The organism is Corallococcus sp. AB011P (assembly GCF_003611605.1).
GTDB classification, from domain to species: Bacteria; Myxococcota; Myxococcia; order Myxococcales; family Myxococcaceae; genus Corallococcus; species Corallococcus coralloides.
In genome coordinates this window covers 1-49,664 of record NZ_RAVX01000035.1, presented here as the reverse complement: position 1 = coordinate 49,664, position 49,664 = coordinate 1, and the positions used below count along the sequence as shown (strand labels likewise).

General features: G+C 70.3%; 43 protein-coding genes and 2 pseudogenes. 34 read left to right on the top strand and 11 right to left on the bottom strand.

What is annotated here, in order from left to right:
* Positions 1–123 precede the first annotated feature (123 nt).
* Positions 124–993, bottom strand: coding sequence for an acyl-CoA thioesterase II (gene tesB / locus D7X30_RS40180; protein ID WP_120568271.1), 870 nt, complete (start codon positions 991–993; stop codon positions 124–126).
* 155 nt (positions 994–1,148) lie between these two features.
* Between tesB and D7X30_RS40175 the strand changes: the two genes are divergently transcribed.
* Both D7X30_RS40175 and D7X30_RS40170 read left to right on the top strand, forming a co-directional pair.
* Positions 1,149–2,594 carry a glycosyltransferase family 39 protein gene (locus D7X30_RS40175; RefSeq protein WP_120568275.1) on the top strand — a complete coding sequence of 482 codons (1,446 nt, stop codon included), beginning with the start codon at positions 1,149–1,151 and terminating at the stop codon, positions 2,592–2,594.
* 219 nt (positions 2,595–2,813) lie between these two features.
* On the top strand, positions 2,814–6,377 hold the full coding sequence (locus tag D7X30_RS40170; protein WP_120568270.1) for a fibronectin type III domain-containing protein: 3,564 nt from the start codon (positions 2,814–2,816) through the stop codon (positions 6,375–6,377).
* A gap of 79 nt (positions 6,378–6,456) precedes the next feature.
* On the opposite strand, the gene D7X30_RS40165 is transcribed toward D7X30_RS40170, so the two are convergent.
* Complete coding sequence (locus tag D7X30_RS40165) at positions 6,457–6,858, bottom strand: VOC family protein (RefSeq protein ID WP_014397970.1); 402 nt, start codon at positions 6,856–6,858, stop codon at positions 6,457–6,459.
* A 219-nt stretch (positions 6,859–7,077) separates the two neighbouring features.
* Between D7X30_RS40165 and D7X30_RS40160 the strand changes: the two genes are divergently transcribed.
* The 5 genes from D7X30_RS40160 (at position 7,078) to D7X30_RS40140 (ending at position 14,859) form a co-directional block, all read left to right on the top strand.
* Positions 7,078–7,401, top strand: a complete 324-nt coding sequence (locus D7X30_RS40160; protein ID WP_120568269.1) for a hypothetical protein — start codon at positions 7,078–7,080, stop codon at positions 7,399–7,401.
* A 299-nt stretch (positions 7,402–7,700) separates the two neighbouring features.
* Positions 7,701–9,746 (top strand): M20/M25/M40 family metallo-hydrolase, encoded by a 2,046-nt coding sequence (locus D7X30_RS40155; protein ID WP_120568268.1) that lies wholly within the window; start codon positions 7,701–7,703, stop codon positions 9,744–9,746.
* Between the two features lie 78 nt (positions 9,747–9,824).
* Positions 9,825–10,586: a hypothetical protein gene (locus D7X30_RS43335; RefSeq protein ID WP_233592093.1), complete on the top strand. Its 762-nt coding sequence runs from the start codon at positions 9,825–9,827 to the stop codon at positions 10,584–10,586.
* Positions 10,587–10,612: 26 nt separating this feature from the next.
* Positions 10,613–12,913: an FUSC family protein gene (locus tag D7X30_RS40145; RefSeq protein WP_233592092.1), complete on the top strand. Its 2,301-nt coding sequence runs from the start codon at positions 10,613–10,615 to the stop codon at positions 12,911–12,913.
* Between the two features lie 53 nt (positions 12,914–12,966).
* Positions 12,967–14,859 (top strand): RICIN domain-containing protein, encoded by a 1,893-nt coding sequence (locus D7X30_RS40140; protein WP_120568267.1) that lies wholly within the window; start codon positions 12,967–12,969, stop codon positions 14,857–14,859.
* Here the strand turns inward: D7X30_RS40140 and D7X30_RS40135 are convergent, their stop codons facing one another.
* Positions 14,860–15,621, bottom strand: a complete 762-nt coding sequence (locus D7X30_RS40135) for an alpha/beta fold hydrolase (protein WP_120568266.1) — start codon at positions 15,619–15,621, stop codon at positions 14,860–14,862.
* Positions 15,622–15,831: 210 nt separating this feature from the next.
* On the opposite strand from D7X30_RS40135, the gene D7X30_RS40130 reads away from it, so the two are divergent.
* The 8 genes from D7X30_RS40130 to D7X30_RS40095 all read left to right on the top strand — a co-directional run bounded on the left by D7X30_RS40130 (position 15,832) and on the right by D7X30_RS40095 (position 23,906).
* Positions 15,832–16,956, top strand: a complete 1,125-nt coding sequence (locus tag D7X30_RS40130) for a hybrid sensor histidine kinase/response regulator (RefSeq protein WP_120568272.1) — start codon at positions 15,832–15,834, stop codon at positions 16,954–16,956.
* Between the two features lie 22 nt (positions 16,957–16,978).
* A complete protein-coding gene (locus D7X30_RS40125; RefSeq protein ID WP_120568265.1) occupies positions 16,979–18,604 on the top strand; it encodes an ATPase domain-containing protein in 1,626 nt (541 codons plus the stop codon).
* Positions 18,601–18,957 carry a response regulator transcription factor gene (locus D7X30_RS40120; protein WP_120568264.1) on the top strand — a complete coding sequence of 119 codons (357 nt, stop codon included), beginning with the start codon at positions 18,601–18,603 and terminating at the stop codon, positions 18,955–18,957. The genes D7X30_RS40125 and D7X30_RS40120 overlap by 4 nt, the downstream gene beginning before the upstream one ends.
* 120 nt (positions 18,958–19,077) lie before the next feature.
* A complete protein-coding gene (locus D7X30_RS40115) occupies positions 19,078–20,460 on the top strand; it encodes an MATE family efflux transporter (RefSeq protein WP_120568263.1) in 1,383 nt (460 codons plus the stop codon).
* 163 nt (positions 20,461–20,623) lie between these two features.
* The gene (locus D7X30_RS40110; protein ID WP_120568262.1) at positions 20,624–21,847 is read left to right on the top strand and encodes a glutathione-independent formaldehyde dehydrogenase; all 1,224 of its coding nucleotides are present in this window, start codon (positions 20,624–20,626) and stop codon (positions 21,845–21,847) included.
* A gap of 69 nt (positions 21,848–21,916) precedes the next feature.
* Positions 21,917–22,300 carry a two-component system response regulator gene (locus tag D7X30_RS40105; protein WP_120568261.1) on the top strand — a complete coding sequence of 128 codons (384 nt, stop codon included), beginning with the start codon at positions 21,917–21,919 and terminating at the stop codon, positions 22,298–22,300.
* A gap of 111 nt (positions 22,301–22,411) precedes the next feature.
* Positions 22,412–23,437, top strand: a complete 1,026-nt coding sequence (locus D7X30_RS40100) for a hypothetical protein (RefSeq protein WP_120568260.1) — start codon at positions 22,412–22,414, stop codon at positions 23,435–23,437.
* 76 nt (positions 23,438–23,513) lie between these two features.
* Positions 23,514–23,906 carry a hypothetical protein gene (locus tag D7X30_RS40095; protein ID WP_120568259.1) on the top strand — a complete coding sequence of 131 codons (393 nt, stop codon included), beginning with the start codon at positions 23,514–23,516 and terminating at the stop codon, positions 23,904–23,906.
* A 77-nt stretch (positions 23,907–23,983) separates the two neighbouring features.
* On the opposite strand, the gene D7X30_RS40090 is transcribed toward D7X30_RS40095, so the two are convergent.
* The 3 genes from D7X30_RS40090 to mprF all read right to left on the bottom strand — a co-directional run bounded on the left by D7X30_RS40090 (position 23,984) and on the right by mprF (position 29,767).
* Positions 23,984–25,546 carry a carboxylesterase/lipase family protein gene (locus D7X30_RS40090; protein WP_120568258.1) on the bottom strand — a complete coding sequence of 521 codons (1,563 nt, stop codon included), beginning with the start codon at positions 25,544–25,546 and terminating at the stop codon, positions 23,984–23,986.
* 136 nt (positions 25,547–25,682) lie between these two features.
* Positions 25,683–27,227, bottom strand: coding sequence for a virulence factor family protein (locus D7X30_RS40085; RefSeq protein ID WP_120568257.1), 1,545 nt, complete (start codon positions 27,225–27,227; stop codon positions 25,683–25,685).
* Positions 27,224–29,767: a bifunctional lysylphosphatidylglycerol flippase/synthetase MprF gene (gene mprF, locus D7X30_RS40080; protein WP_120568256.1), complete on the bottom strand. Its 2,544-nt coding sequence runs from the start codon at positions 29,765–29,767 to the stop codon at positions 27,224–27,226. Before mprF ends, D7X30_RS40085 begins: the two co-directional genes overlap by 4 nt.
* 522 nt (positions 29,768–30,289) lie before the next feature.
* Between mprF and D7X30_RS40075 the strand changes: the two genes are divergently transcribed.
* The 6 genes and pseudogenes from D7X30_RS40075 to D7X30_RS40055 all read left to right on the top strand — a co-directional run bounded on the left by D7X30_RS40075 (position 30,290) and on the right by D7X30_RS40055 (position 35,333).
* Positions 30,290–32,464 (top strand): methyl-accepting chemotaxis protein, encoded by a 2,175-nt coding sequence (locus D7X30_RS40075; protein ID WP_120568255.1) that lies wholly within the window; start codon positions 30,290–30,292, stop codon positions 32,462–32,464.
* 32 nt (positions 32,465–32,496) lie between these two features.
* The gene (locus D7X30_RS40070; RefSeq protein ID WP_120568254.1) at positions 32,497–32,715 is read left to right on the top strand and encodes a hypothetical protein; all 219 of its coding nucleotides are present in this window, start codon (positions 32,497–32,499) and stop codon (positions 32,713–32,715) included.
* Between the two features lie 9 nt (positions 32,716–32,724).
* The gene (locus tag D7X30_RS42140; protein WP_158619468.1) at positions 32,725–32,883 is read left to right on the top strand and encodes a hypothetical protein; all 159 of its coding nucleotides are present in this window, start codon (positions 32,725–32,727) and stop codon (positions 32,881–32,883) included.
* 109 nt (positions 32,884–32,992) lie between these two features.
* Positions 32,993–33,631, top strand: coding sequence for a hemolysin III family protein (locus D7X30_RS40065; protein WP_120568253.1), 639 nt, complete (start codon positions 32,993–32,995; stop codon positions 33,629–33,631).
* A 32-nt stretch (positions 33,632–33,663) separates the two neighbouring features.
* Positions 33,664–34,581, top strand: a pseudogene (locus D7X30_RS40060) (DUF6310 domain-containing protein).
* Positions 34,578–35,333 (top strand): DUF5953 family protein, encoded by a 756-nt coding sequence (locus D7X30_RS40055; RefSeq protein ID WP_120568252.1) that lies wholly within the window; start codon positions 34,578–34,580, stop codon positions 35,331–35,333. Before D7X30_RS40060 ends, D7X30_RS40055 begins: the two are co-directional and overlap by 4 nt.
* A 10-nt stretch (positions 35,334–35,343) precedes the next feature.
* Here the strand turns inward: D7X30_RS40055 and D7X30_RS40050 are convergent, their stop codons facing one another.
* Positions 35,344–36,360, bottom strand: coding sequence for an SDR family oxidoreductase (locus D7X30_RS40050; RefSeq protein ID WP_120568251.1), 1,017 nt, complete (start codon positions 36,358–36,360; stop codon positions 35,344–35,346).
* Between the two features lie 206 nt (positions 36,361–36,566).
* Here D7X30_RS40050 and D7X30_RS40045 point away from each other — a divergent pair, with 206 nt between their 5' ends.
* The 3 genes and pseudogenes from D7X30_RS40045 to D7X30_RS43330 all read left to right on the top strand — a co-directional run.
* Entirely contained in the window at positions 36,567–37,805 is a 1,239-nt protein-coding gene (locus D7X30_RS40045; RefSeq protein WP_120568250.1) for an FAD-dependent oxidoreductase, read from the top strand.
* Positions 37,806–37,936: 131 nt separating this feature from the next.
* Positions 37,937–38,734, top strand: a complete 798-nt coding sequence (locus tag D7X30_RS40040; protein ID WP_120568249.1) for an SRPBCC family protein — start codon at positions 37,937–37,939, stop codon at positions 38,732–38,734.
* Positions 38,735–38,796: 62 nt separating this feature from the next.
* Positions 38,797–39,197 (top strand): annotated as a pseudogene (locus D7X30_RS43330) (sorbosone dehydrogenase family protein); the annotation flags it as partial.
* 16 nt (positions 39,198–39,213) lie between these two features.
* Here the strand turns inward: D7X30_RS43330 and D7X30_RS42130 are convergent.
* Positions 39,214–39,549: a hypothetical protein gene (locus D7X30_RS42130; RefSeq protein ID WP_158619466.1), complete on the bottom strand. Its 336-nt coding sequence runs from the start codon at positions 39,547–39,549 to the stop codon at positions 39,214–39,216.
* A gap of 191 nt (positions 39,550–39,740) precedes the next feature.
* Here D7X30_RS42130 and D7X30_RS40030 point away from each other — a divergent pair, with 191 nt between their 5' ends.
* Both D7X30_RS40030 and D7X30_RS40025 read left to right on the top strand, forming a co-directional pair.
* On the top strand, positions 39,741–40,361 hold the full coding sequence (locus D7X30_RS40030; RefSeq protein ID WP_233592091.1) for a class I SAM-dependent methyltransferase: 621 nt from the start codon (positions 39,741–39,743) through the stop codon (positions 40,359–40,361).
* Between the two features lie 176 nt (positions 40,362–40,537).
* Positions 40,538–40,963, top strand: a complete 426-nt coding sequence (locus tag D7X30_RS40025; RefSeq protein WP_120568247.1) for an OsmC family protein — start codon at positions 40,538–40,540, stop codon at positions 40,961–40,963.
* Between the two features lie 17 nt (positions 40,964–40,980).
* Here the strand turns inward: D7X30_RS40025 and D7X30_RS40020 are convergent, their stop codons facing one another.
* Positions 40,981–41,241 carry a hypothetical protein gene (locus D7X30_RS40020; RefSeq protein ID WP_120568246.1) on the bottom strand — a complete coding sequence of 87 codons (261 nt, stop codon included), beginning with the start codon at positions 41,239–41,241 and terminating at the stop codon, positions 40,981–40,983.
* A gap of 51 nt (positions 41,242–41,292) precedes the next feature.
* On the opposite strand from D7X30_RS40020, the gene D7X30_RS40015 reads away from it, so the two are divergent.
* The 6 genes from D7X30_RS40015 (at position 41,293) to D7X30_RS39990 (ending at position 46,734) form a co-directional block, all read left to right on the top strand.
* Positions 41,293–41,922, top strand: coding sequence for an RNA polymerase sigma factor (locus tag D7X30_RS40015; RefSeq protein WP_120568245.1), 630 nt, complete (start codon positions 41,293–41,295; stop codon positions 41,920–41,922).
* 4 nt (positions 41,923–41,926) lie between these two features.
* Positions 41,927–42,715, top strand: a complete 789-nt coding sequence (locus D7X30_RS40010; RefSeq protein WP_120568244.1) for a hypothetical protein — start codon at positions 41,927–41,929, stop codon at positions 42,713–42,715.
* Entirely contained in the window at positions 42,712–44,358 is a 1,647-nt protein-coding gene (locus D7X30_RS40005) for a caspase family protein (protein ID WP_120568243.1), read from the top strand. The genes D7X30_RS40010 and D7X30_RS40005 overlap by 4 nt, the downstream gene beginning before the upstream one ends.
* Positions 44,358–45,029 carry a carboxypeptidase-like regulatory domain-containing protein gene (locus D7X30_RS40000; protein WP_120568242.1) on the top strand — a complete coding sequence of 224 codons (672 nt, stop codon included), beginning with the start codon at positions 44,358–44,360 and terminating at the stop codon, positions 45,027–45,029. Before D7X30_RS40005 ends, D7X30_RS40000 begins: the two co-directional genes overlap by 1 nt.
* A gap of 199 nt (positions 45,030–45,228) precedes the next feature.
* The gene (locus tag D7X30_RS39995) at positions 45,229–45,726 is read left to right on the top strand and encodes a hypothetical protein (RefSeq protein WP_120568241.1); all 498 of its coding nucleotides are present in this window, start codon (positions 45,229–45,231) and stop codon (positions 45,724–45,726) included.
* Positions 45,727–45,801: 75 nt separating this feature from the next.
* Positions 45,802–46,734, top strand: coding sequence for a DUF4382 domain-containing protein (locus D7X30_RS39990; protein ID WP_120568240.1), 933 nt, complete (start codon positions 45,802–45,804; stop codon positions 46,732–46,734).
* Between the two features lie 12 nt (positions 46,735–46,746).
* On the opposite strand, the gene D7X30_RS39985 is transcribed toward D7X30_RS39990, so the two are convergent.
* Positions 46,747–47,295 (bottom strand): YceI family protein, encoded by a 549-nt coding sequence (locus D7X30_RS39985; RefSeq protein WP_120568239.1) that lies wholly within the window; start codon positions 47,293–47,295, stop codon positions 46,747–46,749.
* Positions 47,296–47,446: 151 nt separating this feature from the next.
* Here D7X30_RS39985 and D7X30_RS39980 point away from each other — a divergent pair, with 151 nt between their 5' ends.
* Both D7X30_RS39980 and D7X30_RS39975 read left to right on the top strand, forming a co-directional pair.
* A complete protein-coding gene (locus tag D7X30_RS39980) occupies positions 47,447–48,352 on the top strand; it encodes a LysR family transcriptional regulator (RefSeq protein WP_120568238.1) in 906 nt (301 codons plus the stop codon).
* Between the two features lie 108 nt (positions 48,353–48,460).
* Positions 48,461–49,156 carry a pirin family protein gene (locus tag D7X30_RS39975; RefSeq protein ID WP_120568237.1) on the top strand — a complete coding sequence of 232 codons (696 nt, stop codon included), beginning with the start codon at positions 48,461–48,463 and terminating at the stop codon, positions 49,154–49,156.
* Between the two features lie 146 nt (positions 49,157–49,302).
* Here D7X30_RS39975 and D7X30_RS39970 read toward each other — a convergent pair.
* Positions 49,303–49,664: transposase domain-containing protein (locus tag D7X30_RS39970; RefSeq protein ID WP_233592090.1), on the bottom strand; the 362-nt coding region annotated here is incomplete at its 5' end.

Below are 49,664 nucleotides of genomic sequence, written 5' to 3'. Positions count from 1 at the left end.
GCACAGCCAGTGTTGATCACGCCTGACGCTGGCCGGCAACCTCCAGATGCCCTCTGAAGCTGGGTCCAACCCTGAGGTTAGATCCGCCAGGTTGATTTTCGGGCCGGAGATCAGGGACAGCCCCTAGCGCGCGTCCGTGCGCTGGCGCAGGAGCCCTTCCTGGGCCACGGAGGCCACGAGCCGCCCGTCGCGGGTGAAGACGTGCCCGCGCGCCAGGCCCCGGGCGTTGCCGGCCCAGGGGCTTTCGATGGTGTAGAGCAGCCAGTCGTTGACCTTCAGGTCGCCGTGGAACCACAGCGCGTGGTCCAGGCTGGCCATCTGGAAGCCCGGCTGGAGGAACGTCTGCGCGTGCGGCTGGAGCGCGGTGCCCAGCAGGTTGAAGTCGCTGGCGTACGCGAGCACGTAGCGGTGCACATGGGGCTCGTCGGGCATGGCGCCGTCGGCGCGGAACCAGACGTGCTTCACGGGCGGCTCGGCGGTGGGCTCGAAGGGGTCCACGTACGTCACCGGGCGCATCTCAATGGGCTTGGCGGAGAGGAACTTCTCCCGGTGCCGCTCCGACATGCGGCCCGCGTGGCGCCCCAACAGCTCCAGGTCCGTGGGCAGCGACTCCGGCGGCGGCACGTCCGGCATGGTGGCCTGGTGCGTGAAACCCGGCTCCTCCCCCTGGAAGGACGCCATCAGCGTGAAGATGGGCTGGCCCTTCTGGATGGCCACCACGCGGCGGGTGGTGAAGCTGCCACCGTCGCGCACGCGGTCCACGGTGTAGACGACGGGCAGGCCCGCGTCCCCGGGGCGCAGGAAGTAGCCGTGCAGCGAGTGCACCGGGCGCTTCTCCTCCACCGTCTGGCTGGCGGCGGACACGGACTGCCCCAGCACCTGCCCTCCGAAGAGCTGCCGGAAGCCCAGGTCCTGGCTCGCGCCACGGAACAGGTTCTCCTCGATGGGCTCCAGCTTCAGGAGCCCCAACAGCTCGTCCAGCACCCGGCTCATGTACGTCCTCCCGTTTTGACGCACCCCGTCCATATCCCAGCCCCGGGCCCGTGCGCGCGGACCAATGTAGAGTGCGGCGCCTTTCTGCCTCGGAGGAGCCCGTGGCCTCGCTTTCCCTGCCAGACGCCGTCCGGCGGCACCCGGCGGCCTGGGGCATGGCGGCCACGTTCGCCGCCAGCCTGCTGCTGCGCGGGCTGTACCTGGCGGGTGCGCCGGACCGGGACTGGCCCTTCTCCGTCTTCTTCGCGGGCGACGCGCGCTTCTTCCACACCGCCGCGGTGGACCTGGCGCGGGGCCGCGAAGGCCCGGTCGCCCTGCCCTACCACCCGCCCCTGTTCCCCGCGCTGTTGGGATGGCTGTACCGGGTGCTGGGCGAGCCCGCGGGCAGCGCGCTGCCGTACAAGCTGGCGCTCGCCTGTCTGGGCGCGGCCACGGTGGCCTTCTGCCAGGGCTTCTGGCGGCGCCTGTTGGGGACGCCGTGGAGCCTGGTGGCGGCGGGGCTGTACGCCACGAGCTTCGGGTGGCTGGTGCTCTCCACCACGTACAGCAATGAAACGCTGTCCGCGCTGTGGCTGTGTTTAACCTGTGCGCTGGCGTTGCGCATGGGCGGCGGGGTGCCGTCCTGGCCCGCGGTGCTGGGATTGGGCGCGGTGATGGGCTGGGGCACCCTCACCCGCGCGGAGCACCTGGGACTGTGGCCCTTCCTCCTGGTGTATGCGTGGACGGCGCGCGAGCGGGGGCCCTGGAAGCCGTGGGCCCTGCGCTGGGGCGCGGCGATGGGCGTGTCCCTGCTGCTGCTCGTGCCTTCAGCGCTGCGCAACCTGGACACGATGCGCGAGCTGAACGCGCGGGCGCCGCACCTGGAGCCGCTGCCGGAGTGGGTGCCAGTCACCGTGTACGGGCCGCTCAACTTCGCCATGGCGAATCATGCCGGCGCCACCGGGGGCTTCACGCCAGCCCTCATCAATCAGGGCGGCAGCAACGGCCAGTTGGATCCATCCCATCCGGAGCACCGGCGCCTGCTCTTGCACGGCTACGCGGAAGGGCTGCGCTGGATGGTGGCCGCGCCCGGCGACGCGGCCCGGCTGCTCTGGACGAAGCTGGACCTGTGGCTGGACGGCCTGAGCCTGGGCGTGGGCGTGTCGGACGTGCCCGGAGGCCTCATTGGCGAGCGCGCCCCGGTGGACGTGTTCGTCCCCGACTCCGCGTGGCTCAAGTGGCCGCTGGCGGCGCTGCTCCTCGCCGGGATGCTGCTGTCGCTCAAGCCCGCGCACGCGCCCTTCCGGCTGCTGTCGCTGGTGGTGCTGCACCGGGTGCTCGTCACCCTCGCCTTCTTCGGCTACGCGCGCGGCCTGCTCGTCGTCTTCCCCGCGCTCCTGCCACTGCTGGTGCTGCCGCTGAAGGTCCTGGGGGAGCGCCACACGGCCGTGGCCCGGAGGCTGCCCGCGCTCGCCGGGGCGCTGCTGCTGCTCGTGTGGGTGGAGGCCGCGCTCATCGCCACGCGGGAAACACCCCGCCGCTTCATGGCCAGCGGCACCACCGACGCGGTGAATGGCAAGCTCATCCAGGACGACCGCGTCCGGCTCTGGCCCCAACCCTGAACAGGCGCCCGGCTGGAATACTGCGGGCAGGGCAAAACATTTCGTTGACCCCAAAGGGCGACTGAACACTTCAAGCCGTTGATTCTCTTTCACTTTCAGGAATACGGCTCTAATCAGGAATAACCGCAATACACACTTAAAAAGCACATGACCTAAGCAGGAGGCGCTCCGCCCCGGAGCCCGCCGGCCCCGTCCGGCGGCATCACCCGAGGAGACGTCATGCGCCCCCTGCGGTCCGCGTTGTGTTGTCTTGCCCTCCTGGTGTCATCCACGACGTACGCATTCCAACCCTCCCAGCCCGAACAGCAGAGCGCGGTGGCGAAGAAGGCCTTCTTCAAGCCGGACCTCTACCTGCCCATCCAGAACGTGCCGCTGGAGAAGGCGCGGTCGCTGATGCCGCGCGCGGGCGCGGACCGGTGGGCGGGGTTCGTCACCCGCTTCGGCGGCAACGTGCAGGTGTATCTGGATCCAATGTCCGGCATGCCCACGGGCATCCAGGGCAGCTTCCCGCTCATCCCGGGTGACGGCTTCCGCAACAACGTCACGCTCGAATCCGTCCGCCAGGGGCTGGGCCGCTCGGTGGGCAGCGTGGACGAGTCCGTGGTGGGAGAGCTCGTCTTCAAGTTCGTCGCGGACCACCAGGACGCGATTGGCGTGGACCTGCTGCAACTGGGCTCGCCGCGCGTGACGCAGGTGACGGAAACGCTGTGGCAGGTGCACATCCCGCAGGTGGTGAACGGCATCACGGTGCGGCACGGCCGGCTTTCGGCCACCATCAGCCACGGCAACCTCATCCTCCTGGGCACGGAGGCGTGGGCCAACGTGGGCATCGACACGAAGCCCCGCTTCAGCGCGAACCAGGCCCTCGCCGCGGGCAGCACGTTCCTGGGCCAGACGCTGTCGCCCACCAGCCTGTGGCAGCCGCCCACGCTGGAGGTGACCCCCTACGCGCGCACGGGCGCGGCCTTCGGCCAGGGCTACGGGCACGCGCTGGTGTGGAGCTACGGCTTCTCCAACCCCGGTGAGCACGAGCGCTGGAAGGTGACGGTGGACGCCAACTCCGGCGAGGTGCTCGCCGTGGAGGATGACAACCACTACTTCGACGCGCAGGTGAAGGGCGGCGTGTACCCGTCCACCAACATCGGCACCTGCACGTCCAACGAGACGTGCGGCACCATGCAGCCCAACACGCCCATGCCCTGGGCGAACACGGGCTTCGCGTCGCCCAACAACTTCACGGACGGCGCGGGCATCTACAACTACAGCACCGGCACCTTCAACACGACGCTCTCCGGCAAGTACGTGAAGATCGCCGACAGCTGCGGCGCCATCAACGTCAGCTCCGCCACGGGCAGCCTGGACCTGGGCGGCGTGAACAACGACCACGACTGCACGGTGCCCGCCGGCACGTCCGCGGGCAACACGCCGGCGGCGCGCTCCAGCTTCTACGAGCTGAACAAGATTAAAGAGGTGGCCCGCGGCTGGCTGCCCAGCAACACCTGGCTGCAGGGACAGCTCACGTCCAACGTGAACCTGAACAGCACCTGCAACGCCTTCTGGAACGGCAGCAGCGTGAACTTCTACAAGTCCGGAGGCGGCTGCCGGAACACCGGTGAGATTGGCGCGGTGTTCGACCACGAGTGGGGCCACGGCATGGACAACTACGACGCCAACGGCTCGCTCTCCAACTCCAGCGAGGGCTACGCGGACATCGCGGGCATCCTGCGCCTGCAGACGTCCTGCGTGGGCTACGGCTTCTTCCAGACGACGAACACGGGCTGCGGCCTGACGCCGGACGGCACGGGCTACAACCAGCAGGAGGCGCAGGTCGCGGGCCAGTCCTGGTGCAACACGCGCTGCTCGGGCGTGCGCGACGCGGACTGGGCGGCGAGCGTGCCGAACATCCCGGCCACTCCGCAGAACTTCACCTGCAAGATGTGCTCGTCCGGCTCCGGCCCGTGCAGCAAGCAGGTGCACTGCGCGGCGTCCCCCGTGCGCCAGGCGGCGTGGGACCTGGTGACGCGCGACTTGACGGCCGCGCCCTTCAACTACAACTCCAACGACGCGTTCCTCTTGGGCAACAAGCTCTTCTACCAGGGCTCCGGGAACATCGGCACGTGGCACGCCTGCAACTGCACCGCCGGCACGTCCGACGGCTGCGGCGCGACGAACGGCTACATGCAGTGGCTGGCCGCGGACGACGACAACGGCAACCTGGCGGACGGCACGCCGCACATGACGGCCATCTACGCCGCGTACAACCGCCACAACATCGCCTGCTCCACGCCCGCGCCCACCAACGGCGGCTGCTCGGCGGCCCCCACCGCGGCCCCCACCACCACGGCCACCCCGGGCGACAGCCAGGTGGGCCTGTCGTGGACGGCTTCCGCGGGCGCCAGCCAGTACTGGGTGATGAAGACGGAGGGCTTCGCGGGCTGTGACTTCGGCAAGGCGCGCGTGGCCACCGTCACTGGCACCAGCTACACGGACGCGGAGGTCGCCAACGGCCGCCAGTACTGCTACTCGGTCGTGCCCGCGAGCAGCAACGCGTGCTTCGGCCCGGCGTCCACCTGCACCTGCACCACGCCCACCTGCGCGGCGCCCGGCGCTCCCACGCTGTCCACCCCCGCCTCCGGCGCCACCGGCGTGGAGCTGCTCGCGGTGCTGGACTGGGCGGACGTGACGGGCGTGTCCGGCTACGAGGTCCAGGTGGCCACCGACAGCGCCTTCACCAACGTGGTGCGCAGCGCCAACTCGCTCGTGGCCAGCACCTGGACGGTGTCCCCGGGCCTGACGGCGACCACCGCCTACTACTGGCGCGTGCGGGCGCTCAACTCGTGCGGTGGCACCAGTTCCTGGAGCGCGACGCGCAGCTTCACCACGCGCGGCTGCGTCACCCTGGCGGCCCCCACCCTGACGGCCCCCGCCAACGCCGCCACGGGCGTCGCGCTGGCGCCGGCCCTGGACTGGTCCGACGTGGCGAGCGCGTCCGGGTACGACGTGCAGGTGGCCACCGACAGCGCGTTCACCAACGTGGTGCGCAGCGCCACCGGCCTGTCCTCCAGCGCGTGGAACGTGACGCCGGGCCTGTCCAACCTCACGGCGTACTACTGGCGCGCGCGGGCCACCGACAGCTGCGGCGCGAGCCCGTACAGCACCGCCTTCAGCTTCACCACCACCAACGTGTGCACGCCCACCGTGGCCACGTACAACTCCACCCTGCGCACCCCGGCCTGCGGCTCCGTGTGCGGCTGCGACACCGGCCCCACGCTGGTCAACGGCCGCGGCACGCTGTCCGGAGGCGCGGAGCCCAACCAGCCCAACACCCTGGGCGGCACCTGCGCGGACGGCTCCAGCGGCACCTACCACTCGGATGAGAGCATCGACCGCATCGTGCTCAAGACGGTGGACCAGGGCACCATCACCCCGGGCAAGCAGCTCACGGTGGACGTGACGGTGTGGTGCTACGGCACCAGCGACCAGTTGGACCTGTACTACACGACGAACACCACCACGCCGTCGTGGACCGCCATCAGCACGGGCCAGGCCTGCACCGCGGTGGGGGCGAGGACGTTCTCCTTCCCCGTCACCGTGGGCGGCACCACCGGCAACCACGCCGTGCGCGCGCAGTTCCGCTTCAGCAGCACCGCCACCAGCGCCTGCGTGTCCGGGACGTACAACGACCGCGACGATCTGGTCTTCAACGTCGCGTCCGCGGTGGCCACCAACCCCACCGCCCCGTCCGCGAAGCAGGTGCGCGGCCGGACCGTGACGGCGCGCTAGTCAAGACGCGCGCGGACATCCCGTAAGTGACATGGGGGCTCCCGGTCCAGTCCGGGGGCCCCCGTGCCTTTTCACGGCTTCACCACGTGTACACGACGGACGGCGCCGAGCGCTTCGCGGGCCCGTGGTGGACCATCTCGATGTTGTTGCCGTCCGGATCCAACACGAAGGCCGCGTAGTAGCCCGGATGGTAGGAGCGCTCGCCGGGGGCTCCGTTGTCACGGCCGCCCGCGGCCACCGCCGCCTGGTGGAAGCGGTGCACCATCTCCCGGTCCTTCGCCTGGAAGGCCAGGTGCACGCGCGCGGTGGGCTCGCGGTCGTTGCTGAGGAACAGCTCGTCCGCGGCCAGGTGCCGCTCGCTCTCGTTGAAGACCGGGATGCCCATCACCTCCAGCACGGCGCGGTAGAAGCGCTTGCTCGCCTCCAGGTCCCGGACCTGGAGGTGGACGTGGTCGAACATGCGGCCGTGGTGCAGTTCCATGGTCTGCCTCGCGTGATTGGCGTGTCGGGTGTCGTTCAACACCGCGCGCGCCCACGACCATCAGAGCTGCAATTCACGCATGTCAAGGCGGCCGCGCCCGGGAAGTCGTGAAAGCGGCAGCGACTTCCACAAAAGAGCGGGCACCCGGCGGCGGGACGACGCAGCTTCGTGCGATAGTCCGCGCCACTTCGCTGTTCTTGCCTTCAGGAGGGTGCCGCGATGTTCATCGAAATCATCGTCCTGCCCCGTGAAGAGCAGTCCCCGAAGCGGCGCGCGGCAAAAGCCTCCAAGGCTCCCCAGCCGCTGGAGAAGCGTGGCCGCGCGGAGCTGGCCCAGGTGTGGCGCGAGGAGGGCAAGGCCTTCCACGGCGCCGTCCTGGAGTTCATCAAGGCCCAGCACCTCTTGGGCGCGGTGAAGTGGATGAGCGAGCCGGGCCTCCTGCCCCAGGTGACGCTCGTCGCCTCGGACCGCGTCCTGGAGAAGCTCCAGGCGGAGCCCCGCTTCGAGGCCGGCCGCTCGCTGTCCATGAACCTGCAGACCTGAAAAGCCGCCCGTCCCCCGCGGCTTCCCCCCTCGCGTTTCCCATTTTCCAATCATTCATCCGTGACACCCGCGTGAGCCCTTCCGCGGCGCGTCCGGGCGTGGCCGGGGTGCGTCACCGTTGGCGGCGAAAGCTGTCTCATCGTGTTTCACGCTGCTGTCCGCCTTGACGGCGGTGTCTTGAATTCCACAGGATGCGCCTCCAACCCACGAGGTCTGGCCAACCGGCCCGGACTTGAGCGTGCGGTGTTTTTCGTCGTGCCTCCCGTCAGTGCGCCCCTCGCCTGGAATCGGAGCGGAACATGCGTTTGAAGAGAGTGGTCCCCGTCGTCGTGTCGCTGTGTTGCGCCACCGCTTCCGCCGAAGAGCCTCGTGACAAGGAGGTCTTCATCACCATCGGTTCGGACGCGGCGGGCACGGTGCGCTCGTCGTTGCGCGGCGGGAGCGCGCCCACGCTGGTGCGCGAGGCGAACGGGGTGAGCGTGCTCAAGCTCACCGAGGCCCAGCTGAGCGACGTCTCCTCCATCATGCACGAGAGGTATCACCGCTGCGCGGGCTACATGGCGCACGACACGCAGGAGGAGGCGCTCGCGGCGCTCACGCCCGCGCAGCCGACGCAGTCGCTGGTGAGCTACACGCTGGACAACGCGGCGGTGGTCAACTCGCTGTTCTCCGACCTCCAGGAGGCCAGCATCCGGGCCACCATCACCCAGCTGTCCAGTTACACGAACCGCTACTACAACAACTCCACGGGCGGCACGCAGGCGGCCAGCTGGCTGCGGGGCATCTGGGCGGGCTACGCCAACGGGCGCAGCGACGTGACGGTGGAGCTGTACACGCACTCCAGCTGGACCCAGCCATCCGTCATCGCCACCATCACCGGCGAGGTCTTCCCGAACGAGGTGGTGGTGATTGGCGGCCACCTGGACTCCATCCAGCAGTACGCGTCCAGCCCCTCCACCGCGCTCGCGCCGGGCGCGGATGACGACGCCTCCGGTGTCGCCACGCTGACGGAGGTGTTCCGGGTGGCGATGGCGAAGGGCTACAAGCCGGCGCGCACGGTGAAGTTCATGGCGTACGCGGCGGAGGAGGTGGGCCTCCTGGGTTCGAAGGCCATCGCGCAGGCGCACAAGGCCGCGAACGCCAACGTGGTGGGCGTGCTCCAGCTGGACATGACCAACTACCGCGGCTCCACGGTGGAGGTGTCGCTCGTCACGGACAACACCAACGCGGCGCAGAACGCGTTCCTGGGCAGCCTCATCGACACGTACACGGGCTACTCGCGCGCCAACATCGCCTGCGGCTACGGGTGCTCGGACCACGCGTCGTGGCACGCCCAGGGCTACCCGGCGTCCATGCCGTTCGAGGCGCGGTACGACCTGAACGAGCACAGCCCCTACATCCACAAGGCCACTGACACGCTGGCCAACAGCACGGACGGCACCAACTGGGGCACCGCCAACCACGCGCTGAAGTTCGCGCGCATCGGCGCCGCGTACATGGCGGAGCTGGGCAAGGGCGTCCTCCCGGGCATGCCCACGGACACCGTGGATCCGACGGTGTCGCTCACCGCGCCGGCGAGTGGCGCGACGGTGAATGGCACCACGAACATCACCGCGACGGCCAACGACAACGTGGGCGTCAGCAGGGTGGAGTTCCTGGTGAACGGCGCGGTGAAGGGCACGGCCTTCGCCTCTCCGTACAGCTACGCGTGGGACAGCCGCACGGTGGCCAACGGCACCCACACGGTGGCGGCGAAGGCGTATGACAGCGCGGGCAACACCGCCACCTCGGCGGCGCACGAGGTGCGGGTGGCCAACGTGTCCACGTCCGGCACCTACGACAGCACGTACAAGACGGTGCGTTGCAGCGCGGCGGCGGCCACCTGCGACAGCGGCACGCTCTTCAACGGCCGCGGCACCCGGGGCCCGGAGCTGAACACGCCCAACACGCTGCGCGGCACGTGCAAGGACGGCAGCACCGGCACCTACCGCAGCGACGAGTCCATGGAGGCCCTCAAGGTGTCCACCGTGGACGGCTCCAACTTCGCCGCGGGCAAGCAGGTGAAGGTGGAGGCCACCGTCTGGGCCTACCTCAACCCCGCGTCGGACCGGCTGGACCTGTACTACACGGCCAACGCCACCGCGACGACGCCCACCTGGACGCTGATCACGTCCGTCGTGCCGACGATCGCGAACCTGCACACCATCTCGGCCACGTACACGCTGCCCGCCGGCGCCAACCAGGCCGTGCGCGCGCAGTTCCGCTACGGCAACACCGCCCCGACCAGCGCGTGCGTCTCCGGCGAGTACAACGACCGCGACGACCTGATGTTCACCGTCCAGTGAGCAGTCCCTCACTGACTTGAGCTGACACGTGGAGGGGATCCGGAGCGCGAAGCCCGGGTCCCCTTCGTGTTTCAGGCCGTGAAGAGGGCCTCCTGCGTCCGCGGCGGAGCGTCCTGTCTCATCACGGGCGCGGAGCGAGGCCGGCTGTCACCCCGGCGCGAGGCGCTGCTCCAGGCGCGCATCAAGGACCTGTCCCTGCGGCTGGGGGGCACGCCCCTGGAGCGCTACATCGCGCAGCTCCACGCCGAGCTGGAGGCGAAGGGAATCTCCTTCAAGCCCCAGTGCTACCTGTCCGACGAGTGGGGTTGTCCGTCGGGGGTGCCCGTCATCGGCCTGCCCTTCTACCTGGCGGATCCGGACCTGCTGTCCATCGAAGCGGAGCTGGGTGGAAGCGCGGAGACGGAGGCCGAAATCCTGATGTACCTGCGCCACGAGGCGGGCCACGCGTTCAACTACGCCTACCGCCTCGAGGTGAAGTTCGGCCCGGAGACACCGGGCAGCCCGCACCTGGTGCTGCCCACGGACCTGTCGGATGAACTGAGGGGCCGCTTGGAGCGCGCGGCCATCACGGCGTTCCGAGCGCTCAAGCTGCGCGACTACGCACGCATCGACTTCCGCGTGTCCAGCCGCACCAACGAGCCCTACCTCCTGGAGGTGAACCCCAACCCCTACCTGGAGACCCAGTGCGAGGTGGCCATGGGGGCGAAGCAGCGCGGTCTGGGCTACGAGGCGCTCGTGCAGCGCATCGTGGACACCGCTGCCCGGCGCCACGGCCTGGGCGTGGGGCGCGGAGCCACGGCCGGTGCGCCCTTGAGGGAAGCGGCCCCCGCCCCGCACTAAAGCCCGGTCCGGAGTCCGGCGCGCGAGTGACGCCCCCACGGCACCGGGCCCGGATTCCGGTGGCCCGGCCGGAGGCGTTGCTCTATGGGGGAGGCGTGCTCCACCGTCAGTTCCTGGACCATGCGAAGGCCGTGGCCCGCTTCGCGCCCGTGCGGCCCGCGGTGAAGGCGGGCCTCCGGGCCGCGCTCGCGTTCTTCGTCCCCACCGTCGTGGGCACCGCGCTGCACCTGCCCGCCACCCTGTGGCTGGCGATCGGCGGCTTCAACACGTCCTTCGTGGACAAGGGCGGCTCCTACCACGCCCGCTTCCGCGCCATGGGCGGCACCGCGCTGGCGGCGGCGGTCTCCGCGGTGCTGGGGGGCCTGGCGGGAATGCACCCAGCCCTGGCCATTCCCGCCACCCTGCTGTGGGTGACGGCGTGCAGCTTCGCGGGCGTGTACGGCGCGGCGGCGAACCTCACCGGCAACATCGCCGCCACCACCTTCGTCATCGCGCTGGGGCTGCCCGTGGCCAGTGTCACGTACGCGCTGGAGTCCGGCGCCGCGGTGCTGGGCGGCTCCGCGTGGGCCATGGTGCTGTCGCTGGTGCTCTGGCCCATCCGCCCCTACCGGCCCGCGCGCAAGGCGGTGGCGGCGTGTTTCGACGCGGTGGCGGACTACGCGGAAGGGCTGTCGCGCACGGTCCAGGGCTCGCGCGAGGACGCCTGGCAGGCGCTCATCCAGGAGCAGCACGGGCGCATCCGCGAGCTGCTGGAGGTGGCGCGCACCACGCTCGCGGCCACGCGTCAGGGCCGGGGTGAGCGCGGCCGGGGCGAGCGGCTGCTGGTGCTGCTGGAGTGCGCGGACGCGATGTTCATGGGGCTCATCGCCCTGGGCGAGCAACTGGAGAGCCTGGGCCCGCCGGTGAGCGGCCCCGTTGGAGACCCGCGCGCGGCGGTGGCCGTGGCGCTCCTGGACTGCGCGAACACGGCCAGGGACCTGGTGCGGCTGGTGGAGCAGGAGGGCCGCAGCCGCCGGCCCCGGCCGGAGTGGGACGGACGCGCGCTGCGCGACGCGCTCGGAGACCTGGACGCGCGCGGGCTCGTCACGCGGCTGGAGCGGGCACGGCTGTCGGACATCGCGCGGCTGCTCACGGAGCTGCGTGAGCGCGCGGACGTGGCGCTCGACACCGCGTGCCGGCTGCCCGGCCCCCTCACCCAGGCCCCGCCTCCCGCACGAGAGCTGGCCGAGGAGTCCCACACATCCCTGCTGGACCCGGTGCGCGCGCACCTCACGCTGGATTCGGAGGTGCTGCGGCACGCACTGCGCGCGGGGCTCACCACCACGGCGGCGGTGTACGTGGCCAGCGTGTTCCGTCCGAACCACGGCTACTGGGTGACCATCACCGTGCTCACCATCATGCAGCCGTACACCGGCCCCACCTTCCTCAAGGCGCTCCAACGTGTGCTGGGGACGGTGGTGGGTGGCCTGCTGGCCATCGCCGTCGCGTCGTGGCTCCAGAACCCGCACGCGATGATGGGCCTCCTGTTCTGCACCGCGGCCCTGTGCGTGAGCCTCATCCCGCTCAACTACGGGCTGTACACCATCTTCGCCACGCTCACCTTCGTGCTGCTGGCGGAGATGGGCAGCGGGGACTGGACGCTGGCGCCGGTGCGCATCGTCAACACGCTCATCGGCGGAGCGCTGGCGCTCGCGGGCACCTTCTTCCTGTGGCGGCGCTCGGAGCACCAGCGCTTCCCGGCGCAGATGGCGGACGCGCTGCGCGCGGACCGCGAGTTCTTCGACGTGCTGGCCCGCGCGTGGCAGCGCAACGGGCCACCGGAAGCGGCGGCGCTGGCGGAGGCGCGCCGCAAGCTGGGGCTGGCCACCATCAACGCGGAGACGTCCTTCCAGCGCCTGCTCACCGAACCGCGCTGGCGCACGGAGGCGGTGGAGCCGCTGATGACGTTGCTCGCCTTCACCCGCCGGTTCGCCGCCGTCTGCACCCTGCTCGCGTCGCGGCGCTCCGTGCCCTCCACCCCGGCGGTGCAGGAGGCCCTGTCACGCTACGCGCGCGCCATGGACGCGAGCATGGAGGACCTGGCGGACGCGGTACACCACGGTCGCCGCCCCAAGCCCCTGCCCGCCTTCGACGCGCTCATCGGCTGGAACATCCCCGCCCCGGACAAAGCCGGAGCGGCCATGGGCGCCGAGGCTCCCCTGCTCCAGTCCCAGCTGGAACGACTGGCGCGCCAGCTCACCGTGCTCCACACCGCCGCCGTCCGCCGCCTGGAGGCCCTGCCCGAAGCTTCGTCCCAGGCACAGCCATCCACGATTAACGGGCCTTAGCAGAACAACTTGAATAGGCTGTGGGACTCCCCCCTTGGTGTCTGGAGTCCCCCATGCCCTCGTGGTTGTCCCGTGTCCCCCTGCAAGGCCTGCTGCTGGCCGCCTCCACCCTCCTCCCGCCCGCCGCGAGCGCGGCGAACGAGAGCGTGCGGGTGTGGCTGACGACGACGTCCGGCAGCACGCTGTCGAAGAAGCTCAACGCGGAGGCGAACAAGACGTTCGGTCCGGAGACGGGCAGCGCGACGGCCATCGACGTGAACGACGGCGTGACGTACCAGACGCTCGACGGGTTCGGCGGCGCGCTCACGGATTCGTCCGCGTGGCTCATCTTCAACTCGCCGCAGCGCACGGCCATCATGAACGACCTGTTCAGCGTGACCGCGGGCGCGGGCCAGAGCGCCATCCGCCTGCCCATGGGCGCGTCCGACTTCTCGCGCAACAACTACACCTACGACGACACCTGCTGCGACCTGAACGACTTCTCCGTGGGTCACGACACGGCGTACATCCTGCCGCTCTTGAAGCAGGCGCGCGCCATCAACCCGGAGGTGAAGATCTTCGCGGTGCCGTGGAGCGCGCCCGCGTGGATGAAGTTCAACAACTCGCTCACCGGCGGCGGCTACCTGCGCAATGACCTGTACGGAACCTACGCGAACTACTTCGTGCGCTTCGTGCAGGCCTACCAGGCGAACGGCGTGCCCATCCACGCGCTGAGCCTCCAGAACGAGCCGCACAACGCCAACGGCGGCTACGCGACGATGCAGATGGAGTCCAACGACCAGTCCGTCTTCGCGGCGCAGCACCTGCGCCCCGCGCTCAACGCCGCGGGCTTCAACGGCGTGAAGGTGCTGGCGTGGGACCACAACTGGCACGACGGCGCGGGCCCCGCGGGCTACCCGCACGAAGTGATGGCCTACAACGGCGGGCAGGCGCAGAGCGCCGTCGCGGGCGTGGCCTACCACTGCTACGAGAGCCCCGAGGGCAGCTACAGTGTCCAGTCCGCCTTCCACGACGCGTACCCCGCCAAGGAGGTGCACTTCACCGAGTGCACCGGCGGCTTCTGGGCCACCAACGCCGCGGCGAACCTGGAGTGGGCGCTGCAGAACAACCTCTTCGGGCCGCTGCGCCACTGGTCGCGCACGTCCTTCTACTGGAACCTGGCGTTGGACCCGAACCACGGGCCGCGCGTGGGCGGCTGCACGGACTGCCGGGGCATGTTCACCGTGGACAACGCCAACGGCACGTACACGCGCAACGAGGAGTACTACGCGTGGGCCCACCTGGCGAAGGTGGTGCGGCCGGGCGCGGTGCGCGTGGGCGCCACGTCGCTGGGCAACAACAACATCGAGACGCTCGCCTTCCGCAACCCGGACGGCTCGCGCGCGCTCATCGCGCTGAATTCGAATGACGGCGCCACGCTGTCCTTCAAGGTCCGCTGGAGCGGGCAGTCCTTCGAGTACACGCTGCCGCCGCGCTCGGTGGCGTCCTTCCAGTGGGGCGGCACGTCCGGCCCGCAGGGGCCGTGGTACCGGCTGGTCAACAAGGCCACCGGCAAGTGCGTGGACATCGTGGGCCCGTCCGCGGCGGACGGCACCGGGCTGCACCAGTGGGCATGCCACACCGGCTCCAGCCAGCAGTGGTCCCTGGTGGCCACGGACAGCGGCTATTCGCGGCTGGTGTCGCGCTACAGCGGCAAGGCGGTGGACGTGGCGGACGCAAGCCAGACGGACGGCGCGCGTGTGCAGCAGTGGTCCTGGGCGGGCGGCGCGAACCAGCAGTTCAAGCCGGTGGCCACCACCGGCGGCTACACCCGCTTCGAAGCCCGCCACAGCGGCAAGGTGCTGGACGTGAGCAACTGCTGGAGCGGCGGCGACGGGGCCACCGTCCAGCAGTGGGTCTGGGCCAACAACGACTGCCAGCAGTTCCGCCTGGAAGCCATGCCCTGATCAGGGCACCGTCGCCAGGAAGCCCTCGAGCAGGGTGTTCACCTGCTCGGGGGCGTCCAGCTGTACCCAGTGCCCCGTGCCCGTCACGAGCTTCGAGGGAAGACTCGGGACGAGCACGTGGTACGCGCCGGGGGTCTGGTTGAGCGGCGTGATGACGGACAGGGCCGGTCCCCGGTAGCGCTTCAGCGCGGTGACCGGGTCGAACTTGAGCAGCGAGCCCATGGCGGCCTTCACCGCCCCGCGCTGCGTGCGCCGCAGCTGCCCCAGCACCTGCTCACGCACCTGGGGCGTGGACGGCTCCAGCAGCGTGCCCCAGTACTGCTCGATGACCTGCGTCCAGCCGTCGGTGTCGAGCGCGGCCATCATCCCGTCGGCCGCCTCCTTGGGAACCTCGCGGCCGTCGGACGCCGGGTCCAACAGGAAGAGGCCCGCGACGCGCTCCGGGTGCGCCGCCGCGTACGCCACGCACACCGCGCCGCCCAGGCTGTGCCCCACCAGCACCACGCGGGACAGCCCCAGCCCGTCCACCACCGCGGCCACGTCCTGGGAGAAGTCCTCCACCGTGAAGTCCGCGTCCGACGTGAGCGTGGACCGGCCATGCCCCCGCAGGTCCAGCGCGACCGCGCGGCGCTGCTTGCGCACGTGCTGGAGCTGCGCCGCCCACTGCCGCGTGTCCCCGCAGGCCGAGTGCACGAACACCACCGGCGTGCCCTGCCCCGTCCCGCCATCGTCCACGAACAGCTCACCCGCCGTGCCCTTCATGTCCCGTGCCTTTCCGGGCCGGAAATCCGGCCCCGCCGCGTGTCCGCATCCTGCGCCCGGCGGCCCGCCTGGGGAAAGGCTGACGGCTCCAGCGCCGGATCCGTCCGGCGGACAACACCCGGCGAAACACCCGCGCGCTCCCGCCAATCTTTTTCGATGCCGGTGGTTCCATTCACCGGCCGCGCCCCCACTGTTCCCGCGGCACCGCCCGTGAATTCCTCCGACGCCAAGAACGCCCAGGCTGGCCGCACCGCCGTCACGGTCCTCAACGTCAATGACGACCCGGCGACGCTGTACCTGCTGAGCCTCACGCTGAAGCAGGGCGGCTACCAGGTGCTCGAGGCCACGGGAGGGAGCGAGGCGCTCCGGCTCGCCCAGGGCCGGCCCGACCTGGTGCTGCTGGACGTGCACATGCCGGACATCGACGGCTACGAGGTGTGCCGCCGCCTGCGCGCGGGCGAGGCCACGCACGACCTGCTCATCGCCCACCTGTCGTCCGTGTCCGTCCAGCGCGAGGACCGCGTGCGGGGCCTGGCCCAGGGCGCGGACGCGTACTGGACGCGCCCCCTGGCGGAGGACGAGCTGCTCGCGAACATCGAGGCGCTCTTGCGCCTGCAGACCCGCGCCCGGGACGCCGTGCGCGCGCGCGACCGGTTCCTCAGCATCGCCGCGCATGAGCTGAAGACGCCCCTCACCGTGCTGCGCCTCAACCTGGAGCGCGCGGTGGAGATGGTGGTGAACGACGCGGACGCGGGCGGCGCCATGGAGAAGCGCCTCACGCCCGCGGTGCGCCAGCTCACGCGGATGCAGAACCTGGTGGACAACCTGCTGGACGTGTCCCGCCTGTCCACGCAGGACATGGCGCTGCTGGTGGACACGGTGGACTTCTCCCAGGTGGTGCGTGAGCAGGTGGAGCGCTTCCAGGCCCCGGCCCGCAGCGCGAACGTGCCCTTGAGCGTGGAGCTGCCGGACGCGCCCGTCCTCCTCTTCGGAGACCCGCGCATGCTGGAACAGGCCGTGGGCCACCTCTTGTCCAACGCCATCAAGTTCGGCGAGGACCGGCCCGCGAAGGCGCGCCTGTCCACGCACGAGGGCCACGCGGTGCTCGCCGTGGAGGACCAGGGCGTGGGCATCGCGCCGGAGGAGCACGCGCGCATCTTCCGCCGCTTCGAGCGCGTGGCCTCCGGAGGCCGCTTCGACGGACTGGGCCTGGGGCTCTACCTGGCCCAGGAGATCGCCGCCGCGCACGACGGCTCGCTGACCGTGAAGAGCGCCCTGGGCCAGGGCGCGTGTTTCGAGTTGAGGCTGCCCCTGCATCGCACCCAGCGGTACTGACGCATCCGAGGGAGAACGATTCGTGTCGAACACCGAAGACGCGGACGGCGGCACCCCGTCCAGCGAAGGCAAGAGCCCGGCGAAGCGCCTCGTCACCAATGTGCCCCGGCTGGACTTCATCACCAAGGGCGGCCTCATCCAGGGCTCGTCCTACGCCATCATCGGTCCACCAGGCTCCGGCAAGACGGTGCTGGCCAACCAGATTGCCTTCCAGCACGTGAAGAACGGCGGCAAGGCGCTCTACGTGACGCTGCTGTCGGAGTCGCACGGGCGCCTGCTGGAGAACCTGTCGCAGATGACGTTCTTCGACGCCGACGTCATCCCGGACCGGCTCCAGTACCTCAGCGGCTATCGCGACCTGGAGCGCGACGGGCTCAAGGGCCTGCTGGAGCTCTTGCGCAAGAACGCCCAGGCGCACGGCACCACGCTGCTCATCATCGACGGCATGGACGCGGCGAAGGAGTTCGCCCGCTCGGACCAGAGCTTCAAGCGCTTCCTCCAGGACCTGCAGACCTTCTGCAGCATCCTGGGCTGCACCACGCTGCTGCTCGCCCCGCACCATGCAGGGGAGCTCCACCCGGAGAACACCGCGGTGGACGGCATCTTCGAACTGTCGCTGTGGCTGCACGGGCCGCGCGCGGTGCGCGAGCTCATCGCCATCAAGTTCCGCGGCGGGCCGTCCCTGCTGGGCCGCCACGAGGTGGAGATCAGCAACCAGGGCATTGTCATCCACCCGCGCACGGAGGTGCAGTTCGCGCACCCCGCCGCGGAGGGGCGCGAGGACCGCATCCGCATGCCCTTCGGCATCCCGCGCCTGGACGAAGCGCTCCGGGGCGGCGTGCTGTCCGGCTCCACCACGCTGCTGTTGGGCGCGCCCGGCACGGGCAAGACGCTCCTGGGGCTGCACTTCCTCCTCCAGGGCGCGCGCGAGGGCCAGCCGGGCGTCTACTTCGGCTTCTTCGAGACGCCTCCCCGCCTCATCGAGAAGGCGGAGGGCACGGGCATGGGGGACCTCAAGAAGTACGTGGACGAGGGCCTCATTGAAATCCAGTGGCAGCCGCCGCTGGAGCACAACATGGACTCGCTGGCGGAGCGGCTGCTGGAGCGCATCGAGGAGCGCAAGGTGGACCGGCTGCGCCTGTTCATCGACGGTGTGTCCGGCTTCCGCTCCGCGGCGGTGTACCCGGACCGCCTGGGGCGCTTCTTCTCCGCGCTCACCCACCAGCTGCGGATGATGGACGTCACCACGCTGTACTCGGATGAGACGCCCCTGTTCAGCCCCGGCGTGGACATGCCCCAGCCAGAGGCCGCGTCCACCGTGGAGAACGTCATCCTGGTGCGCTACGTGGAGCTGCGCTCGCAGCTCTACCGGCTGCTCTCCATCATGAAGATGCGGGAGAGCGCCTACGACAGCGGCATCCGCGAGTTCTCCATCAGCGAGCAGGGCATCCAGGTCGCGGGCACCTTCGAGAGCGCGGAGAGCATCCTCACCGGCCACGCGCGCCTGTCCCGCGTAGAGAGCTCCCCCCCCGGCCGCGTGAAGGCCCCCCTGGGCGCGAAGAAGAAGCAGGGCCGCAAGACGCCAGCGAAGAAGAAGCCGGGCTCGAAGAAGGCTCCGGCGGGCACGTCCCGACGGAGGCGTTCATGAAGACCGTGCTCGTCGTGGACGACGAACAGGACATCGCGGAGGCCATCCAGGCCATCCTGGAAGAGGAACAACTGCGCGTGGTCGTCTGCGGCAACGGCCGCGAGGCGCTGGCCAGGCTCAAGGAGGAGCAGCCCGACCTGGCCATCATCGACGTGATGATGCCGGTGATGAACGGCTACGAGACCATCGACGCCATCCGCAAGGACGGCACCCACCACTTCCCCATCCTCGTCATGAGCGCCATCCAGCCGCCCAAGGCCAAGATGGAGGAACAGCAGTGGGCCGGCTTCCTCAAGAAGCCCTTCTCCCTGCGAGACCTGGTGGACACCGTGGAGCGGCTGACGTCGTCGTAGGTTCCGCTCTCACTTTTTCAGCGCAAAGCATCCGCGGCGGGCAGGCAGCCGGCGCGGGTGCTTCTGGTTGAAATCGAAATATCGCGCGCGCACAGTGGGTCCACCTGACGCGACGCATTCATGCCTACTGAAGTCGAGCCGACACCCTCCCGCGAGCCGGGCCTGTTCCGCCTCACCTGGCCCATCTTCTTCGAAATCTTCCTCTTCATGCTGATGGGCACGGCGGACACGCTGATGCTCAGCGGTGTGTCGGACGCCGCCGTCTCCGCGGTGGGCGTGGTCAATCAGTACGTCTTCATCTGCATCCTGGTGATGGAGGTGGTGAGCCACGGCGCGTCCATCGTCGTGTCGCAATATCTCGGTGCGAAGCGCGGCACGGAGGCGGCGCGCATCGCGGCGCAGGCCATCACGATGAACTTCCTGCTGGGCCTGGCCGTGAGCGGCGGGCTGCTGTTGTCCGCGGACTTCATCCTGGGGCGGATGAACCTGGAGCCGCGGACGCTGGCGTACGCGAGCACCTACTGGCACATCGCGGGCGGCTTCCTGTTCCTGCAGGCACTCATCAACGTCTTCTCCAGCCTCATCCGCACGTACGGCTTCACGCGGCAGTCCATGTACGTGGCCATGGGCATGAACGTGGTGCACGTGGTGGGCAACTGGGTGCTCATCTTCGGGCACTTCGGCATGCCGGCGCACGGCGTGGCGGGCGCGGCCATGTCCACCGTCTTCAGCCGCGCGATGGCGGTGGGTGTCTTCGCGTGGATGCTCTGGCGGGTGATGGACGTGAAGATGCAGCCCACGCACTTCGTGGCGCTGACGCGCGAGTACGTGCGCAAGATCCTCCGCGTGGGCGTGCCGTCCGCGGTGGAGCAGATGACGTACCACGCGTGCCAGACGGTGTTCCTGTACTACGTGACGTACCTGGGCCCGGTGGCGCTGGCGTCGCGGCAGTACGCCAACGCCATGTCCCAGTACGTGTTCCTGTGCAGCCTGGCCATCGGCATGGGCACGTCCATCATCGTGGGACGGCTGGTGGGCGCGCAGCGCTCGCAGGACGCGTACGCGCGCGTGCTCAAGAGCCTCAAGTGGAGCATCGGCATCACGGTGGCGGTGGACGTGACGGCCATCCTCCTCCGGGAGCCGCTCATCCGCCTCTTCACGTACGACGGCGATATCCTGCGGCTCACCTCGCAGGTGCTCGTCCTGAGCCTGCTGTTGGAGACGGGCCGCTCGTTCAACCTGGTGCTGGTGAACGCGCTGCGCGCCGCGGGCGACGCCACCTTCCCGGTCATCATGGCGATGATCTCCATGGTCTGTATGAGCCTGCCCCTGGGCTACTACCTGGTGTTCCACCTGCACCTGGGGCTCGCGGGCGTGTGGCTGGCGGTGGCCGCGGACGAGTGGACGCGCGGTCTGGCCATGTGGATGCGCTGGCGAAGCCGCGCGTGGGAGCGCCAGTCGCTGGTGTCCCCGGCGGAGGCGCCGGTGGTGCTGGCGCACTGAAGCGGCGCGGGCCATTTCCGGACGCCCGCGAGGGCTTGGATGCGCGCCCGCCCTGCACGCCTGCACGGGGCGGCCGGGCGCGCTCAATTCCCGGCCCCTTCCGCTGGACGCGGCGCATCCCACTTTTGGTGGGCCGCGTTACGGGCCAAACCGGGAGGAACCCATGCTCGCCGTCGTCTACAAAGAGAACAGCCAGGTGAAGGTGGAGGAGGTCGAGGATCCGAAGCTGGAGTCTCCCACCGACTGCGTCATCCGCGTCACCTCCGCCGGCATCTGTGGAAGTGACCTGCACATGTACGAAGGCCGCACCGCGTCCAAGGCCGGACAGGTCTTCGGCCACGAGAACATGGGCGTCGTGGAGCAGGTGGGCCCCGGCGTGAGGAGCATCAAGAAGGGCGACCGCGTGGTGCTGCCCTTCAACATCGCCTGCGGCACCTGCTTCGACTGCGTGCGCGGCCGCACCGAGGCGTGCCTCATCGCCAATCCGGAAGCGCCGCACGCGGGCTACGGCTACGCGGGCATGGGTCCGTACCGCGGCGGACAGGCGGAGCTGCTCCGGGTGCCCTGGGCCGACTTCAACTGCCTGAAGATCCCCGGGAAGCCGGGCGACGACCTGGAGGACGACTTCCTCCTCTTGTCGGACGTGTTCCCGACCGCGTACCACGGCACCGAGCTTGCGAACGTGCGGCCGGGCGCCACCGTGGCCGTCTTCGGAGCGGGGCCGGTGGGCCTGCTCGCCGGCTACTGCGCGCTCCTGCGCGGCGCCTCGGAGGTCTACGTGGTGGACAGCGTCCCGGAGCGCCTGGCCAAGGTGAAGGAGATGGGCGCCATCCCCATCGACTTCACCAAGGGCGACCCGGTGAAGCAGATCATGGACCTGCGCCGCGGCAACCCGCTCATCATGGGCGCGCTGCGCTCCGGTGAGGAGAAGGCCCTGGGTGTGATGTGCGGCATCGACGCCGTGGGCTACCAGTCGCGCGACATCAAGGGCGCGGACGCGCACGGCGGCCGGGAGAAGCCCACCCAGGTGCTGGAGCAGCTGGTGGAGCTGGTGAACCCCACGGGCTCCATTGGCGTCGTGGGCGTCTACATCGCCCCGGACCCCGGCGCGGCGGATGAGAACGCGAAGCAGGGCATCTACCCGCTGCCCTGGGCCAAGGTGTTCGACAAGGGCATCACCGTGGGCACCGGCCAGACGCCGGTGAAGCGCTACGACTATTTCCTGAGGGATCTCATCATCGCGGGCCGCGCCAGGCCGAGCATGATCGTCAGCCACCGCCTGCCGCTGCAGGACGCGCCGGACGCGTACAAGAAGTTCGACGCGCGCAAGGACGGCTACACCAAGGTCATCCTCAAGCCCCAGCTGAGCCCCAAGGCTCGTGCGTAGGAGCCCCCCTGTCCCCAGGTCCAAGCCCCGGGGTGCACACGCCCCGGGGCCTTGGCGGTATATGGTCTGATGGTGGTCGCCCTGGACAAAACCTCGACCGTGCTGGTGGTCGAAAGCTACGACGACCTGCGCGAGGCCCTGGTGGCCCTCCTCGTGTTGGAGGGCTACACGGTGCTGTCCGTGGCCACGGCCACGCAGGCGTTGGAGGTGTTGTCCCAGATCCCGGACATCCCCTCGCTGGTGCTGCTCAGCCTGATGCTGCGCAACCCGGAGGACCAGCGCTTCCTCACCCGGCTGCGGAACCTGGGCCTGACGTCGCGGCTGCCGGTGCTGGCGCTCACCGCGGATCCAGACCTCCAGGCGGCCCCGCCCGGGACGGTGGGCCTCTTGGGCAAGCCGGTGCGCACGGAGGTGCTCCTGGCCGCCGTGGACCGGTACCGGATCCGGCACTGATGTCACCTGTTGGGGGCTGATGTAGGCACGGAAACACGGCAACTCCGGGCGGCAAGGGTCGATAATCCATCAACGTCCACCGTCTCGGTGGTTCGAGGGGGAAGACCCAACATGTCCAGAATCGGTGAGTCGATTGGCGGCGCCATCGCGGCGCGAGTGCAGCAGGCGCTGACCCCGCAGGTCCGCCCCACCCCGCCGCCCCCGGCCCCGCCGGTCGCGCGGCGTCCTTCCGACACCTTCGAGTCCGCTCCGGCCGCCCGTCGCGGAGGCCCCGCGCTGGGGACGCCCGCGCCCGCGGCCACGCCCACCCCGGTGGGCACGTCCGGCACGGCGGTGCAGACGAACGGCGCCACGGTGGCGGACTACCAGGTGGGTCCTCCCCGGCGTCCGGACATCCACCACGACAACGGCTTCCTGCAGAACCCCAACGACCCCAACGACCCGAAACCCATCCCCACGGAGAGCCCGGGCCTGGGTGACTACGCGGCGCGGGCCGAGTGGGAGCTGAAGCTCAACGCCGCGCGCGCCATCCAGGGTGTGCCGGGCGTGCCGCACAACGACATCCCGGACGGCCTGGACACGTACGACCACTTCCTGCACGGGAACGGGGCGGACCGGCACTTCGACTACGAGCGCTTCGTCAGCACGGACCCCGCCGGCCAGGCGGTGCTCACCAACTCCACGCGCGACACGCAGCAGGCGGCGGAGGCGACCTACAACCAGATGATCGCCCAGGACCCGTCGCTCGCGGGCAAGCCGGTGACGTTCCAGATTACGGGCTCGCAGATTGGCGTGGGCTCCAGCGAGCAGTTCCCCTACCCGGAGACGGAGAACTGGCAGAAGGCGATTGGCGGCCACTCCATCTGGAACAGCGCGACGGTGACGGTCTACCCGCCGGAGACGCCGGGCGGGAAGCCCCGCTTCGAGATGGACATGACGCTCCACGCGGAGGACCGCTACAACTTCAACCCGGGCCAGGCGGACATCAACACCGGCACGCCGGACGCGGACAACGGCCGGCTGGAGCGCACGGGCCTGGGGCACCAGTACACCAACTACGGCACGCTCCAGCGGCATGTGACGTGGGACCAGGGGAGCCCCGAGAATGCGACGTCGCGTCCCATCGGTGGCCGTTAGGCGCACGCTGGCTACCACCCTGCTCGCGGGGTGTGTTTCGCTGGCCTGCGACAAGCCCTCAGGGGGGAATGCATCCATGACGACACAGACGGCCGCGCCTGCGGCGAAGACGGGGACGGACCTGGAGACGCTGGAGAAGACCGTGACGCTGCCGCGCCGCCCCCAGGCGGTGCAGTGGCGCACGTCTCCGCGCGGCATCCAGGGCGGGCTGGGCCCCACGGACACGCAGCTCCTCGCGGTGCTGGAGTACCCGGCGGCGGAGGCCCAGGCGCTCCAGGCCGAGCTGAAGCCCACGCGGCTGACGGTGAAGCTGGAGGACGGCGGGTGGCTGCCGGAGGCCACCCGGGAGGCCCTGAAGGGCGCCACCGCCTACGACGCGGCGCCCTTCTTCAAGGGCTCGCTGCGCCAGGGCACCGTGTTCCAGCTGCCCCAGTCGAGCACCTTCGTGCTGGTGCTCTTCAGCAGCTAAAGCCCGCGCGGAGAAGCAGGAAGCAGCAGGGGGCCCGGCCGCGAACGCTCGCGCCCGGGCCCTTCGCTTTTCAGGGACTACGTCGTGCCTTCGGGCCGGGACTTCTTCTGGGGCGTGGCGCCGTGGTGGGCGTTGCGCTGCGCGCCGGACCTCTCCCCCGAGCGGCGGTCCGCGCTGTTGATGATGGAGCTCGCGAGCAGGAAGGCGTTGAGGCGCAGCTGCATGAAGTTGTGCTCCACCTTCGGCGGCTGCTGCATGCGCAGGGTGCGGTCCTCACCCTGCTGGTGCTTGGGCCACTCCGTCGCGGACGCGGGCGCACCCGTGCGGGCGAACTGGAGCAGCCAGCCGCTCACCTGGCGTGAGTACGCGCGGTCCTCGTCGGTGAGCACCTCCTGAGTGGGCGGGCAGCGGGCCACCGTGTCCAGGAAGTACGGGATGTCCGAGCCGTGCGGGACGCCGTCGGGGTACTCCGGGCGCAGCTCGGTGGCGGTGTATTCGAAGTAGAAGCGCCACGCGTCGGAGACCTTGGTGTGCAGGTCCGCGACCTGCCGGGGGATGAGCGTGAAGACGATGTCGCGGCACACCTGCCGCGCCAGCTCCTCGTCCGGTGACACGCCCGGGTAGAGCAGGCCGATGGGCACGTTGTTGTCGCGCAGCGCCTGGAGGATCTCCATGGGGTCGCGGCCCATGGCGGTCATCACGCTCACGTCGTCGCTGGTGCTGCCCAGGATGAGCGGCACACGCGCCTGCTGCTGCGCCTTGAAGGTGGACAGGATGGACTGGGGCAGCACCGTGTCGCCGCACACGGCCACGGGCGCCAGCGAGTGCTCCGGCGGCTGCTGCCAGAAGGACTCCGCGGGCAGCTTGCGCATGCGCTCCGGCGTCGCGTCCGCGTCCGGCACGCCCATGCCGCGGATCAGCGCCTCGCCCTTGAGCAGCGCCTTGTCCAGCGGCATCTCATCCAGGCCGTACACGCTCATCGCCACGCCCCGGTGGAACAGGGGCTTCGCGGCCTCCATGCAGAAGAGGGACAGCACGCTCTTGGCGCCCGCGGACTGGCCGATGAGGGTGACGTTGCCCGCGTCCCCGCCGAACTTCGCGATGTTGCGGTTCACCCACTGGAGCGCGGCGACCTGGTCCAGCAGGCCGAAGTTGGCCGCGCCGCCGCCGGGCTCCTTCCGGAGCGCCGGGTGGGCCAGGAAGCCCAGGTGCCCCAGGCGGTAGTTGAGCGTGACGAGGATGGCGTCCCGGGACGCCATGGGCACGCCGTCGTACGGGGGCAGGCCGCTCGCGCCAATCACATACGCGCCGCCGTGGATCCACACGATGACGGGCAGCTTCGCCTGGGGGTCCACGCGGGGCGTCCAGACGTTGAGATAAAGACAATCCTCGCCCATCGGGTACGGGTCGCCGCCGCCGCCCGCGATGCATTCATCACGCGACTGGAGCGAGGACTTGCCGAACGTGGACGCCTGCCGGATGTGCTTCCAGGGCATGACCGGAGCGGGAGGACGCCACCGCAGCGCGCCCACGGGAGGCTGGGCGTAGGGAATGCCCTTGAAGGCATACACCCCTTCCTCGACGACGCCTTGGAGCTGTCCTTCGACCGTGCTGACGACGGGAGCCGACTGCTGGACCATGTTTGGAACCCCCCACGAGACCCGGCGCCAGGACCGGGCCGGTGCGAAGTAGAGGTTTCACCCATGCAAGTCAATGCATTGGGACCCAAAGACAATCACCCGTCCGCCAGCCGACGCGGCCCCAGACCCTGGAGCATCAGGGCAATGCCATACCGAGTTCCCGCAGGACAGTCCGGGCGATGGCGGCGTAGTCCCCGTCGAAGTGATGTCCACCCTTGAGCAGTACGGCGCGGGCGCCGGGCACGCCGGACAGCGTGGGGCAGAGGCTGTCGGACAGCTCCTCGTCACCGTAGACGCAGAGCACGGGCGTCCCCTTCAGGGCCTGCACGTCCGGGAGCACCGCGGCCGTGGGCTGGCCCCTGCCGCCGAAGAGGTCCGTGACGTGCACCTCGAACTCCGCCTCCTTGCCGGGAGCGAGCAGCACGGCCATCCGCACGCGCTCGCGCAGGTCCTCCGGCAGGCGCGCGGCGATGGCCGGCACCACGTCCGCGCCGCGCGAATAGCCCAGCAACACCACGCGCTGCTTGCCCCACGCGGACAGGAAGTGGCGCAGCGCGCGGGCCACGTCCGCGGACGTCTGCTCCGGCGTGCGGCGCTTCCAGAAGTAGCGCAGCGAGTTGAAGCCCACGACGGGGATGCCCTGCGCGGCGAGCGACCTGGAGACGGACTGGTCCAGGCTGGCCCAGCCGCCATCGCCGGTGACGAAGAGCGCCAGCGTGTCGCCCGGGACGTCCGGCGTCGCGGGGACCTCCACCAGCGACAGCCCCTCCACCGACGTGTCTCCGGAGAGCCCCGGGGTGCCAGCGTCTGGAGGCGACGCTGGCGTGGAGACCGGCGGCGGCCCCTCCGCGGGGAGCGGCGCGGCGGCGGCATCATGCGCGGCCAGCAGCGCCCCCCGCCATGCCTCCACAGGCATGCGGGCCAGGCCCGGCCCCGGCACCGTCAGCACGCGGGCCGTCGTCAGCGAGCGGGTGAAGTCGTGCGCCGCCTTCACCGGATGAGCCGGATCCCGGTCCGCGCCGAGCAGCACCCACGGTTGATTCAGCGCACGCGCCGGGGCCAGCCGCTCCCGCCGGCCCTTGTCCGAGCGTGAGCGCACGAGTCCCGCGCCCGGACAGAAGGCCGCGGACGTCGTCAGCTCCGGCGTGAAGTCCACGCTCACCGCGCCCCGGAACGTGCCCGGCGGAGCCTGGGCCAGCGCCGCGTAGGCCAGCGCCGCGCCCGCGCCGTCCCCCACGAGGACGGGGTGCAGGTACTCGGGCAGCTGCGCGTGCCGCTGGTAGCCCTGGCTCAGGAGCTCCAGGTCGCCCGCCGGATACGCGCACCGGGTGCCCTTCTCCAGGGCGCGCAGGAAGGCCCCGGCGTCCACGCCGAGCACCAGCGCGCCGTGCGAAGCCAGCGCCGTGGACAGCTTCAGCGCCCGGCCCTGATCCGCGGGCCCATCCGCCAGCAGGAGCACCACCGTCCCGGGCCTCCCCGGGGGCGTCACCACCGTGACGTAGCCAAAGCGGCCTCCGGGGTGCAGCGTCTCCACGCGCGGCGCGACGGGAGGTTGGTGCACGGGGACCGCCACCGGGGCCGGCGCGACGGAGGGCGCCGCGCACGTGCGAGCCCAGGGGATGAGCGCCAGCGCCAGCACGAGCACGGCCCCCACCAGGAACCCCTTCGCGCGCCTCCTCATCTCGCCACCACTCCACCCAGCCCGCGCGACACCAGCGACGCCACGCCCGCGAGCACGCCCGGCAGCGCGAGCCCGCCCGGCGAGGCCAGGTAGCGCGGCGCCCAGTCCGGACGGAACTTCTCCTTGTAGTGGCGCAGCCCCTGGAAGTTGTAGAAGTGCTCGCCGTGCCGGAACAGGAGCGCGCCCAGCCGGTTCCACATGGGCGCGAGCGCGCGCGCCTCGAAGCCGCTGAAGGGCGCCATGCCCAGGTTGAAGCGCTGGAAGCCCTGCCGCCGGCCCCACAGCATCAGCGACGTGAAGAGGAAGTCCATGGCCCCATGGGGACTGCCCGGCTGGTAGCGCATGAGGTCCACGCTCAGCTCCTCCTTCGTGTCCGGGGCCCACACGTTGGCGAAGCCCATGAGCACGCCGCTCCGGCGCACCAGCGCCACCGGCCCCTGCTCCAGGTAGCGCGGGGAGAAGCAGCCCAGGCTGAAGCCCTTCTCACGCGTGTGCTTCTCCGCGAGCCACGCGTCGGAGATGGCCCGCAGCTGGGGCAGCAGCTCCGGCACGGCCTCGCGCGGCTGCACCTCGAAGGTCCATCCCTCGCGCTCCATGTGGCGCATGCCGTGGCGCAGGCCCCGGCGCTCCGGCCCCTCCAGGTTGAAGTCCGGGAGCGGCACGGTGGCCTCCTCGCCCAGCTTGAGCAGCGTGAGCCCCAGGTCCAGGTAGCGCGGCAGCGCCCCCGGCCCCACCTGGTAGAAGCACGCCCAGCCGTGGTGCCGGTCCGCCAGCTCCAGGAAGCGCCACGCCAGCTCCGTCGCCGCGTCCGGCGGCCCCACCGGGTCGCCCATGGACACCCACGCCCGCCCCGACACGCCGTACATGAGGAACGCGGTGCCCGCGTCGTTGAGCAGCAGGGACTTGTCCCCCACCAGCGCCAGCGAGGCCATGGACTCCGGGGAGCTCGCCACCAGGGGACGCACCCGTTGCAGCTCCTCCACCGTCGGAGGATGCGTGCGCGGCGCCGCCGGCCGCAGGAGCGCGGCCAGCCCCGCCACGACCGTCGCCCCCAGCACGCCCACGCTGGCGCGAAGGAAACGTGGCGCGTCGCCGGAGAAGGCGAAGTGCCACCAGAGGTCGTTGCGGTACTCGACGTGCCGGAAGGAGAAGAGCCCCAGCCACACCGACGCGCCCACCACCGCCGCCGTGGCCAGGAGCCACCCGGGGCTGAAGGCCTCCGCGAACAGCGACGTGTGCCGGTAGAACTGCTGATGGAACGGAGCCAGCGCCGCGGCCAGGACGAGCAGCAGCGTGGCCTCCTCGTAGTCCACGCCCTTCACCACGGAGAACACCGCGCCCGCCACCAGCAGCACCTGCGTCAGCACATAGGCCGCGTCCAGGCGCCGCTGGAGCCCGCGCGCGAGCAGGAGCAGCGACACGCCCACCAGGCTGCCCAGCAGGTGTGACACCTCCAGGAGCGGCAGCGGCACCAGCCGGCGCAGCAGCGCCAGCCGCTCGGCGACGGGCGGCGTCGCGCCGGAGAAGAGCAGCACCGTGCCCGCCACGAACGCCACCGCCGACGCGGCCCACGGCACCACCGGCGCGAACGAGCTGTGCACCACCTTCGCCAGCCGCGTGAGGTGGTGACGGCGCTGGAGCAGCTCATGCCCCGCGAGCAGCAGCGCCGCCACCGTGAAGGGCAGCAGGTAGTAGACGAGCCGGTACACGAGCAGCACGCCCACGACCTGCGGCGCGGGCACGCGGGGCGTGAGCGCGGAGAGCATCACCGTCTCGAAGACACCCAGGCCCGCGGGCACCTGGCTGGCGATGCCCGCCAGCTGCGCCAGCGCGAACAGCGCGGTGAGCGACGGCAGCGACACGCTGTCCGGGGGCAGCAGCACCCACAGCACCGTCGCCGCCAGCACCCAGTCCCCGCAGGACACCACCAGCTGCGCCAGCGCCCGCGCGGGCGTGGGCAACGTCCACTCCAGGCCGCGAACACGCAGCGGCTTGCGCACGGTGGCGCACGCCACGAAATAGCCCACGAGCAGCAATCCCAGCGCGGCCCCCACTCCGTGCGCCACGGGAGTGGACAGGGACAGCACCCCGCCCCCGCCCTCCAGGAGCAACGACATGCCGGTGACGGCGGCCAGGCCCAGCCAGAACGTGAGCGCGTTGAACGCGGACACCCGCGCGACGTCCAACGCGGTGAGCCCCCACGCGGAATACAGCCGGTAGCGCACCGACCCGCCGCTCAGGAACGACGCGCCCAGGTTGTGCCCGAAGGCGTACCCCACGAAGGATGTGAGCCCCACGCGCGGATAGGGAATCCGGTGCCCCGCGTGCCCCAGCGCCAGCACGTCGTACAGCGTGAGCGCCGCGTAGTTCACGACCGTCACGGCCAGGGACAGGAGGATGCGACTCGCCGTCACGGCCGCGAGGCCCGCGCTCACGTCCTCGCGGCGGTAGTGCGACAACTCGCGGTGCAGCACATACGCCGCCACGCACAGCAGGAGCAGTGGCAGCGCCGTGGTGAGGACTCTCTGGACCTTCGACATGCCGGCTCTCCCCTGACCGGGAGGACGCAGCATCCGGCGTGCCATGCCTCACGAAGAGGAGACACGAGGGCAGTCCTCCGCCCGAAAGGCCCCAGCCGTGGCACCTCGCCCCACCTTCCCGGGAGGGACGGCCAGGCGTCGTGCCGCTACGGCGCGCGGGAGGACGCCTGTACTGAAGCCACGCATGGGACCTGGGTACAGACGCACCAGGAGTCCCTCCTCGCGCCGTCGCAGGCGGCGCCACGCCGGGCCCTCGCAAGCCCGTCCCCCTTCGGGACACGCGGGCCCTCCACGCCCGGAAGCCAGGGCTCCCCAGAGGAGCAGCGGACCCTTGGGGTAGGGTTGCGCGACAGGACCCACGTCACACCGATTCCGAGAACAATTTCATGTTTTACGATTCTGTCCGGTCCGCTCCGTCTGTGTTGTGAACAGCGCGTGAAACGCAGCGGCTGGAGGCACGGCGGGGAGGCATCAGGGACCCATTTTACTTTTGACCCCCTCGCGCTGGAGCATGTGTCTTGAATGTGTCGCTCCCGCGTCTTCGCTCTCGACTTGTTGCCCCGGCATCCCTCCTTCCGCGGCTCCCGGAAGCTCCTCGCCTCGCGGCTCGCGGCCGTGGGGTCCGTGCTGCTGATGCTCCTCGCGGCCGCGCCCGCCGCCCGGGCGGAGGCCGCTGGGACGGCGTCCCAGCCCGCGCTCGACGGGTGGCGCTATCGCTGGGGAGACTCGCCGCTGGGCCCTGACGGCGTCCCCACGTGGGCGACGGAGCCGGAGGACGCGGCGGGCTGGCAGGCCGCGAGCGCGCTCCAGGAGCCGCCGGGCCGCGGGACGAACACCTTCCTCTGGCTGAGCATCCCCGTGCCCCAGGGCCCGTGGCTGGAGCCCGCCCTCTTCCTGGGCAACGTCGCCAACGCCTTCGAGGTCTACGCCAGCGGCCAGCGCGTCTACACCAGCGGGACGCTGGCCCCCGGCGGCCAGGAGCTCATGGAGAACATGGTCTGGCACCTGGTGCCCGTGCCGCCCGCGTCGATGGGCCACCGCGTGCTCCTGCGCATCCAGGCGCATGGGCCCGCCATCGGTGTCACCCGCGACGCGAAGGTGGGCTCGCACCAGGCGCTGCTCGCGGAGGTGACGCGCTTGGGCCTGGCGCCCTTCGTCATGGGGACGCTGCTGGTCGGCATTGGCGCGGTGTCGCTGTGCGCCGCGCTCCTGCGCCGCCAGTGGCGGATGCTCGCCGCACTGACGGTGTTCTCCGCGGGCTCGGGCGCGCTGCTGCTCGGCTCCAGCGGCCTGTTCCCTGCGCTCTGGGGCAAGGCGGCCACCGGCAGCGTCCTCACGCTGCTGGGCTCGTACGCCATCCTGCCCGGCCTGGCGTGGTTCATCTCCGACACGGTGGGCACGGACAAGCTGCGCTGGTTCCGCAGGGGCGCGGCGGTCGTCACCGTGCCGGCCATCCTCCAGGCGATCATCGTGGTGATGGACCTGGGCTCCGCGTGGCGGCTGCTGTCCGCCTTCATCCTCTACTCGCTGCCCGGACTGCTGGTGTGCGTGGGGGTCGCGGTGGTGGAGTCCTTCAAGGGCAACAAGGACGCGCGCATCTTCGTCGCGGGCCTGGGGGTCCTCACCTTCGTGCTCCTGCTGAGCACCCTGCCGATGCTGGGCGTGATGGAGGCCACCGACAGCCAGGTGCACTGGGGCTTCTTCGCGCTCACGCTGTCGCTCGTGGCCATCGTGGCGCGGCGCTCCGCGGAGGTGGTGCGCTCGCTGGCGGAGTACACGCACCAGCTGGACGCGCGCCGCAAGGACGTGCGCCTCTTGGCCGAGGGCATGGGCCGCGGCGCGGACGAGCTCGCCGCCGTCGTGCAGCAGCTGCACACCTCCAGCGAGGAGCAGACCGTGGGCATCAGCCGCCAGGCCGCCGCGCTGCGCGAGCTGGAGGCGACGGTGGAGGAGATCCGCCAGGGCTCGCACCTGACGGCGGACAAGGCGCGCGTGCTCGCGGCGTCCGCGGAGAGCGCGGAGGCGGTGGGGCGCGAGGGTGGCGCCGCCCTGGAGCGCACGCTGACGGACCTGGCCGCCATCCGCACGGAGGTGTCGGGGATGGCCGCGCGCATCCTCGCGCTCGACGAGCGCACCCGAGAGGTGTCCAGCATCGTCGACGACGTGAAGACGCTGGCGGACCAGTCCAACATGCTGGCCATCAACGCCGCCATCGAGGCGGTGCGCAACGGCGACAGCGGCAAGGGCTTTGGCGTGGTGGCCAAGGAGATGCGCCGGCTGGCGGACCAGTCCATCCGCGCCACCGAGCGCATCCGCGACGTGCTCGACGGCGTGAGCATGAGCATGCGCGAGGCCGCGCAGATGAGCGAGCAGGGCGAGGCGCGCGTGCAGGTGAGCCTGGACGCGGTCCGCGGCTCCGGCGCGCAGCTGCAGAAGCTGACGAGCATCATCGGAGACACCACGGGCAGCGTGCGGCAGATCACCCAGGCCGTGGCGCAGCAGGACTCGGGCACGCACCAGATTGCCCAGGCCATCCAGGAGCTGTCCGGCCAGATGCAGCGCACGCTGCAGGCCGTGGAGGAGACGCGCACCGTCACGCACTCCGTGCAGACGCTGGCGGAGGTCATGTCGGGGGCCGCGAGCAAGGCGCTGCGCTCCGGCACGCTGGACGACCAGCAGAAGCCCGCGGCGGCGTGAAGCCCGGGCCCGGCCCGGCTACACTCCGGGCCATGGTGCCCCTGACCGACCACTCCGGGCTGTCCCCCGAGCGGCGCGCCGCCCTGGAGCGGCAGCTCGCGCCGCTCACGTTGCTCCAGGACGTGGTCCGCTGGGGCTTCGCGAGCAAGCCGCCGCGCGACGTGGCGGCGGTGGTGGTCCAGGACGAGTTCACCCACGACGTGGTGCTGCCCTGGGAGGAGACGCGCTATCTCGTCTTCGACACCACCTGACTGGGCGGCGTGACTTCGGTCTCCGTGTGGGACCGCTGCCCTACCGCGGATGAGTTGCTGGACGCGCGGCTGCGCGCCGGCTGGACACCCACACCGACGAGCACCGTCGACGGGGACGTCGTCCTGGGCCACGCCGCGTGCCGGGTGCCGTCCGGGGCCCCGCGCTGACGTCCTGGCGACACTCGTCCGGGGCGATGCGTGGAGAACGCGACGTCCGGGGCGCGGAGGCGCGCGGGCGCTGACGAAGCCATGACGTGCGGGAAGTACGAGCACCGCCATGGAAGAGAGTCTGAAGCCCCGGTTGCGCGGCCTGTCCCACGTCATCGCGTTCGTGGCGGCGCTGGTGGGCTGCGTGCGGCTGGCGCAGCTGCCGGTGCAGGGCATGCAGTACGCGTCGAACCTGGTGTTCGGCTGCAGCCTGGTGCTGATGTTCGGTGTGAGCGGCGGCTATCACTGGCCCACGTGGAGCGCGGCGACGTACCAGCGGATCCGCCGGTTCGACCACGCGGCCATCTTCATCCTCATCGCCGGGAGCTTCACGCCGCTGGCGACGCTGGACCCCATGGGGGGCCTGAGCCAGCGGCTGCTCTGGGTGATGTGGGGCGCGGCGCTGACGGGAGCCACGCTGACGCTCGCGGGCATCTCCGCGTCGCGAGGCCTGCGCTCGGGGCTCTACGTGGCGCTGGGCTTCGTGGCGGCCCCGGTATTCTGGAACCTGCCCGGGGTGATGGGCCAGGGCCGCGTGGGCTGGCTCTTCTTCGGAGCCATGCTCTACGCCGTGGGCGCGGTGGTGTACGCGCGCCGTTGGCCGGATCCCATCCCCCACGTCTTCGGCTACCACGAGGTGTTCCACGTCATGGTCGTCGCCGCGGCCGCCACGCACTACGCTGTGCTGCTGGACTTCGTGGGGCGGTAGGGGCGCCTTGCCTTCGAGAACAGGCCGTGGACATGCGTTTGCGCGCGTGCATCGCAATCTTGCTGTTCATTTCGGGCTGCGCCGCGACAGAGCCCATCACGAAGGAGCCCGCGGCCCGCGGCAGACGGTTCGCCAACCTCCAGCGAGCGGCGGCGCTGCCCTGGCGAGACGATGGGCAGTGCGTCGTTCGCGAAGCGTCCCAGCCTTGGCCCGTGCTGGTGGAGCGGTGCTATCCGGCGCTCGACCATGACCGGGTCGAGTTCCACGACACCACGGGGAGATGCACGGTCGCCTCCGCTGACGCCGCGACCATCGGACTCGGGTTCTGCGTGCTGGCGGCCCCTGAAATCGCCGTGGGAGCCGTCATCGTCCTGGGCGTGGTGGTGGTCGCCGTCGCCATCAAGGAGGAATGGGACGCCTATGAGCTACGCCACCTCTATCCCGAGGAGGCAGGGGCCTCGCGAGGAAGAATGGCGGCGTCTCGGGAAGCGGTAGCGAAGCGGAAGCCCGAGCTGGAGCCGGAGCCAGCGGGGAAGGACTGGAAGCCCCCCGTGCCCCCCGTGCCCGTGGACCGGACGCGGCGCGCCAGTTGTGAGCCGGTTCCGGTGCCTCACGCGGGCGAGGACAACGCGCACAACGAATGCGCCGACAAATTCCCGCCCAACCGCTACCCCGGTAACGACGTGCTCGTGAACGGCAAGCGGTTTGATGCGCTGCAAGTCGGCGTGCGTGTGCTGTGGGAAATCAAGACCCACCAATTCGACACGTATAGTGACTTTCTGCGGGATCGGGTGATTGAAGAACAAGTGGAAGAGCTTCAGAAGGACCGAGCCATCGCGGAGGCATGAGGGTATGACTTCATCGTGGGAGTGAGCAGTGCTGCACACAAAGCAGCGCTGGTTCGAGAGGATCCACGCCTCAACGTCGTTGTCACGGGGTGCAACCGATGACCATGCGAAAGCGCCTCGAATTGACCGTCTATGCCCCTCCACTCGAGGGGCGCGACGGCCGTCCACTCGCTATCGTCCGCGGCATGGAACTGGCGCTGCCCGGCTTGCGCCTGGAGTGGGAGGTCGACAAAGAAGGCCGTCCCGTCCCGTTACCGCAACGCGAGGCCTGGCTCGCTGAGGCAGCAACACGCGGAAAGCTTCCGCTGCTATGCAACGGCGACGAGAGCTACCCCGTGACCATTTCCGGGATGTACCGCTTTGCCAGTGCAAGCGCTGGCCGCCAGCCGCAGTTACAAATAAATGCGAAGCTACCGCAGGATGCGGCCGTTTTCGCGGCAGCGGCGGATATGCTTGAAGCCGTATCGGAGGGCGCACGCGCATTCTGGGGGCGTGCGGCGCCAGACGACGCTGCGCTGGACATCGCCTATCAGATCGCCCCCACGCGGGAAGGACCGCCGGCTCCGCCTCGGGGGCTGCCCGCCCTGAAGCTCTTCGAGCACATCCGCTCGCCGGAGATTCCCTACTACCTCGGTTGGCTGAACTACTGGTCGGATGCCGCCGCAAGGGCCATCGGGTTCCCGGACCCTGCTCGCGACACCGAATGGCTCTCACGGGCGCGGCGCACGGCGACGGGCGGGTGGATCGTGCAGCTGACGGAGGCGCCCCTCGACCTGGACGACCCCGCCCATCTGGAAGCGCTCAAACGGGCCTATGAGCGCTTCCCTGAAATCGGCGGGCGCGGGGAGCCTTGACCCGGGCGCGTCAGGGATTGCCGCGTCCGCCGGACGCGCCGTAGATCTGCCCGGTGGTGTAGCTGGCCTGGGCGCTGGCGAGCTCCACGTACACGGACGCGAGCTCCGCCGGCTGACCAGGGCGGCCCATGGGCGTGTTCTCCCCGAACTTGACCAGGTTCTCCTGCGTCTGACCTCCGCTCACCTGCAGCGGCGTCCAGAACGGACCCGGCGCGACTCCATTCACCCGGATGCCCTGCTTCGCCAGCTGCTTCGCCAGGGCCTTGGTGAAGATCATGATGCCGCCCTTGGTCATCGCGTAGTCGAGCAGGTTCTCGGACGGGTCGTACGCGTTCACCGACGTGGTGTTGATGATGGCGGACCCCGGCTTGAGGTGCGGCACCGCGGCCTTGGTGATCCAGAACATCGCGTAGAGGTTCGTCTTCACCGTCCAGTCGAACTGCTCGCTGGTGATGTCCAGGATGGAGTCCTGCGTCGCCTGCCTGGCGGCGTTGTTGACCAGGATGTCCAGCCCCCCCAGCTTCGCCACCGCGTCCGCGACCAGCTTCTTGCAGACGGCCTCCGTCCGGATGTCCCCGGGCAGCGCCACCGCTTTGCGTCCCTCCGCCTTGATCAGCGCCACCACCTCCTGCGCATCCGGCTCCTCCGCCGGCAGGTAGTTGATGGCCACGTCCGCGCCCTCGCGCGCGTAGGCGATGGCGGCCGCGCGACCGATACCGGAGTCCCCGCCAGTGATGAGCGCCTTGCGGCCCGCGAGGCGGCCAGAGCCCTTGTAGCTCTTCTCGCCGTGGTCGGGCCGGGGGTTCATCTTGCTCGCCAGGCCCGGCCAGGGCTGCGACTGCTTCTCGAACGGCGGCTTCGCGTAAAGGGCGACGGGATTCTGGAGCGGCTGCGCGGGCGCAGGGGCCGTGCCCGCGTCCGGAGCCGCCGCGGCGGGCGTCGTGGCGAACACGGCGGCGAGGCCCGTCGCCAGCCCGCCCACCACCTGGCGGCGTGAAGGCGGGTTGCTGTTGTCATCCGATTCCATCGTGTCGCTCCTGACCATGGGGAAAGCCGTGCGACCTAAGCGGGTCCGGGAGGCACTGGGAAAGGCATTCATGTCAACGGACCAATGGGCGACACCCGGGCCCACGACACGCGCAATGACTGTCAGACACCGCACGCCACATCGGCCGCCACTCCAGGTGCCGCGCCTCATGGAGGGATGGACCCTTCATCCGAGGAGAAACCACCATGGCCGACCCGACGATCACCACACAGTGCTGCATCGCGGGCGGAGGTCCGGCGGGAATGATGCTGGGGCTCCTGCTCGCCCGGGCCGGCGTGGAGGTGACGGTGCTGGAGAAGCACGCGGACTTCCTCCGCGACTTCCGGGGCGACACGCTCCACCCGTCCACGCTGGAGCTGGTGCACGAGCTGGGCTGGCTGGACGAGCTGCTCGCCCTTCCCCACTCGAAGATCCTGGATCTGCGCTTCCAGGTCGGCGCGCACGAAGTCACCGTGGGGGACTTCCGCCACCTCCCCACGCACGCGCGCTACCTGGCCTTCATGCCGCAGTGGGACCTGCTCGACTTCCTCGCGCGCAAGGCCGCCATGTACCCGACCTTCCAGTTGCTCCGCCGCACGGAGGTAACGGACCTCGTGCGCGACCAGGGCCAGGTCGTCGGTGTCCGCGCGCGGACGCCAGCGGGCACGCTGGAGGTGCGCGCGTCGCTGGTGGTGGCGGCGGACGGCCGGAAGTCCACGCTGCGGCAGCAGTCCGGCCTGGAGGTCCAGAACCTGGGCGCCCCCATGGACGTGCTCTGGTTCCGAGTGACGCGCAGACCTGACGACCCCAGCCCGCCCCTGGGCCACTTCGAGCGCGGAGCGCTCTTCCTGCTCATCAACCGGGGCGACCAGTGGCAGTGCGGCCGGGTCATCCCCAAGGGCGGCATCGCGTCCGTCCAGGCGCGCGGCCTGGAGTCCTTCCGGGCCGAACTCGTGAAGCAGGCGCCGTTCCTCGCCGACCGCGCCGGTGAAATCCGAAGCTGGGACGACGTGAAGCTGCTGACCGTGCGGGTGGATCGGCTGCGCACCTGGTATCAGCCCGGCCTGCTGTGCATTGGCGACGCGGCGCACGCGATGTCGCCCGTGGGCGGCGTGGGCATCAACCTGGCGGTGCAGGATGCCGTGGCCACCGCCAACCTGCTCGCGGGTCCCCTGCTCGCCCGGCGTGTCACCACCGAGGATCTGCGCCGCGTCCAGCAGCGCCGCGAGCTCCCCACCCGTCTCACCCAGCGAGCGCAGGTGCTCATCCAAAACCGCGTGGTGGCCCCAGCGCTCCGGAAGCGCGCTTTCCGCAACGGCCGGCTGCCCTTGAGCCTCCGGCTGGTGAAGCGCATCCCCGCGCTGCGCCGCATCCCCGCGCGCCTGATAGGCCTGGGCGTTCGCCCCGAGCACATCCACACGCCGGCTGCTTCACCCCTGCACTGAGGACCGCCGGAGCGCCGCTTCCTCCGTCCTGGCTCCAGGCACGGTTGTCCCGGCGCATCCTGGCCCAAAGCTTCGCGGGGAGTGCCTGACGCCCGTGCATCACCCTCCTGCGCGTCAGGCCAGGAGGAACCATGACGAGCTCACGAACGACAGCCCTGCGAGAAGTCCGCTCCCAGGCAACCGAGGCCCGCGAGGAGCTCCGCTCCGGCCAATGGAAGCTGACCGCCGCGGTGGTGGTCGCGGGAACGATGATGTCCGTGGGGATGAAGCGCCGCTCGCTCGGGGGCACGGTGGTGGCCCTGGCCGGCGGCGCCCTGCTCTACCAGGGCCTGCAATCCCAGCGGCGCGCGCTCTCCTCGGTCGCTCGGAAGGCCCGCCGCGCATTGACAGGCGGGGAAGCGCGGCACGGACAGCTCATCGAGGTGGAGCACACGCTCACGGTGGGACGTCCGGTGGAGGAGCTCTACCGCCTGTGGCGTGAACCCTCCACGCTGAGCCGCCTGATGGAACACTTCGCGGAGGTCACGCCCACGGCCGGTGACGGCCGGCACTTTCGGATCCACGGGCCGCTGGGACGCGAGGTGAGCTGGGACTCGCGCCTCGTGGAGGAGCGCTCGCCGGAGTTCCACAGCTGGGAGTCCACGGAGGACAGCCCCGTGAAGACGCGAGGGTGGGTGCGCTTCCGGCCCGCTCCCGACGGGGGCACGGAGGTGACGTTGCACCAGGCCTTCTCGCCCCCGGGCGGCGCGCTGGGCGAGGCGCTGGCGAAGCGGATGCGCGGCGTCCCCGCCATGCAGGTGAGGAAGGTGCTGCGCAGCTTCAAGAGTCTGGCGGAGACCGGAGCGATTCCCACGGAGGACGCGCCGAAGGGCTACGGGTTCTTCAAGCAGAAGGTGGGTGGCTACGTGCGGAACGTGTTCACTCCTTGAGCCGCGGGCGTCCTGCCCTTCCCACAACTCAACACCCGTGCGCCGGGCGGATCCGTCCGTCATCGCCGGAGGGCTTCGAGGTGACGCGCTACGCGGACGGCCTGCGCAACCCCGTGGGCATGGGCTGGGCCCCGGGCACGCTGTGGACCGCGGTGAACGAGCGCGACGACCTGGTGCCGGACGTGCCCCTGGGTTCCCACACCGCGTCGCTGCGCCTGGAGTTTCCGGAGAAGTACCGGGGTGGCGCGTTCATCGCGCGGAGCGGTCTGGCCACAAGGTCGTGTTCGTGCCGTTCAAGGACGGGAAGCCCTCCGGCCCGCCGGAGGACTCCCTCACGGGCTTCATCGCCGACGCGGCCCAGGCCCGGGTGCATGGCCGGCCGGTGGGCGTCACGGTGCTGCCGGACGACGCGTTGCTGGTCGCGGATGACGCCAGCAACACGATGGGGAAGGTGACCGCGAAGCGCTGCAAGGCAATGCCTAGCAGCCCATGCAGACCGGCCGGATGGTCTGCCAGTTGCCGCAGCCGTTGTCACCGCAGCACGTCTGGTAGAGCGTACCGCTCCGGCCGTAGGAGCCCTGCGGCCAGGAGCCGTCGCCGCCCACCTCGCGACACGCGGCGCAGGTCGAGGACCAGATGACCTGATCCGCCACGTATTCGCCCATGGCACAGTCGGGCGTCTTGCCAATGCCCTGCTCCACCTGCGCGGCCTCACCGGCGGGCGGCGACGCATCCTGCTCCGACGCCGGGCCACAGGCGGAGAGGAGACCCACGGAGAAGGTCGTCAAAACCAAAGCGCGGATCATGTTTCGCATGCGGGAGGCTCCAGGTGACGGAGGCGGAAATGCCTCGCGTCCCCACAGTCCGGCAGAAAGCGATATCCTGCGCAACCGGGGCGTTTGACTTTGACCCCTGCTGTTCCTTTCCCACTCCGGTGCTCGCAATGGCTCTCTTCCGTCCGCTGGCGGTGTTCCCTTTCCTGACGCGTTGGAGTCTGTGTCTCGCCATGGTCACGACGGCCGGTGCCTGCCGCTCCGAGAGCAAGGCGGAAGCGCCACCCGCGCCCGTGGAGGCCTCCGCGCCGGAGCCACCCACGGAGCTGCATGGCGTCGGGAGTGTCGAAGGCGTGGATGCCGCGTATGACCGCTCCCGTCAGCCCGCCCGGTTCGTCGCCGCGCTGGGGCTCTCCCCGGGGCAGCGGGTCGCGGACGTTGGAGCCGGGCTGGGATACTTCACGCAGCGGCTCGCGGAGGCGGTGGGCCCCACGGGCCAGGTCGTCGCCACCGACATCAACGACGAAGTCATCCAGCGGCTCCGCGCGCGGGTCCTCGGACGCAAGAACATCGAGGTGCGCAAGGTGGCCCCGGACGCGCCGGGGCTCGAAGCGGGCGCGTACGATTTGATCCTCCTCTCGGAGGTGGATCACTTCTTCGCGGACCGGGTGGACTACCTCACGCGGCTGCGTCCCTCGCTTGCGCCCCAGGGCCGCATCGCGGTGACACACCTCAGGGCCATGCGTCCCCCGCTCGTCGCCGCCGTGCAGGCCGCGGGCTACGTCATCACCTCCGAGTACAACGACCTGCCGGACCACTACCTGCTCTTCCTGCGGCCCGCCGTGAGCCCCTGACGGCCCCAACCGTCCAGAACCCAGGCCTTCGCGCGCGGGAGCGTCCACTCCCCGGCAGTCCCCAGCACCTGTCCACCAACAGGACCGCCGCGCCGCGGTGAGCGCCCTACCCTTCCGCCGCGCGAACGCAACGGACGCGGCACGGTGCCGCACCGCGCATGGGGAGACAGAACGCCATGGGTATCAGCAAGGGCAGTGCGCAGTGGAACGGCGGGTTCAAGGACGGCAAGGGCTCGATGAAGCCCGGTCACGCCGCGGAGGTCCCCTTCTCGGTCGGCACCCGCTTCGAGGGACAGCAGGGCAGCAACCCGGAGGAGCTCATCGGCGCGGCGCTCTCCGGGTGCTTCTCCATGGCCCTGTCGGTGGGACTGGAGAAGGCGGGCCTGAAGCCCACGCGCATCCAGACGAGCGCGGACGTGCACCTGGACAAGCAGGGTGACGGCTTCGCCATCACCACCATCGACCTCACCACCGAGGCCACCATCCCCGGCGCCGACGACGCCCGGTTCCAGAAGATCGCCGAGGAGACCAAGAAGGGCTGCCCCGTCTCCAAGGCGCTCGGCGGCGTGAACATCACGCTGAAGGCGAAGCTCGCGACCTGAGGGGCCTCGCGCCGGCCTCAGCCGCCGGCGCACGCGTCGCGGCAGTCCTGCCGGCACGCGACGACCTCGGGCGTGTTGCCCACGCAGGTCGCGTAGCACTGGCTCAGGCACGGCGTGAGCGCATGATCCGCCGTGCCGGGCTCCTCCGCGGACGGGTCGAGCGCGTCCCCCGGAAGGTCTTCCCCGGGCGGGCCATCCACCGGGGGAGCGTCCGCGGGGCCACAGGCCGCCAGGAGCCCTCCCACCGCGGCCAGCGCCATCATCCATTTCCGCCGCATGCGCCACCCCTTCCGCTGGACGGTGAAGGCTTCACTCTAGCCGCGAAAGCCGTGGAAGAATCAGGGCCCGTGGCCGATTCGCCCACCAGGAGGTCTTCTGCGCAGGTGGGTGAGACGGACGATGTCACGGACGCGGTTCGGCGCGCGACGAGGGGGGAGTCGTCCGCCTTCAGCGAGCTATACCGTCGCACCCGCCCCTTGGTGGCCCGGCTGGTCGCGGGTTTCGGCACATTGGATCCCGACGAGGCGGAGGACGTCCTACAGGAGTCCTACGTGAGGGCGTTCCGGGGGCTGCCCCAGCTGAAGTCGGCAGGGGCCTTCACCCCCTGGTTGTTGACCATCGCGCGCAACCGGGCGCGCACGCGGCTGGAGCGCCGCAGCCTGCTCCAGCGGATGGAGGAGGAACTGACGGACCCGACGCCGGAGACGGTGCCTGCCCTGCCACCCACGCTCCAGGTGGAGCGGGACATCCAGGTGGTGCGGCAGCTCATCGCGGAGCTGCCCGAAGGCGAGGAGAAGAAGACCGTGCAGCTCTTCTACATCGAGGGTCAGCTCTCCGCGCGGGAGATCGCCGAGCAGCTCGGCGTGGGAAAGAGCACGGTCACCATGCGGCTGGAGCGATTTCGCGGGCGCATCAAGCGCGAGCTCCTCTTGCGGGTGCTCGCCGGACGGTGGGATTGAAGCCATGAGACACCTGGATGCCACCGCGATGGCCGAGCTCGCCGGGCGCGACCCCGCCGCCGTCGCCTGGTTCCGCGAGCACCTGGCCTCGCCCTGCGAGGTCTGTGAGACGTTCCTCGCCACACACGCGGATCCGCTCGACGGACAGGCGGACGCGCTGCTCCTGGCGCTGGCGCCCGCGAGGAAGCCCGAAGCGGAGGTCATCCCGCTGCGCGCCCCGCCCCGCGCCCGCCGCTTCGCCCCGCCGCCAGGCCGGTACCTGGGATGGATGGCCGGCGCGATCGCGGCCTCCGTGCTGATGGTGGTGCTGGTGCCGCTGGTGAAGGGGCCCACGCGAGGTGCCACCGAGTGGACCGGTGAGAAGGGCCCGGGGGGCCGCATCTCCCTGGAGTTGGCCGTGGTCGCGCGGAGCACCGACGGGGTCCTGCGCCGGCTGGACTCCGGGGCGGACGTCACCAGCGACGAGGTGCTGCTCCTGCGCTACCACGCCACGGAGTCCGGCACCGCGCTGCTCTACCAGCAGCGGGAGCAGGATGCCCCGGAGCTGCTTGGACGCTTCCCCCTGGCAGCGGGAACCCACGACCTGGAGGGGCCTGACGGCCTCGCGGGCGTGAGCATGGAGTCGGACGAGGGCCGGCTGTCGCTGGCGCTGGTGGCCTTCGCTCCCGGTGAGCCCACATCGGAGCAGGACGCACTCGCCGCGCTCGCCGCGGATGGTAGCCCGGATGCACGCCCGGGGACCGTGGTGAGGTTCGACGTGCGGGTCCAATCCAGTCAGACTCTGGCCCCGTGAGGCGCCTCCTTCCCCTGCTGCTCGTCCTCCTCTGCGCCTGCGCGGGCCCGTCCGCCACGGCCGGAGACAAGGGCGGGCTCGTGCCACTGCGGCTCGACGCCGCGGACCTGTCGCGCGCGTACACGCCCCGGCGGCTCGCGCTGCTCGTGGGCGTGTCGGTCTTCGATGATCCGCAGTGGCGCGCCCTGCGCTTCTCTTCCAAGGACGCCAGCGACCTGGCCGCGGCGCTGAAGGACCCCGCGCGAGGCCACTTCGACCAGGTGCGTGTCCTCACGCGCCCGGAGGAGACGACCCGCGATGCCATCCTCGCGGCGCTGCGCCAGCTGCGGCGTGAAGCCACCCGGCCCGACGACGTGGTGATGGTGTACCTGTCCGCGCACGGCACGCTCGCGCGCGACGGCCGCGGGGAGCTCACGCGCTACCTCGTCACGCGAGACGCGTCCTACCGCGCCATCCCGCAGACGGCGCTCTCCATGGACGCGCTGAAGGCGGAGTTCGAACAGCTGCCCAGCCGGCGGCGGCTGCTGGTGCTGGCCACCTGCCACAGCGGAAGCGGCAAGTCGCTGCTGCCCCACGAGCTGGAGGTGGAGCTCGCGGGCATCAAGTCCGGCTTCTACGCGCGCCCCCTGGAGGAGTCGTCCCGGGCGTCCATGGTGTTCGCCGCCAGCGACTGGGGCGAGACGGCGCGCGAGGACGAGGGCCTGCGCAACGACATCTACACGTACTTCCTCATCGAGGGCCTGGGCGGCGCGGCGGACCGCAACGCGGACGGCGCCGTCACCGCCACGGAGGCGCACGACTATTCGCGCCGCCGCACCTTCACCTTCACGGAAGGCCGCCAGCGGCCGTCCGCCGAAATCATGGAGGTGGGCGCGGATCCGGTCATCCTCGCCGGCCGCATCGACCGCACGGGCCAACCGGAGCTCTTCTCCTACAACCCGCGCCTGGACGGCTTCCTGCTCAAGGTGGACGGCGAGCCGCGCCTGGAGCTGCCGGGAGGCGCCGCGGTGGGCCCGGGCCGGCGCACGGTGGAGCTCACCAAGGGCGACGCCGTGCTCGTGCGGCGCGAAGTGGACGTGGCCCGGGGCGAGCGCCTGCCGCTGGAGCGCCTGCTGTCGGACGCCATCCCGCGCCGCGCGCTGTCGCTCGTGGGCGGGATGATGTCCTTCGCGGACGGCAGGAGCCAGCGCGAGCTGTTGCCCGCCTCTCCCCAGGTGGGCGTGGTGCTGCGGCTGGAGGACCTGCCGCTCCAGGACCTGGGCCTGATGCTGGACATGGGGCTGGGACGTGGACGCCAGAAGCTCCAGGTGGCGCCCGGCAGCGAGGTGCCCTTCGGCTACACCACGTTCACGCTGGGCGCGGCGGTGCCGTACCTGTGGCGCTGGGAGCGGCTGACGCTGTTCGCGGGCCCGCGTGTGGCCGCGCTGTACCTGGGCAGGTCTTTCGACGTGGAGGCCTATTCGGGAGGCCAGCGCTACTTCACCGTCAGCCCCGGTGTGGTGGGCGGACTGGCGTGGCGCCTGGGGGAGCGGTTGGAGCTCACCGCCCAGGGCCACGGGATGCTGACGTACGTGGTGGTGGACGGGCAGGGACAGGCCGTGGGCTTCATCGGCGGAAACGCCGGCGTGGGGTACCGCTTCTGATGCGCCGCCAATGCCTGATCCTGACGCTGTCGTCGCTCGGCCTGGGCCTGGGCGCGTGCGGAAGCCTGGACAACGAGCCCTTCCGCGCGGGCACCGTGCGCGGCCGGCTCACGGAGTTCGACCCCGCCGTCGCGGTGGTGACCGTGCTGGGCGCGCCCGGCGTGCGCAGCGGCGTGGACGCGCAGGGCCGCTTCACGCTGGAGGACGTGCCCGCGGGCCCGGCGGAGCTCTTCGTCCTGGCCACCGCGAACAAGGCCGCACGCGTGCCGCTCACCGTGCAGGGCGGCCAGTCCGTGGACGTCGCGGACGTCTCGCCGCGCGCTGGCGGCACCTTCTTCGTGAAGCTCCACACCCGGGGCAACCGGAAGGTGGCGGAGGCGACCGTCACCGTGGACGGCACCCCCATCGAGGCGTCGGGGCTCGATGACGATGTGCCCCGGCACCTGGGGCCGCTGCCGGAAGGCTGCTACGGCCTCAGCGTCTCCGCACGCGGCTTCATCTCCGCATCCGTGCAGGACTGCGTGGACGCGGGCAAGCAGACGGTGCTGAACGTGGAGCTCGTCCCCGACGGCTCCTCCGCCGAGGAGCGCTGCGCGTTGGCGGGCTGTGGCGGTGACGGCCGTTCCGCGATGGATGGCCGCGGCGTGAAAAGCCCTGAAGACAGCCACTGAAATTCGTTGCCGGTTCGCGACGGCTTCCGCTGCGAAGAGAGCTTTCCGCAAAGCCACACATATCCAGACCGTCCGTCGCCTCACACTTCGCGGCCCGTCTGGAGTTGTGGCCACCTCGCGAGCACCCGGGTCTTTCTGACAACGAGGCACTCCGCTCCCCAAGCGGCCCCCCACCGCCTCGTTTCACAGGAGGATGACCATGCGTATCCCGACCGCTCGCTCTTCCGCGGCATGGATGGTGTTGTGCGCGACGATGCTGTCCCTGGGCTGCGGAGGCCCCACGGACTCGGAGGATCCGTCGCTCGCCACGGGTGATGACAACCTGGGCGGCGCCGCCGGAGAAGCGCCCGCCGCGGATGGTGGCACCGCGCCCGGTGGCCCTGGCCGCGTCACGCTCTGCCACATTCCGCCCGGCAATCCCGCCAACGCGCACTCCATCACGGTGGGCCTGCCCGCGGTCGCCGCGCACCTGCGCCACGGCGACACGCTGGGCCCGTGCGACGACGAAGGCGAGACGCCCACGGATGGTGGCACCAGCGAGCCCGACGCGGGCACGACGGACGGCGGCTCGGGCGGCGGCATCGACGCCGGTCCCCAGTGCATCCCTGAAGGCAACGAGTGCTCCGTCGAGGGTGATGACGCCTGCTGCGATTCGCTGTCCTGCCAGGAAGGCCGCTGCTGGCCTGCCATCGGCTGAACCAACGTCGTGGCCGGTCCGGACGCGGGAGGGTCTCCTCCCGCGTTCTTCCCTGAATCCAACAAAGGCTGCCCCATGAAGACCCTGCGACACCTGACTTCAAACCTGCTCCTGGCCACGGGACTCCTGTTCCTCGCGGCCTGCGGCGACAGCAACGCCCGCGTCACCCTGAAGCTGACTGACGCCCCCGGCGACGGCATCGAGAAGGCCGTCGTGACCATCTCGAAGGTCTACCTGAAGGGCAGCGTGGACGGAGACAAGGACGGCAAGGGCGACGTGGTGCTCCTGAGCGAGCCCGTCACCACCGACCTGCTCACGCTGGCCAACGACACCGCGGACCTGGTGAAGGACGCGGAGGTGCCGGCCGGTACCTACAAGGAGCTGCGCTTCGTCATCACCGGCGGCTACATCCAGGTGAAGCAGGACGGCACGAGCCGCATCTTCGCCACCTCCGCCAACTACGAGGGCCTGCCCGAGGGGGCCCAGGTGGACGGCGACCTGCACATGCCGAGCGCCAGCAGCTCCGGCCTCAAGGTGAAGTTCGACAAGGACGCGGACGTCACCATCACCAGCGATGACGACCAGAAGGTCATCCTGGTGGACTTCGACGTGGCGCAGAGCTTCGGCAAGGAGGCCGGCAACTCTGGCAAGTGGGTCATGCGGCCCATCATCAAGGGAGCGGACCTGGAGTTCTCCGGCAACGTGGAGGTGTCTCTGGAGGCGGGCAGCGTGTCCCTGCCCCTGGGCCCCACGCAGCTGGCCAGCTTCTCCGCGGTGCTGATCAACGCCGACGGCAGCCGCGAGACGCTGTCCTTCAGCGCCAGCACGGCCACCCGCTACGTGGCGGACTTCAAGTACCTGCTGCCCGGCACCTACCAGGTGGACCTGGTGGGCCCGGAGGGCGTGACCTTCAGCACGGACATCACGCGCCCGGCGACCGCCACGGTCGGCTCAGGCGCGGAGTCCAACGTGGACTTCGTCCTGACGTCCTTCGACGTCGTCGAGTAGTCACTTCGGGGTTCAGGCCGCCTTCTCGCCCGACTGCGCCTGGGCGGCCTGGACCTCGAGGGCGATTTCAATCTTCTCGCCCACCAGCACGCCGCCCGCCTCCAGGGCCTGGTTCCACGTCAGGCCGAAGTCGCTGCGGTTGATGGACGTCTTGGCCTCGAAAGCGGCCTTGGTGTTGCCCCAGGGGTCCTTGGCGATGCCCAGCTGCTCGGCCTCCAGGACGACCTCGCGGCTGATGCCGCGGATGGACAGCTGCCCCGTCACCTTCAGGTGCTTGCCGGAGGGCTCCACCTTCGTGCTCTGGAAGGTGATGGCGGGGAACTTCTCCACGTCGAAGAAGTCGGGCGAGCGAAGGTGGTTGTCGCGCTGGTCGACGCCGGTGCTGATGCTCGCCGTCTCGATGGAGACGGTGACGGCAGACGCCGTGGGGTTCGCGTCATCCAGGGTGATGGTGCCGCCGAACTTCGTGAAGCTGCCGCGCACCTTCGCGACGACCATGTGGCGGACGCTGAAGTGGATGCCCGTGTGCGTGGTGTCGATGTTCCAGGTGGTGGTGGCCATGGTCGTCTTCCTTGTCGTGAGCGCCGCGGCAGCGGCGGTGTGTTTCAACGAGGCGTAAGGTAGCGGCCCCCCACGTTCCGGATTAGACGGGACGAACAGGATGCACTGTTCCACTGCTGGAACAGTCCTGCGCCTGCACGAGGCAAGGGCCATGGACCTCAACGAACTCCTCGTCTTCGCCCGGGTGGTCCAGGCGGGCAGCTTCACGGCGGCGGCGAAGGCGCTGCGCATGCCCAAGTCCACCGTGAGCCGCAAGGTCTCCGAGCTGGAGGAGCGAGTGGGAGCGCAGCTGCTCCAGCGAACCACGCGCACGCTGCACCTGACGGAAGTGGGCCGCGCGTACTACGCGCACTGCGAGCGCATCGTCGCGGAAGCGGAGGCCGCGGAGCTGGCGGTGACGCGCCTGCAGGCGGGCCCGCACGGGCTCCTGCGCGTGACGACGCCCTTGTCGGTCAACTTCCTCGCACCGTTGGTGGCGCGCTTCATGGAGCAGTACCCGGAGGTGCAGCTGGAGTTGCTCTGCACGGACCGCGCGGTGGACCTGATGGAGGAAGGCTTCGACCTGGCGGTGCGGGCCGGAAAGCTGCCGGACTCATCGCTGATGGCGCGAAGGCTGGGAGACATCGAGCGCGTGGTGGTGGCCTCGCCCGAGTACCTGGAGGCGCGGGGCGCGCCGCGTGTGCCCGCGGACCTGGCGAAGCACGACTGCCTCTTCTTCGGCAAGGCGCTGGAAGGCAACGTCTGGACGCTGCACGCGCCCGGGCGTGCGGTCGAGGTCAAGGTCGCCGGGCGGCTGGCGGTGAACGAGCCGGACATGCTGCACGCGGTGGCGCTGTCGGGCTCCGGCATCGCGCTGCTGCCCGGATTGAATTGCATGGAGGACCTGGGCACGGGCCGGCTCCAGCGCGTGCTGCCGGATTGGAGCTCCACGGGAGCGCCGGTGCACGCCGTCTACCCGCCCACGCGCCACCACGTGCCCAAGGTGATGGCCTTCGTGGACTTCCTGCGCGAGCACTGGCCCGCGAATGTGGGAACGAGCAAGCGGGCGAAGCGCTGAGACAGTGCGGGCGTTTCGTTCCGTGGATGGAACGATGTGTCCCGAGGTTCGCGTCTGGCCAGGTGGCGTTCCGGAGCGCATGTTGTGTCTCGAAAGGAAGCACACACCATGATGAACGTTCGCCCTTCCGAAGCACGCGGTCACGCCAACCACGGCTGGCTGGATTCGCATCACACCTTCTCGTTCGCGAGCTACTTCGACCCCGAGAACATGGGCTTCCGTTCCCTGCGCGTCATCAACGAGGACCGCGTGCAGGCCGGCGAGGGCTTCGACACGCACCCGCACCGGGACATGGAGATCATCACCTACCCGCTGAGCGGCGCCATCGCGCACCGTGACAGCACGGGAGGCCAGGGGCTCCTGCGCGCCGGAGAGGTGCAACGCATGACGGCCGGCACGGGCGTGATGCACAGCGAGATGAACGGCTCCAACGAGGACGTCCACTTCCTGCAGATCTGGATCATCCCGGAGAAGAAGGGCCTGAAGCCGGAGTATGAGCAGAAGTTCTTCCCGGAGAAGGACCGGCAGGGACGCTGGCGCGTGGTGGCCAGCCCAGACGCCCGAGACGGCAGCCTCACGGTGCACCAGGACGTGGTGCTCAACAGCACGCTGCTGAGCCCCGGAGAGAAGGCGGAGTACACGCTGCCCAAGGGGCGTCACGCCTGGGTGCAGATTGCACGCGGCAGCGGCACGCTCAACGGAGTGGCCCTGAAGGCCGGTGACGGAGTCGCCGTGTCCGACGAGTCGAGCCTCGTGCTCACCGCCTCCGAGCCGCTGGAGGCCCTGCTGTTCGACCTGGCCTGATGCGACGGCCACGAAGAAGGCCCCTGGATCCCTGAGTGGATCCGGGGGCCTTGTCGTTTCTACGTAACCGTCCGGCCAATGACGTGCCGGGAGGCTTGATGACAGACGCGGACCGTGCTCGGCGGGCGCCGCGAGAAGTGAGCTGTTCAGGGACTGGGCTGGAGGGGTGACTCGAGCGGGTCAGCGGCGCGTCGCCGCTTCCACTCGTGAGGTAGCAGCTCACCGATGCGCGAGTGTGGGTGCGTCTGGACGCGCAGCAGGACATCCGCGAGGTAGTCCTCGGGATTGACGCCGTTGGCCTCGCAGGTGGCCACCAGTGCATAGAGGCCAGCGAGGTTTTCCCCCGCGGCCTCGTGGCCGACAAAGAGAAAGTTTTTACGGCCCAGGGCAATGGGGGTTTCATTGTGCGTCACCTCTTCGGGGTGTTGTCGACCGCATAGGCTTGCGCGCGCCTCGCGGGCTCGTACGACGCTTCTGGGCTGCCTCGAGCACGTGCGCGGCTCGCAGG

Excerpts from the sequence above, each read along its gene's own strand:
- D7X30_RS40010 (WP_120568244.1), top strand. The coding sequence starts at position 41,927 with ATGAGACACCTGGATGCCACCGCGATGGCCGAGCTCGCCGGGCGCGAC.
- D7X30_RS40085 (WP_120568257.1), bottom strand. The coding sequence starts at position 27,227 with ATGAGGAGGCGCGCGAAGGGGTTCCTGGTGGGGGCCGTGCTCGTGCTG.
- D7X30_RS40040 (WP_120568249.1), top strand. The coding sequence starts at position 37,937 with ATGACGAGCTCACGAACGACAGCCCTGCGAGAAGTCCGCTCCCAGGCA.
- D7X30_RS40120 (WP_120568264.1), top strand. The coding sequence starts at position 18,601 with ATGAAGACCGTGCTCGTCGTGGACGACGAACAGGACATCGCGGAGGCC.
- D7X30_RS39975 (WP_120568237.1), top strand. The coding sequence starts at position 48,461 with ATGATGAACGTTCGCCCTTCCGAAGCACGCGGTCACGCCAACCACGGC.
- D7X30_RS40170 (WP_120568270.1), top strand. The coding sequence starts at position 2,814 with ATGCGCCCCCTGCGGTCCGCGTTGTGTTGTCTTGCCCTCCTGGTGTCA.
- D7X30_RS39985 (WP_120568239.1), bottom strand. The coding sequence starts at position 47,295 with ATGGCCACCACCACCTGGAACATCGACACCACGCACACGGGCATCCAC.
- D7X30_RS40105 (WP_120568261.1), top strand. The coding sequence starts at position 21,917 with ATGGTGGTCGCCCTGGACAAAACCTCGACCGTGCTGGTGGTCGAAAGC.
- D7X30_RS40050 (WP_120568251.1), bottom strand. The coding sequence starts at position 36,360 with ATGGAATCGGATGACAACAGCAACCCGCCTTCACGCCGCCAGGTGGTG.
- D7X30_RS40090 (WP_120568258.1), bottom strand. The coding sequence starts at position 25,546 with ATGGTCCAGCAGTCGGCTCCCGTCGTCAGCACGGTCGAAGGACAGCTC.
- D7X30_RS40070 (WP_120568254.1), top strand. The coding sequence starts at position 32,497 with ATGGTGCCCCTGACCGACCACTCCGGGCTGTCCCCCGAGCGGCGCGCC.
- D7X30_RS40110 (WP_120568262.1), top strand. The coding sequence starts at position 20,624 with ATGCTCGCCGTCGTCTACAAAGAGAACAGCCAGGTGAAGGTGGAGGAG.
- D7X30_RS40175 (WP_120568275.1), top strand. The coding sequence starts at position 1,149 with ATGGCGGCCACGTTCGCCGCCAGCCTGCTGCTGCGCGGGCTGTACCTG.
- D7X30_RS40155 (WP_120568268.1), top strand. The coding sequence starts at position 7,701 with ATGCGTTTGAAGAGAGTGGTCCCCGTCGTCGTGTCGCTGTGTTGCGCC.
- D7X30_RS40000 (WP_120568242.1), top strand. The coding sequence starts at position 44,358 with ATGCGCCGCCAATGCCTGATCCTGACGCTGTCGTCGCTCGGCCTGGGC.
- D7X30_RS40140 (WP_120568267.1), top strand. The coding sequence starts at position 12,967 with ATGCCCTCGTGGTTGTCCCGTGTCCCCCTGCAAGGCCTGCTGCTGGCC.
- D7X30_RS40065 (WP_120568253.1), top strand. The coding sequence starts at position 32,993 with ATGGAAGAGAGTCTGAAGCCCCGGTTGCGCGGCCTGTCCCACGTCATC.
- D7X30_RS39980 (WP_120568238.1), top strand. The coding sequence starts at position 47,447 with ATGGACCTCAACGAACTCCTCGTCTTCGCCCGGGTGGTCCAGGCGGGC.
- D7X30_RS39990 (WP_120568240.1), top strand. The coding sequence starts at position 45,802 with ATGAAGACCCTGCGACACCTGACTTCAAACCTGCTCCTGGCCACGGGA.
- D7X30_RS40100 (WP_120568260.1), top strand. The coding sequence starts at position 22,412 with ATGTCCAGAATCGGTGAGTCGATTGGCGGCGCCATCGCGGCGCGAGTG.
- D7X30_RS40160 (WP_120568269.1), top strand. The coding sequence starts at position 7,078 with ATGTTCATCGAAATCATCGTCCTGCCCCGTGAAGAGCAGTCCCCGAAG.
- D7X30_RS40165 (WP_014397970.1), bottom strand. The coding sequence starts at position 6,858 with ATGGAACTGCACCACGGCCGCATGTTCGACCACGTCCACCTCCAGGTC.
- D7X30_RS40095 (WP_120568259.1), top strand. The coding sequence starts at position 23,514 with ATGACGACACAGACGGCCGCGCCTGCGGCGAAGACGGGGACGGACCTG.
- D7X30_RS42130 (WP_158619466.1), bottom strand. The coding sequence starts at position 39,549 with ATGCGAAACATGATCCGCGCTTTGGTTTTGACGACCTTCTCCGTGGGT.
- D7X30_RS40115 (WP_120568263.1), top strand. The coding sequence starts at position 19,078 with ATGCCTACTGAAGTCGAGCCGACACCCTCCCGCGAGCCGGGCCTGTTC.
- D7X30_RS40020 (WP_120568246.1), bottom strand. The coding sequence starts at position 41,241 with ATGCGGCGGAAATGGATGATGGCGCTGGCCGCGGTGGGAGGGCTCCTG.
- mprF (WP_120568256.1), bottom strand. The coding sequence starts at position 29,767 with ATGTCGAAGGTCCAGAGAGTCCTCACCACGGCGCTGCCACTGCTCCTG.
- D7X30_RS40055 (WP_120568252.1), top strand. The coding sequence starts at position 34,578 with ATGACCATGCGAAAGCGCCTCGAATTGACCGTCTATGCCCCTCCACTC.
- D7X30_RS39995 (WP_120568241.1), top strand. The coding sequence starts at position 45,229 with ATGCGTATCCCGACCGCTCGCTCTTCCGCGGCATGGATGGTGTTGTGC.
- D7X30_RS40025 (WP_120568247.1), top strand. The coding sequence starts at position 40,538 with ATGGGTATCAGCAAGGGCAGTGCGCAGTGGAACGGCGGGTTCAAGGAC.
- D7X30_RS40135 (WP_120568266.1), bottom strand. The coding sequence starts at position 15,621 with ATGAAGGGCACGGCGGGTGAGCTGTTCGTGGACGATGGCGGGACGGGG.
- D7X30_RS40045 (WP_120568250.1), top strand. The coding sequence starts at position 36,567 with ATGGCCGACCCGACGATCACCACACAGTGCTGCATCGCGGGCGGAGGT.
- D7X30_RS40030 (WP_233592091.1), top strand. The coding sequence starts at position 39,741 with ATGGTCACGACGGCCGGTGCCTGCCGCTCCGAGAGCAAGGCGGAAGCG.
- tesB (WP_120568271.1), bottom strand. The coding sequence starts at position 993 with ATGAGCCGGGTGCTGGACGAGCTGTTGGGGCTCCTGAAGCTGGAGCCC.
- D7X30_RS40075 (WP_120568255.1), top strand. The coding sequence starts at position 30,290 with ATGTGTCGCTCCCGCGTCTTCGCTCTCGACTTGTTGCCCCGGCATCCC.